This is a genomic window from Pseudomonas sp. MEJ086, from assembly GCF_030209025.1.
GTDB classification, from domain to species: Bacteria; Pseudomonadota; Gammaproteobacteria; order Pseudomonadales; family Pseudomonadaceae; genus Aquipseudomonas; species Aquipseudomonas fulva_A.
In genome coordinates, this window is sequence record NZ_JARVSV010000005.1 from 1 (window position 1) to 53,901 (window position 53,901).

Below are 53,901 nucleotides of genomic sequence, written 5' to 3' on the forward strand. Positions count from 1 at the left end.
CCGACCTGTAGGAGCCCGCTTGCGGGCGATACGATGGCGGCCATACCGCTGAATCCGCGTCGGCCCGATGATTCGCCCGCAAGCACAGCCCGCTGCCACGGTATGCAGCTGCTGGCGCAACGGGCCAGTCGAATGGAGGCCCAGCCCCCTCTGGTGTCAGCGGGCTTTTGCCATGACACTGAAGCGAAGCCTCCAGATATCCGCAGTGTGAACCCCCAGGGAGATGGCGAAATGAGCACCCGTATCGAGATCAAGAGCAACCCCGGAGAGGACGAGCGCTCGGCGATTCTCCGGCCCTTGCGGGCATACAACCTGGCCCAGGCGGGTGACCCGAAGCCGGAGGCGATCGCCTTGCTGGTTCGCGACGAACGCAGCGATGAGGTGATTGGCGGGCTCTATGGCGAGATTTTCTATCGCTGGTTATTCATCGAGTTGCTCGCCATCCCGGAGCAAACGCGAGGGCAGGGCACTGGTTCACGGCTGATGAACATGGCCGAGGAGGTGGCGCGCGAGAAAGGTTGCGTGGGCATCTGGCTCGACACCTTCAGCTTTCAGGCCCCCGCCTTCTACGAGAAGCATGGCTACAGCCAGTTCGGTGAACTGGATGTTTATCCGGCAGGGCACAAACGTCTATTTTTCCAGAAGCGTTTGCTGTGAGGTTCGTTGGAACGGGCTCACTTTGGCTGGCGCATGAGGCATTAATGGGAGCTGCCAGCAAGCTCACTTCTGCCTCAACACCAACGTCGTCCCAGGCCCCGGCACATGGATTTCGGATGCGCTGATCACCTCGATGGGTTCGCCGGTTCCAGGAAACAGTACGGCGTCGCCTTGCACCTTGGCGAAGGTCATCACCGAGCCCACGAAGTCATAAGCCGCTGAGCCCTTGAACTCGTAATTCTTGATATGAGCCTTCTTGGTGATGATCTGGTTCTCGCCAAATTCGAAGCTGATGGTCATCGGGTAGCCGTCCTGCTCGGCGGTGCCGGTGTACAGCCCGCGCGGCAGTTGCTCGGGGGTTGGCTTGGCCTTGTAGGTGTCGACGATTTCCAGCTTGGCCGGGCTCACCGTTGGCGGTTTGCTGCGGAACGCGTCCATCGATTTCTTGTGTTCGTAGGGCACGTAGATCGTCACGTAAGCACCCCAGGCAATGAGCGCGATGACCATCAGGCTGAACAGGTGGCCGGATCCGCGCTGTAACGTCTTCATCGTATTCTTCTCTGGTTGCGGTGGTAACCGGTGCCTTTCATGGGAGCCATTCCATCACTCCCACCCGCTGCACCCTATGCGCCTGGCGCGTTGATAATCCGCCCAGGCGTCCGAGATCATCACGTCCCTTTCGGCCTTGTCATCCCAGCCCTTTTCGTCTCGCTGCGCGATCATCAACAGCAGCCAGTCGTAGTGCGCACGGCGCACGTTACATTCTATTTTTGCCTCGGTTACGCTCGTTGGCATTGGCTTGTAGATGAGGCTCTTTTCGTACTCGGAGAACGGGCCGAATGCCGAGCACGCAGGCAGTGCGAGAACGAACGCGACCAATGGTACGCGGTACATCGGCTTCCAGATTGCTGACATGCCTATCCCTCCATGGCGGGAGCTCCAGTCTCCCCTTACCGATGCACTAGGATATCAAGCGGCTTCACTCGTTGCAGAGTCAGCATGGCGCCTTCCGTTTGCACGCGCCGGGTACGGGGCTGTACGTCGAGTCAGAAGGGCGAGTTGCTTGGACCCTCTACACGAGGCGGCCCCAGAAAGAGCCGCTTCCGGGCCCAGCCAAGAGGTTCAGGAATGACAAGAACGACAAGCCATCTCCTCAAGTCAGTGAGGGTAAATCAATGCTGCTTGATGACGTTTTCGTGACGCATGGATAGCTCCGGGCTCGCGAGTGGTCTACTGGTCGCGAGAGCATGCCAGGCATGGTCGGTTCCGATGCCTGTCGGTCCAGCCACTCATGTGAGCACTACGGAGGATGGGATATGAGCGAAAAACTAAGGGTCTTGTTCGTCTGCGTCGCCAACGATGCACGTTCCCCCATGGCCGAAGCGTTGTTGCGCCACCTGGACAGCGAACACTTCGAGGCGCATAGCGCCGGAACCCAGCCGGGGCAACTCGACCCTCGGGTCATCACCACCCTGGCGCACGCCGGAGTCAGCCCCGAAGGGCTGCGCAGCAAGTCGATGGACGAGTTCGCAGGCCAGCACTTCGATTATCTGATCGACCTGTGCGACAAGTCCTCCGACGAACCTCTGCTTTTGCCATCCTCCAGAGAAGCACTGGTGTGGAATTTCGCCGATCCCACTGCCGATGAACACGATGACGCCTTCCGCCATACCTTCCAGGAAATCAGCGAACGCGTACGCATGTTCACCCTGGTGAAGAACAAGGTCGTGAACGTATAGCAGGAGCATGGCCAAGTCCGCCGCTCCTCTGGCTGAAAAGAACGCGCTCGAGTGCTACCCGGCAAGTAGCCGCTCCATCTGCTTTGGAGCACTCTGGAAGTTCGATTTTGCGGGGACTTACAACGCCGATGATCCGTAGTGCATTGCCCAATGATGCCAAGGCCATTGCCAGCGTTCACATCAGAAGCTGGCAGCAGGCTTATGCCGAGTTGCTGCCGAGCGAGTATCTGGGCTCGCGCAATCGAGACTGGGCGCGAGAACATTCTGGTCGCCGAGCTCGATGAGCAAGTGGTTGGCTGGATTTCAGTCGGAGCCAGTCGAGATAGCGATGCGGTGGCCGGGGTCACTGGTGAGGTCTTGGCCATCTATGTAGTGGCCGAACAGTGGGGTTCAGGCGTCGGCCTGGCATTGTGGGAGGCGGGGCTGCAGCGTCTGGCAGACCACGGCTATCGCCAACTGACACTCTGGGTCTTGGCGGCCAATGCCAGGGCCAGGCGTTTTTACCGCAAGGCCGGTTGGGTGGCGCAAGCGCAGCATGCGCGTAGCCTCGAGCGCGGCGGTGTGAAACTGGAGGAGATTCGATACGGATGGCCAGTAAGGAGATGCAACCCATGAACGACCGGAACGTACGAATCGTTGCGCAACATACCCTCTCGGATAACTGGTACCTGCTCCAGAAGATCGAGTTCGAGCAGCAGCGGCGGGATGGCAGTTGGCAAGCGCAGACCCGCGAAGTCTATGACCGGGGCAACGGCGCCACGATCGGGCTCTACAACCTGGCGAAACGCACGGTCATCCTCACCCGGCAATTTCGCATCCCGGCATACGTCAACGATCATGACGGTTACCTGATCGAAGCGGCTGCGGGCCTGCTGGACAACGCCAGCCCCGAAGAGCGAATCCGCCTGGAGGCCGAAGAAGAAACCGGTTATCGGGTCAAGGCGGTGCGCAAGGTGTGCGAGGCGTTCATGAGCCCCGGCTCGGTCACCGAGCGCGTGCATTTCTTCGTCGGCGAATATCAGCCTGAGGACCGGGTCAGCGACGGTGGTGGCCTGGCCGCTGAAGGCGAGGATATCGAGGTGCTGGAGCTGCCTTTCGACCTGGCGCTGGAGATGGTCGACGACGGACGGATCATGGACGGCAAGACCATCATCCTTCTGCAGTACCTCAAGCGACTCATGCCATCCTCCGGCCCCCGGATGATTCTGGTCGCCGGCCCCTACCGTTCTGGCACCGATGACGACCCCGCGCTGCTGGCCGCCAACCTGCAGGCCATGCACATGGCTGCCGGGGCGCTCCTGCAGGCGGGCCATTTTCCGCTCATTGCCGAATGGGTGGCGTTACCTCTGGTCCAGCTCGCGGGTTCGCGCAACATTGGCGATCAGCTGTTCCAGGCCCATTTTCACGAGTATGCCAAGACGCTTCTGCAGCGTTGTGACGCCGTATTGCGCATCGGCGGCGCGTCGCAAGGGGCGGACCTGATGGTCGAGCTGGCTCAGCAGCGAGGGCTGGCGATCTACCGCGACCTGAGCGAGATCCCCGCTTGGCACAAGCCGTAGGCCAGTGCTGACAGCGTTAGCCCGGCCACGCCGCGCTACGCCGACACGATCGGTAGATGAACCGTGAACACGGCGCCGCCTCCAGCGGCGTCGTTGACCGTGATGCGGCCCCGGTGAGCGCGCACGATCTCCTGCACCAGATGCAGCCCGAGGCCGTGGCCGGGAACATCGGTCTTGCCACGGTAGAAGGGGTGGAAGATGTGCTCGCGGTCCTCGCTCGCCACGCCCTTGCCCTGGTCGGCGACCGCCACGGTTCCGCGTGGCGCCACGGTGATGCTGATGGTGCCCGTGCCTTCACCATGGATGAGCGCGTTCTGCACCAGGTTGGTGATCACGCGGCTCAGTGCGCTGGCCTGGCCGAGCACCCACACGGGCTGGTCGGGCGCATTCAGTACCAGGTCATCGCAGCGGGAGAGGGCCACCGGCGCGATGTCCGAGACCAGGTCGCGGGTCAGGGCCACGAGGTCGACGCGCACGAATTCGACCTGGGGAGACTGCAGCCGCTGCAGGTCCAGCAACTGTTCGGCGACGGTGGCCAGGCGGCTCAGGTCGATGAGCAGCACCGGTTTCAGTGGGTGTGAAGGCATGCCGTCGATACGCGCCATCAGCACGGCGATGGGCATGCGCAACTCATGGGCCGCGTCCCGCAGGAAGCGATCGCGGGCGTGATAGGCCTTGCTCAGGCGCTCCATGGCGGCATTGAAGGCACTGACCAGCGGGCGGATTTCCCTAGGCACGGAATCCTCTGTCAGGTGCGCATCCGGGGTGGAGATATCCAGCGCCGAGGCTTCCTTGGTCACCCGCCGTACACCGCGGGTCGCATGCAGCACGACGATGGGGGTGGCGAGCAGGGTGAACAGAATCAACGGCGTCAGGAAGTACGGGCTGAGCAAGCCGGTCGCCTGCAGAATCAGGCTCTTGAAGTCGGACATCGCCACGCCGCCGACCATGATGTGCACCTGCTGGTCCTGAATCGGCTTGACCTCGATACGCATCGTCAGCTCGTTCTGCTCCGGCAGCGCACGCATCTGCGAGACGCCCAGCAAGGGCAGGCTGCGTTCCAGCGCCTGATACGCCGACGGCACGTCACCCAACTGCTGACGATGGCCGTTGGCGTCGCGAATCACCACCCAGAGCTGCGGGTTGTCCGCCTGCAAACTGCGCAGCTCATCGGTGCGTTCGAACGCCAGGCCATCGGGCTGCACGGCAATGGCACTCACCAGCGTGTCGATGACCGAGTCGCTCATGAAGGTAAAGCGGTCGTCGATGATGTAGTACAGGGTGCCCGCGATCGAGGTCACCAGTACCACCACCTGCATGAGGCACAGCGACCACAGCAGGCGGCCGATGAGCGAGGGGCTGTGCAGCGCTTTCATTGGCCTTCCTTGAGCAGATAGCCGACACCACGAATCACCGCGATCTCGACCCCGGCCTCCGCCTCTTTCAACGCGCGCCGAAGCTTCGAGACATGCGCATCGAGGGCATTCGACTGGATCTCGTCCGCCAGGCCGTAGACCGCTTCATGGAGGTTTTCTCGCAGCACGGTCCGCCCCTGGCGATAGATCAGGGCTTCCAGAATCAGCAACTGGCGCCGCGGCAGGTGAAGCGGCTGGCCATCGACGATGGCCTCACCAGCGGTGAAGTCGAAGGACAGCGCGCCAAGGGTGGCGGTAGGCAGAATGACCGTGGCCGGGCGCCGCGCGATCGCGCGTATGCGGGCCAGGAGTTCGTCGGCGGCAACGGGTTTGACCACGTAATCGTCCGCCCCGCCATTGAGGCCATCGACCCGCTCCGCGACCTCCCCGCGGGCGGTCAGCAGCACGATGGGCAGGGCAGGCGTCAGGCGCCGGGCCGTGGCGATGAAATCGAGGCCATCGCCATCCGGCAGACCACGGTCGAGGAGCAACAGATCGTGCACGTGCAGGCGCAAGGTCGACGCCGCTGCGGCGAGCGAATGGACCATGTCCACGATCAAGCCATGCCGCCCCAGCGCTGCCTGAAGGGCCTGGGCCATAGGTAAGTCATCTTCGACCAGAAGGATTCGCAAAGTCGCTGCACCGCGCCGTTTCACCGAAGCGCCACATAGTAGCGGAGCGCAAAAGTTTGCGACGCAATGTTCAGGCAATGTTCGACGGTGACTATGCCAGGACAACTGCTCCCAGGGACCGGGATTTCATGCGTCGCAGCGGCTTTCTCTGCCTAGCCGGTGCACAGGTCCTGCCGGGACATGTACTACCTGCAGACCTTTGCCAGCAGAGCACCGCTATTGGCGAACCCAGCTCGCGCAGTAGCTGCCCGCAATCGTTAGGTAGGACTGATCATGAGTAGAACGCTTGTGGTATTCGGTGCGCAGAACAGCGCAGGTGCCTTGGCCGCTCGCCAGTACGGCAACGACGGCTACGACGTGGTGCTGGTGGCCGACGATGCACAGTGCGTGCGCGCGCTGACGACCGTACTGGAAAGCGAAGGCATCTCGACACGGACCTTCACCGGCGACGTCTCCAGCCCCGAGCACGCTAAGGCGATGATCAGGTCCATCCGCAGCACCGTCGGCCCCATCGACGCGGTGTACTACGGCCTCGACCCGCTCAATACGGCGGACTACACCGCCGCCCTGAACCCGGCCAGCGTCATCGAGGCATGCGCGCTCACCTACCTGAGCATGACTGCAGTGGTCGACGAAGTGCTGCCGGAAATGCGCTCGCGCAAGTCGGGCGCCATCCTCGTCGAGCACAACGGCACCGAAGCCGCCGCGCAACCCACTCCCGGTGACGACGACCCAGCGACCGCCGCCTGCAGCTACCTGCAAGGCCTGCAACAGGAGCTGGCGTGCGACGGCGTACATATCGGCATGCTCAGCATCGGCTCGCTGTTCTGCCGGCATAACGTGGGGTTCTTGCAGCGGAGCAGCGGCCCTTTCAGCAAGGCCTGACCCGCTAGCCTTGCGACCGCCCCGCTGCCTTCTCCACCGAAGGTATCAGCGCCGGCATGTCCCGCCATTTGACCCAGGCCTCGTTCCGCCAGTGCAGCAGGCTCACGGACAGCCCTGCCCACTGCAGTGAACTCAGGCTGGGCGCTTGCTCGGGCGTGGGTGCGCAGGTCGCCCGCAGCGTGGGGATCACTTCATGGGTGAGCCAGCGGCGCAGGTTCTGGTTCTCGGGAATGTGGTGATAGACCATCAGCGCATACATGCCGGATTCGCTGACCATCAGCGTGGGCCGGACATTGCCGTGATGATTGAGGCTGATGATGCGGTGCTGGTCGTCATCGAGCTTGCGGATGAGCCGTTCGTTGAGGTGGCAGCCCATCAGGCGGCCGAGATCGACGACGCTGAACCATGCCTGGGAATCGAGCATCAGGGCGTGCAGGAAACGGTTATGACGGGTGAAACGGAGGGATTCGAAGTGTTCGTTCATCTTGGCGTGGCCCCTGGTAGCGATACGCCGCTTCCTGAAACCAATCAGTAGGGACGCATCAGATTTGAACCGCGCTAGCGGCTGATGTTTCTTCCACTAGCCAGGACGCCAATCCTGTATCGCTGTTTCCAGCGACAACCCAACCTTACTGTCTGAATCCGTATCGAGCAAGAGCAATCATGTGTCTGGCCCGCGGGTGTAAGCGAAGCGGTCTATGCTCGAAAATGACAGCTGCCAGCACTACCTATCCTTCAAGATTTTCAGCCTCGGGCCGATGCACTGATACCTACTTTGGAGTCCTTGTCGTGTTCAACTCTCGCCTCAAACAAATCAACAGTGAGCTGGAAGCTCGCTTAGCGATGCAGGAGGAGGTAAGGGAGAACCTCGAAAAGGAAATGATCATCATCCAGCTCAGCGGCGATGGCCGTATCGAGCGTGTCAACGACCTGTTCCAGAGCGAACTCGGCTATCGGGCCGGGGAAGTCGAGGGGCAGTACCTGACCCAACTGTCGCCCTCGGATCTGGCGCGGGACCCGCACCAGTTGCGCGCCCTGTCGGCGATCAAGGAACGCCGTCACTTCAACGGCGCCCTGCGTTTGCTGGGCAAGGATGGCCAGCACGTATGGCTGCGCTCGGTGGTCATCCCCATGAGCGATCATCTGACGGGCGCCAAGCAGATGGTCATCCACTCCAGCAACCTGACGCGCACCATCGAGGCGTCGCTGGAGAACGAGAGCCTGGTCAAGGCGCTGCTGCGCTCGACCGCTGTGATCGAGTTCAATCTGGACGGCACCGTCATCACCGCCAACGACTCCTTCCTGCGCGGCATGGGCTACAACCTGTCGCAGGTGGTCGGCAAGCACCACAGCATCTTCTGCACCGCCGAAGAAAGTGCCTCGGACGCCTATCGCCAGTTCTGGGAACGCCTGCGCCGTGGTGAGTTCGTCGTCGCCCGTTTCCGCCGTATCGACAGCGGCGGCCGGGATGTCTGGCTGGAGGCGTCTTACAACCCCATCACCGACATCCACGGCAAGCTCTACAAGGTGGTGAAGTTCGCCACCGTGATCACCGAGCAGGTGAACCTGGAAAAAGCCGTCGCCGACGCCGCCAACCTGGCCTACAGCACCTCGCTGCAAACCGACACCAGCGCCAGCAAGGGCCGTGAAGTGATCCGTAACACGGTCGAAGTGCTGCACCGTTTGGCCAACTCGATGGAGAACGCCACCCAGGGCATCCAGGCGCTGGATCAGCAGGGCCAGATGATCGAAGCCATCGTCAAAGCCATCAGCGGCATTGCCGATCAGACCAACCTGCTGGCACTCAACGCCGCGATCGAAGCGGCGCGTGCAGGCGAGCAGGGCCGTGGTTTCGCCGTGGTGGCCGATGAAGTCCGCCAACTCGCCTCACGGACCTCCAAAGCCACTCAGGAAATCGTCGGCGTGGTGCAGCAAAACCAGGAACTCGCCTCCAACGCCGTCGACGTGATCAACCGCAGCCGCGAACTGGCCGGCGAAGCACTGACACTGGCCAACGCGTCCGACACCGTGATTCAGGATATCCAGAAAGACGCGGAGTGCGTCGTCGCCGCCGTAAGCCAGTTCTCCAGCCAGGTCGCGAACTGATGTGAAGCGCTCGGTGAGGTGCCCTGCGGGTGCCTTATCGGGTGCTTCTGATTGAACCCGTTAAGCTTGGCAATACCGAACCCAACCTTGAATCACTCGCTCTCGATGACATCTCTTGGGCGCTGCATAAGCAGCCGCCAGAAGCGACAAGGCCCCACATTTCTGCGAGGCCTTGTGTTGTATGGTGCGGCACCAGGAGTCGAACATTTTTATCTGTATAATTTTAATGGATTATCTATGTTCTTTTAAATATCTTATCCCTTTGAGTATCCTTTATCCCTGCGCTGTTAGAATATGGTCAGCCTACCTGGTTTTCAGTTACGTCTAACCATATATTAATAACTCACCGATTTTGAAAATTGTGGCGTATTTAAACGGGAGAAAATAGAATAGTGGCCAAGGAGTACAGTAAGCCATGCATACTTATTGTCTTTGTTTTTCTACGCTTTTCCGTTCACTTTCTGCCATATCCCGTAGATGTCCGGATCTAGGCGCCGTCTATCGTTACCGCGCACAATGCGGAAGAGGTCTTTTGCCTCTAAACCCTTAAAAAAGCCTACTATATCAGTAGTACGTCTCCTGCCCTCATTATTCGAACTGTAGGCTGCGGCAATTCTAGTTGCGTCCACTCGTTCTAGGCCAAGCCCCATCACAAGTTGTAAAGCATCAAAGTTAGGAACACCTTCGGCAGCTAGAACAGATAGGTCTCGAACACCACCTTGAATTTTTATTTTCCGACGCTTTGCCTCGTAGGATAATAATTCGGCTACGCCATATAAAGCCCATGGCAGTAGATATTGAACTTTTGAATAAATTATGCGGACTAGCTCGCCAAGATTTTTATTCTTTTGGCGGTCTCGTATTGATGTTAATGGCTGGCCTTCGATCCAGATGCAAGAAACAAAGGATGTCACTCCGCCAAGTTTCTCTCCCTCAAATTCAGACATGAATTTTGAAACTGGGCCTAATAAGTAACTCAGAGCGTCGAATTTGTAAATATGGCCGCCAACTACTATCTGACCAAACTTCTCAAGACGCCAGTCTTCAAGAGACATTAACCACTCGTGAAGCTCAGCCTGGGCCTCAAGTGACCAGCCAATACGGGCTGCAATATTCATCAGATCAGTGTTAGAGTCAAATGCGGCCTTTAGGACTTTCTTTTGTTGTAGACTAAAATTTTCAGAGAATTTTTTTACATCCATACTAATTTGGCTGGATGCCAGCATGTTATTGGATATCTCATTGGCATCTCCAGAATTTAATTTCACAAGTCCAGCAACACTAGCGTGCGTGTAGCTCACGCGGACGAGATTTACTAATCCTCGGATTCTTTTAGCGAGAGCTGTATTTTTACCATCGATTTTTATACTTCCGAGCTTGATGTTTTCTAGATCGGACTCTTGAATTTTATCCGATTGAATGGCTTCTTTAAGCTCGGTTAAAGCGGCACCTAAAGCTGACTGAACCGGAGGTATAGAGTCTAAGCTAGTTCCAAGGTAATTTTGCAACGTAAATCCCTGTAACTTATGCTCATAACTTGTGGGCTCAAAAAGAATACAGTGTCCCTCAGAGTCAACTCCAAATCTTCCAGCTCGCCCGGCGATATTCCAGAGAGAGCGAGGAGTGATTTGGTAGTTCTTTGAAACTAATGATTCTACCAGTACGGTTGCGAATGGGAAATTAACACCTTCGGCTAAGGTTGTAGTAGCGCATACAATATCGATTTTCTTTGCGGATATTATATCTTCCAGAGATATGCGCACGCTTGGCGGAAGCTGAGCGTGGTGATACGCTACCTTTCTTCTAATATGACTTCTTAGTGATGACTCCGGGTACAGCTCTCTTTCGATTTTAGCATCTAATCTCTCGATATCCTCCTCTGTGCTAGGTTCACTATCGCTGACGACCTGAGATCTCATCTCAAAAATACGTTGAGAAAGATCTTCACACATCTTTACAGTTGTACAAAGGACTAAAGTAATTCCTGATGTCGAGAGTTTTATGGCCAGAAGAGCCAGCCTGGTTAGGCGATCATCAGACTCAGTTATTCTCAGTGGTGTTGGATCAATACCTTCGAACTTCAGAACTCCTTCGCCAGATATAAATTCAAATTTTCCCAGTCTTAGACGATTGGTTCTCCAGTCCACCTTTACGGATGATGATTTTTTACCAAGATCGAGCCAGGAGACTAAGTCGGATATGTTTGGGGTTACTGCTGAGAGCTGGATTATCCTTGCGTCCTTAGGAACTATCTGCCTAATCCGCCACAAGTAAAACTCTAATAGAATACCTCTAGAGCCCTGCTCAATATGATGTGCTTCATCCACCAAGACTAGAGCAATTTTTTTCACGAATTCGTGATCTACTCTAAGCAGTAGGTCGGCCCTTTCGGGGGTAAAGACCAGGACCTGGGCATCTGACTCCTCTGGCGTAGATAATTGCTCATGAACTGTCAGATGAGCCCCTAACTCTCTGACATTTATACCTAGCCGGCTAAGTGAGGCCGTTAAATCTCTAGAAACCTGATGGACTAGGGCGCGACTAGGAGAAATATACAGAACTTTTCTATCTGGCTGTGACTTGATAGCAGAGGCAATCAGTACTTTAGCTAACGAAGTTTTGCCTGTTCCAGTCGGTGCGGCTAGGCCGTAACTAATAACACTTTCTGCTAGAAGGCCTTTTTCAATTGCCTGTTTTTGAACTGGCCAAAACTCAAGAGGTACACCCAATGCATTGATTTGATGTCGCTCTAGATTTGAATGATTTTCTAAGATTGCTAGGCTTGAATACTTACGCCTTTGATCTAGTACCTTGGAAATTGCGATGAAGTCATCGCCGGCGAGATCTAGTCGATAACTACCCGCTTGGTTACTAAACTCTCGGAAGATAGAGTTGGTTTGGTCAGGGTTTACATTTCCAAACTGAAGGCTTTCACCTTCTTGGAAAAGAGCTTCTGCTATTGCTTTGTGTACCAGTTCATTAATGTCATCTGGCACCTCCGTTTCTGCTTGTAATACATTAGGTTTATCAGCGTCGGATTTTAAGCTTCCCCAGTAGCTTTCTCTACGTCGTAAGAAAAAATCTTGAACACGATTATCGAAAGATGAATCCTTAGCGACCTTTGCTGATGCACCCGGCAGGCCAGCTAGATCATATAATAAAGCAGCTTTTAGGAGATGTTTTCCCTGCGATATGAAATCAGCTTCATAAGCTGATTGAATTCCAAATCCTGCCTCAATATCGCCAGCAATTATACACAGCTTCTGCTCCAGCCCAGACTTGGAGTCGATCCAAGCAGGGGCACTTGCTAAAACAGCTTGGCTGAATCGTAAAAGATTACGTTTCGCTAGGGCTTGTTCACTATCGTTGTAAGACTTACCTAGTCTTTCATCCAAAATTTTGCGTTGGAGTCCTGAGTAACCGGAAGCAAACCATTCTGCTTCCATGCAAGGGCTTAGTTCATCTGCTTCAAACATAGTATTAGCCTTCCGCTATGGCATCCATGACACTCTTTCCATAATGATATGACTCACGAGCAAGCGTAGCCAGATCATCTACAACTATTGCTGAAAACTCAAATGGATATGAAATTGATGAACTCAAAATAAAGTCGTCATCTGCACTATGGACTGTCGACGAATTAACTACAGCTACCCCAAGAAAAGAGCATCTGATAGGTCCAGGAGGAATCAGGTCTCTCTTTATTTGGCGGGCTTCATTGGTGGAGAATGAGGTAGATAAATTGTCTCTGATTTTTGCGAAATCAAATCGCTCATCTTCCTTGGCGTATCCATCTATCGATTCAAGCATTTGCTTGAGAATGCCATGCCTATGCCCTGAGAATTTGGTTTTTTCAGTTGGAAGTATGCTGCTTTTGGCTTCTACTAATAAATATTCAAATTCAGTACCATCTGTTTTGACAAAAAAACCATCCATTTTATGAACATTAGTATTTTCAGATGATGTCAGGGTAAGCTTACTGTATAGTTTTCTATATCCGAGGACTTCCTCTAGATAAACAGATGATAATATTTCTGCGCAATGACTGTTTTGAAATTTTGGCGAGGTAGGTGCTTGTGCAAACAGCGACCATATCATTTCCAGTGCGTCATGTTCTGCACCAAAATCTTCACCGATTTTTTCTGGAGAACGATAGTGATAGGGTAATTTTCCGCCTATGTATCTTGAAAGCTTCCTACCATTGTGGTCTGGTTTCAAAAAAGTACGCCGCCCTGATCTTACCTTTTGTATTGTCAAACACGAGGATTCAATATCAGCGCAACCATCGACATACAGATTTAGATCAATTGGCAAAATACTCTCCTTCTTGTCAGTGATATCCACCACCAATTCCAGAGTTGATGGGGTGTTTGGAGCTACAAGCATAGGTGCGGTTCATGTCCCTTAAAGATAAGTGCAGGTCAAATAAGATTCATGGTATTGATAGCACTTTGACTCCACTTTGGTGTCAGGATAATCAGGAATAGACCACGGTGTCTACCTTGATATGAAGACATGCCGAGCTGACCCCGCGGTTAATGGATAGAAACACCCTAAAATGCGATCACCCATATCATCTACCTAGAATCACCTAATCGCACTAACCATGTTTGAGCAAATCGTAAACACACAATAATCTCTTGAATTCGGTACAGTTTCGATCACTGTAAGATTTTAAGTACTGCTCAAGATCTTCAATGGCGACTATTTGATTATAAGCTGACCAGATTATCGAAGAAGATTTGTTTGTTGGCGCAACTGTGTCATCATCCAATATGGCTGCTATGGTGAGATGATTCGTTTTAATCCGATCCTTTGTTGCATCCACTACTGTCTCGATTTTTGCTTTCTGCTGCTCTTTAAGGCGCTCTTCATCTCTTAGATTTTTACATACCTTCGAGAAGCCAAATACTGGGAAAAATTGGCTGGACTGAATTTTCTGTTTGTTAATAAGTTCAAGTAGCTGGTAGTTTGACTCTTCTAATATCTTGAAATAGTTGCTAATCATTTCTGATATTGTGAAGTACTGATACTGAATTGTTTTGGCGGAGCCGATCGCAAGAATTTTGTCGCTATTTTTTAGACTGTCCAAATCTTCAGTGATCGTAACTTTTATTTCTCCACCTGCAAAAATTTCTTTGACGATATTTTGTACTTTGCGAACATCCATCGCGGTTACTGGTAATGTAAGTCCGGAAATGGCCTCGTAGACGCTTGCGAAACTATCGGTTTTAATTTTATTAATTCTTATGGTGGAAGAAAATCCCTCAAGATCAATATCGTGCTCTGTAATGTCCGTTGAATTTGATCCTGCTTCGTATTCAACTAGCAAAAAGTTTTCTCTAATTTTCTTTGCGTGTTCAGAATTTGGTTTTACATATGTGAATATTGTGCGTAAAAGAGCTTTAATATTTTCATCGCTTACGCTATATCCGATAAAAACGATTGGGTTGTGTATAAATAAAGACAGCAGTTGGGCGCGGATGAGCTCGTAGCGGGCGAAGAATGCCTCATAATCAGCTTCGCTAATGATAATCTTTGTGGGGTGATCTACGCATCCGTGGATCTTGTAAACTGATCCGTAGGGGTTGCTAAGTAATATGTCATTTCCGATTAATGGAGAGAATTCGAAAAAAAGCTCCAGAAAACGATCATAGTTAGTTGTTATGATCGATCCTATGTTTTTGCTTGCGCGTTTTAGGGCAGCGAGCTCATCTCCGTGCTCTTCTTTGATATTTATTTCTCCAAGGAGATGGGATATGTAAATTTTGAGTCTGCTGACGCTCACCCCATTTTTCATGTTTTCATAGAACGCATCATTTACAAATTTTAGTGGGCCATCACGATCATGCGCAATTTCTTTGTTAAATACCTCTTCTAATCTGCTTGCTATCCGGTCATATCGGAACTCGCCATCTACTTCGCATCCTGCTTTGATATCGTAGTAAAACTCGTCAGTACCGCGCAGGTCGCAAGAAATTTTCCTGAGTAAGCCATCCCATGTATAAGACTGGTTAAGATAGCGCAGGCTGACGCCTGTTCCGACGAATAAAATCGGATGATTTCGGTATTTTCCGATGAACTCTTCGACTTTCATAGCTGCCCCGACTCGATCATGATTTTGAATAGCTAGGATTTATAACATTCCACAGTGCGTACTTGCAGGCTGATGTTGCAGCCTGGCCGGCCTTGCTCCGGTAGAGTATTCGAAATTGTCAGTGACACATGGATGATCCGCCACATATTTTATGCAACTGTATAACGCAGCAAGTCATCATCTTATTGCTGCCATCAGCCGCTTCTGCCGATGAGCGGATCCTTTGGATGCATTTGAGAGATGGTTGCCGTAGAAAAATCCCAGCGCAGGTTGACTACCTAAAGAGCACGCTTGGGGCTAGGCTAGCTTGTTCGTAAGGTACAAGTACCTAGATTTTTAACATAGAAATGCAGAAGCCGCATATTTCTTGACCTGATAGTTAATCTTTCTTCGAGGAGGGGGACGTTTCAACATTTTTGGCCGATAGCTTGTGATTGTGACCGCCTTGATCAGGCTCTACTCATAGATCAAAAGTCCATGATTGTTGTAGGCGTCGAGCAAGCAGCCGGGTCGTCAGCAGGTAGTAATACCGCGTTGCCTGACTTCGCTGGCTGAGGCGGTGTTCGAGAAACCATGCCAGATGTTTTCTCTGCCAAGCCCAAGGCATTCTCGACGCCAGCGCGCAGCGATTTCGGCCTGGATGATTTTTGCCTGACGCAAATGGCGTTGTCGGGTTGCGTGCGAACCGGTCAGCACGCCAGCCAGGAACAGTTCCATATCGAAGGGCCTACACATGCTGGCCACCGATATAGGTAGCGACCACATCGATCCGATCGTGCCCAAGCTCATAGCTGATTTGCTGTCGGGCGTCGCGGTCAAGGTTCTGATCTGATTCGTAGCAGCGACCGCCATTGATAGGTGCGCGGTGCTGGGTGATCTGCTCGTAGCGTTCACAGGCGTAAGCCGCTCGCAGTTCATGAAAGCCTTTGAGGTCATGCGTGTGCAGGACATCCCGCGCAGGGCGTACTACTTGCTGCAGCACACTCATGTAGCTTTTGTCGGGCGCAATCAGGTTTCGGCTACCCGCTGGCGAAACCCGCTCCGCAAATCCAAGCACATCGCTAACGCGGTGATCCACTGCAATCCAGCGCAGCGCTGAAGCACCGGCACGGTAGCCTTTTGTGCCGCCTTGGATGTTGATCTTGCCGAGGTCTTTGGTCTCTCGGCATAGCCGTGACGGGGCTACCGGGATGGTCTCATTCAAACGCACCATTGGCGCGCGCTCATTGAGCGATGACAGAGATACTTGGAATCTGGGGCTTGCAGAGCACGTTGACTAGAGGTCTTCACCGTCAAAGCGCTTTTGCTCAGGCTCCCGGGGTTTTGCAGTGCGGCAGGCATTGTCTGAGAGGGGCGCTGGGGTGCGAGCCATCAGAATAGTCCTCGATATCGAACCGAGTCGTATCCCTGGCCTTATGCTTTTGAGCGCTGGCTGGCAGTGAAAAAATCGACGGAACGCCAAAACGAAAAAACCCGCCAAAAGGCGGGTTTTCAAGGGTTCCAGAGAGGTAGGTTAACTTCAGTGGAACCTCAAATGGTGCCGGCACCAGGAGTCGAACCCGGGACCTACTGATTACAAGTCCAGGATGAAAGCCAGGAGGCAATGGGAAAACCACCCAAGGCCCTGATTTTTTTGGACATTAACGGTTATTGAGCACGCATAACGATTGGCGGTGTGGACGTTATGTGGACACTCTGAAGCGTGTCACCTTGCACAGCGCTTCAATTCCTTTCACACCGTGAAAAACCTACCATCCCCGCGAGCCCCGCGCCGCAGCTGGCCTGCAGCACCTCTTTCATCACCACCGTGATTTGCACAATTTTCTGATGCAAAGCCCGCCGGCGGGAGGGGGATAAGTCCGTTTTCGAGTCGATTTTTTTTCCTGGCGTCGATTTCTCAGCGGCACGGGATCTGCCACAGCTCGTCGAGCCTGGTGGTGTAGGTCGGGCTCAGGAACTCGCGCCGCATCTTCCATTCTGGGTCAGTCGGTACCGCACCTGGTCGAATGGTGCTGCTCCCCCATCTGGCGTTGATGGTGTCCAGCACCTGTATGACGCGATCCGAGCTTTCGGGCTGCTGTTGCGCGAACAGATCCAGGGTGTGCTCATTACGGCCGCATAGATCGAGCAGCAGCACCTCGGCTTTGGCGTACGAGAAACCGCTGCGATAGGCCGCTTCCAGAGCGCGATTCGCGGCCTGTATGAGTTGCCTGGTGTCATCGGTCGGGTAAGGCAGCTTGACGGCCACCCCGTTGGCGAATTTGGCCTCGTCTGCCGATGTAGCGACGCCGACCGGCCACTCACGCGAGTAATTCTAGATTTTTATAGTCATATTGTTTCAAGCATCGTTTTTCGGGAGTTGATCCACAAACGACTTTTTTGAGCCCTGCCCTATTTTTAAACTCTCTAACTCTTCAAACACCTTGCTGAGGGACTGCGGATTTTCTAGCAACATTCTGTCCTTGATCACGATGGTACGATTTTCATCAGTCAGTCTGCAGACATCCCTGATTATCTGATCCACAATTGGGCTAAGTATTTTCATGTCGTGGGTAACAATCGCCAACGCATAATCTTCAGATGTAATTCCATCTGAAAGCACTTGGAAGTGCGATATCCGCTTTTCTCGATCTGGGTCCGGCTCAGGAAAATTGCTGTAGTCGCCCTTAATAAACTTCATGACAGAACTTATACTTTCCGCGGCCACCTCATTGAAGGTAACTTCGGCAGCCCCAAACTGGCCTTCAAAAGCGGATGGCGAGACCGCGCCTTTCATAAAGATCGGCAGAACTGTTTTTATTAAATACTGACCCACCACCGAAACGGTAAAGGGATGAACTTTGAAATCATGAAGCAAGGGGATTGTGATTCGCTCATACATAAGGCTCATCACTGTATCCGATATTACACTCATAGTTTTGAAGGTAAAGAATTGACGAACCGCTTCAACTTTCTTCAGTAGGTCATCAAATTCATTATTTGTAAGATATGCATAAATATCTCTATGATAACCAAATATGTCTAAATGCCCTAAGCTCACTCGTTTCTCACTCGAGACCCTCGATATCCTTTGTGTAAGCTCTCTAAGATGCTCATCAGTTAGCAACGCTAAACCTCTACGATCCAACGCAGCCTCAATTGCGGGAATGATGCTTTCAGAGTCGACGTAGACTTTCGCCTTGAAGAAGCATGACGCAACGCGGTGATTACCAGACAGCCTTACATTTAGATCGTTAGCGTCAAACTTTAATAACTTGAATGATTTTATTATTTCGGCGACCTGGATAACTGGCGGAGACTCTCTGAAGAACTTAAAGCCTTCATAGAAATTCACTACAGCTGCGACGTATTCGTTAAATTCTTTGCTCTCAAGGTCTGTATCGATCACAGAGCAGTGGGAGTCGAAAAACTTCTGAGCATTCTCTGTAAAACCGCCAGATGCATACATATGGTATTCAAACTGCTGGCAATCCGAAGCTAAAGATTCATCAATTATGCTGTGCAGGGCAAATTTAATTATTTCTTTGCAAGCATCAGGCTTTCCCAAACGTTTGGAGAGCTTTTTGCACTGCACTACACCTATTCCCCCGAGAGCTGATGACAGGATCACGTCTCTTCCCCGCTCACCTGTGCCCTGCATCAAGGAGACCTTTACTTCGCCTGAACTTTTATCTAGGGAAATTTCATCTTTTATTAATGTGTAGACGAGAATTTCAAATTCCCGATCTTCCAAGTCTCCATAAGGAAAGCCATCGAGACCTGCAATTAAGGAGCTAGGCTTAATGACTGCACTTAATTCAGCTTCAATTTTTTCAGGACTGACTTCCTTGCGCATTCTGGTTATATCCTTTGACATTTGGATGGGTAATTATTGCTGCAAACAAATTGAGTTAAGCTTACTCCACAGTTTCTTGGTGGGTTCAGCTGCTTTGCCGAATTCAGCTGCGTCGGCCGGGCTCGGCGTAGGCCCGGGTACGTGCGTATGCGCAGCCAGTTGGGTGTTCATCTGTTCCACCAGGTCGCACAGGATCTGCAGCACGTTGACCGACTCCGAGCCCAACCAGGTCTTGGGCGCCAAGCTGCGGCGTATGCCTTGGATGCGCTCGTAGTGCTCGGCGTTGTCCATAGCCTCCACTTTCCGCTCGATGGCCTTGTCCTCGATCCGGCCATCGGTCTGGCGTAGCCAGTTGCCGTCCGCGTCTTCTGCCGTTGTTTTTCTGTGCGAGCACCATTTGTCGCCATCCTAACCGAAGTGTGTATCGTGTGTATCAAGGCATTGACCGCACGGCTATTGGTGTGTACCATACACACCATCGAAAGGCAGAAAGGAGGGCCGGATGCGAAGTAGAGAGGTGATAGATCTGATTGTTGCGGATGGATGGTATGAAGTGGCGGTGAAAGGTAGTCACCACCAGTTCAAGCATCCAACGAAGCAAGGTCGGGTAACTGTTCCACACCCGAAGTCAGAAATAGCGGTAGGAACACTGCACAACATACTGAAACAAGCCGGCCTCAAGTGAGGCCGGCCACACCTCTCAAGTGTTCGGCCAGATGTGTGATCGGGACTGCGCAATGTCAGCCCCTTAGCTAAAAGTTAGAGGTTCAAGAAATGAAATTTCCAGTCGTACTGCACAAAGACGCTGATTCGGACTATGGGGTGACTGTGCCCGATGTACCGGGCTGTTTCTCGGCAGGCGCCACTGTCTCGGAGGCTCTGGAAAACGCACAGGAAGCCCTGGCACTTCACTTTGAAGGCTTGGTGGCTGATGGTGATCCGCTCCCACGTGCGAAGGAAGTAGACGCGCATATGGGGAATCCCGACTATGCCGGCGGTGTATGGGCTGTAGTCGATTTCGATGTGACCCCGTATCTGGGGAAAGCTATTCGTTTCAATGCCACTCTGCCGGAAAATCTCCTGCAGCGGATTGATGACATGGTGAAGAAAGACCACCGCTATGCCTCCCGCTCTGGCTTTCTGGCCACAGCGGCACTGCGGGAATTGTCGGTGGCATAAGCCGGCAACAAAAACGACAAGGGCGCCGATAGGCGCCCTTTTTCGTTATGCGGTGATAGGTTTCAGCTTCCCAGCCAAGGACGTTGCCGTTGCGGCCTTTGTGTTGAATCCGGCGGCATCGCCCGGGCTGGGAGTTGGCCCCGGCACGTGCGTATGCGCCGCCAGCTGGGTGTTCATCTGCTCCACCAGGTCGAGCAGGTCGCAGAGGATCTGCAGCACGTTGACCGACTGAGAGCCTAGCCAGGTCTTGGGCGCCACGCTGCGTCGTATGCCCTGGATGCGCTCGAGCATGTCGCCGCCCACTGCGCTGTTCAGCTTCTGGCCCACCACCAGGTTCAGGTCGCGGCCGGTAGCCTGGTGCAGGTCGTCCACTGCAGCCAGGCTGGCAGAGCCGCCCGATAGCAGCTTCAGCGCGCCCAGGGCTTCCACCTTCTTGATGCCGCCCACCGACTCGGTGCTGTGATCCAGGATCTGCACCGAGCTGCTGTCGTAGTGCTCGGCGTTGTCCATAGCCTCCACTTTCCGCTCGATGGCCTTGTCCTCGATCCGGCCATCGGTCTGGCGTAGCCAGTTGCCGTCCGCGTCGACGCGCTGCTGGCAGGCCTCGCTGTGCTGCCACACCTGGTCGCCTTTCGGTACCCGGGGCAGGCTCAGGCCCTGGGCGAGGATCTGCTGGATAAAGGGCTTGTGTGGCAGGCCATAGGCGAAGCACACCACCACCGCGGTACCTTCCTCGGGGAAGCCATACATGCCGGCCTCCTGGCCGCCGTTCGGTACCGGCAGCGGCAGGCTCTGCAGGATCGGCAGATCCGGATCCGGCTCGCCGTTGGGCAGCAGCACTTCCACGTCGACGGCGAAGCGTGGGCGGAAGTCGTCGCACAGCCCGGGCTGCGCCGGCGCGTCCGGTACAGCGACCACGCGACCGAACCGCGGCAGGTGGTAGCCGCCGGTCAGTTCAGGGAATTGGCGCTCTACAGCGCGGCGAATTGCGTCTTCCATCGGATGGCCATCTGCGTGTCGACGAGCGTCACCGAGGTGATGCGTTCGTCCTGGTTGATCGATACGCCTGGTCGCAGCCCGGGCAGGGCCGCCACCATCGCGCTTTGGTTGCCCTGGTAGCCGTCGAACAGCTCGGCCGGCAGTGACAGGGCGCTGCGGGTGCCCCAGTAGCTGTGCGCCCAGCTGCCCACGTACACCTCGCCGTCGCCCTGCTGTTGCCACATGAAGTCCGGGATATCAAAAACCCGGGCCAGGCTGTCTAGGGCCTGATACCCGTTGGCGAGGCTGTAGAAGTACGGCGCCTTGACGCGGGCGTATGCCTGATCCGGTACCCGGAACTGCAGGCCGGTGCGACCGCCGATATCGGAGAGCACCTGGTGCAGATCCACATGCCGCAAATTCATGGGCAGCGGCAGGGCCAGCACGCTGGTCAGCTCGCGGCAGAACAGCACCTGCTGCTGGGGGTGCGACGACGTGCAGCGCTCCACGTGGCCGATGAAATGGCGCTTCAGCGGGTTCTGGTCATAGCCGATATCGAGCGTCACCAGGCCGCGCACCGCCTCTGTGGCGGTGATGGTGAAAGTCGCCCGGCCGGGGCTGCGCAGATCCAGCCGCACCTCGTCTTTGATCAGCGGGTACGGCTGGCCGGCGACGGTCAGCACCTTGTGCAGCTTCATTCCAGGGCCTCGTCCAGGCGCTTCAGCACGCGTTCGAAGCCGGTCAGCTCGACCGGCTGTTCGCCCTCGCCGGCGGCGCCGGTCACGGCTTGCCCCGGGGCGGATTGCTGCTTGACCGGGTTGCCCGGCCGGCGGGTCTCCACGCGCTCGGAGTTGGACAGCTTCTCGGCCAGGGTGAACTGCACACGCCAGGCGTGCAGGGTGTCGTCTTCGCGAGCGCTCACGCCCTCGGTGAACTCGACCTGACGCACGCCGAAGGCCTCGGCCGTGTCGTTGACGATGCGGTACGTCTTGCGCTGCCCGCCGGCGCCGGTGGCCTCGGCCAGGCGCATGAGCGCCGTCAGCTGGCCCCGCTCGCGGTAGGTGATCATCAGCGCCACGGTTAGCGTCTTGGGCTTGAAGCCTTTGTGCGCCGCCGCGGTGTTGCTGGTCTGGCCGGACATATCGGCCGATTCGATGCGCAGGTTGGCGGTCACCTTCAGCGACTTGCCCTGCACCTTTTGACCATCTAGCAATAGCGTCATAGGCCGACAAGCTCCTGGACGAAACTCAGGCCCTGGCGGGAGCCCACCAGGACGACGCCGGCGCACAGCACCCACTCATGCCCGGGCGGATCGAGCTGCAGCAGCTCGGCGCGTAGCTGCGCCGGGTTGCCGGGGCCCAGCAGGCGAGCGCGTATGGTGTCGTCAGGTGTGCCGCCCTCGAGCAGCGCCTGCAGGTCGGCCAACTGCTGGTTGCGGCCCTGCTGCTGCGCCGACTTGCGAGCGGCCAGGGCCGCCAGGTCAGCCATGGGCGAGCTGTCGGCCGCGTAACTCTCCAGCACGGCCAGCTGGCCGGCCATGGATTGGCGCGCCGCCTTGGTGATGGTGCAGCGCTCCAGGGGCAGCGACTGCCAGCGTGGCAGGGGCTCGGCCTTGGGCATCGTCCACTTTTCCACCTCGAGCTGCGCCAGGTGCCGCGCTCGACGTTCAGAGCGCACCAGATCCGGTACCGGCATCAGCGCATTGAAGCGAGCCAGGCTTTCGGCAAAGCGATCGTAGCGCGTAGCCAGGAACAGGATCGGCAGTGCGTACAGCTCAGCGATCGGCGCCGGCGCCGGCGCCGCGGCCAGCTTCCCGGCCAACAACTGCACCAGGTTCGGCGCCGACAGGTAGCGCTGGTGCCCGCGGCCTTGGCCAATGCCCGACTGAAACGGCGTCACCGCCAGGCATGCCGGCGACTCGCCCAGTTGGCTGGCCAGGGCGCCGCGGCCTGTGGCGATCACGCCCTGAGCGGCGTGGCCAACCGGCCCCGGGTTGGTGGTGGCCACGTTGGCGAGCCCGGCCAGGCGGGTGGCCGTGGTGGCCAGCTCGCCGCCGGCAACCGACTGCGCCGCCTCAAGCTCGCCCATCCACTGGGTCGCCTGGGCTGGCCAGCGCATCGTGACAGGGCTCCAGATCATGCCGGGCTGCTCGGCCACTGAATCGCTTTCGGATAGCTGTCTTGCAGCGACACGCGGTTCAGGGCGATGCGATAGCGCTTCCAGGCGTCCAGCTCTACACGTTCGGCCTCGGTGGTGTCCTCGAGGTCGGCGGCATCCTGGAGCGGTGCAATGCGTGCGGTGGCTTCAGCCTGCAGGCGGTTGCGCTCGAGCACGGCCGCGCTGATGAACGCGGTACGGGCCGACTCTTCGTCAAATGCCCAGGCGCCCTCCTGCCAGGTGTGGTGCAGGGTTGGCCGCGGCTGAGTGGTAAAGCCTTCAGGCAGCGGCCCAAGCTCGGCATGCTCGCGTGGTTGACCGGAGTCGGTGCTGTAAATCGTGCCGCGGTTGTCCTCGAGCAGTTCCCAGCGGGTGTGCTCGATGCGGCACGCCACGCAGCCCTCGACAGGTGCGGGCGGCTCGGCCAAGGTCGCCAGGCCCGGAACCAGCCATTTGTCCGGGTTCATGGGATCAGGATCGGCGAAGCCGGTACCCAGCAATTCGCCGGTCTGGCCATGGTAGTGATAAACGACGGGGGCGGTAGTCATGGGGCGACCTCAGTAGCGAATGCAGACAAGCGGGTTGATGTTGCGTGGGCGTGTGACGCCGACCGAGCCAGTTACCGGCGCAACGCCGGTGGCGGCCATGAGGCCTACCGAAGCGGGCCCACTGATGCCACCGGCGCCGGCGCGTAGAAAGCTGGCCGAGCCGAACTCCGAATGGGTATGGCCCTGTAGGCTTTGATCCTGCCAGCTGGCCCACTCTCGGCCAGAGTCACGATTAGCGCCGTCGTCGTAGCCGCGGCGGAACTCCCCGCGGGCATCGGGTAGGACGAGGTATTCGCCGGTCGTGCTTCGCGTGCCTGTTGGAGTCCCAGGATCGGTGCAGCGGTAGCCCCAGGCCGCGGTGGCGTTGAGGGCGTCCCCCACATAGATCGCCGCGTCCAGTTCTGGGTAGCCAGCACGCCAAATCGCCGCGCCATTGGCCTTCAAGGTTCCGGCTGGGGGTGTCCGGCTAAAGGTTTCGATTAGCGTCCCAGGGGCTTCAAGTTCAAGCACGGTACGCATACCGCGCGCGCTACCGCCTGCAAGCACGAAGCTTTTAAACGCGGTGCCGATATTGGCGGTGCTGAGAGTTGTATGAGAGCTGGCCATGACCTCTCCGGCGATGGTGACCTCTCGCTTCCAGGTCACATGGCTCCAGCCTGTGTACCAGGCATAGTTGCCACCGTAACCGGCACTTTTGTAGGCCGTGACGGCGAGGCGCGGGATATAGACGATGCCGCCGAAGTCGAACCGAATGTTAACCAGCCCGTTCTCATGGCTCAGGAATACGCGCACGCCACCGCCACCGAGCGGCGAAAAATATCCGCTGATGAACGCGGCGGGCAGATAAAACGCCCCTTCGTAGAAATACCAGCTCAGGTGCATTTCGAAGGGCGAGGTATACCCGTTGATGCAGCCTTTGATGGTCAGGTGCGGCATGACGGTGGAGTCGATCGGGATCTTCGTCCTGATCATCACGCCGCTTTCCTGGCCCGACTGAGTGATGTCCAGGCACTCAACGGTGAATTTTCCGGTTAGCGGCTCGGTGCGCCACTGCAGGTCGTCAGTGATGCCATAGCCTGCCAGCGTGGTGGCCTTGTTAGCCTTGGTCTCCAGCGCTGACAGCAGACCATTCACGCCGGCGAGCGGGATCCCTGTAAGGCCCCCGCCGTTACCATGCAGCACGCCGCCAATGACGACGCCACCGCCGTTTCTCAGCACCTGAACAGCCCAGTTGCCGTTGTCATTGAGCAGGCCGAAGCCGTTGCCGTCGTGATAAACCCAGCCGCGCCCATTGACGCCGATCACCAGGTTCGACGCGCTCTCGATCGGCCCGGTCATTGCGCCGCCGCTCAAGGGCAGGCGCTGGTTGATGGTCTCGGCCAGTGCCTGTCGAATGGCCTGCACCATGCGCGTGGTGGCCAGCACTTCGCCGCTGTCGCTGACGATCGCGCTACTGATGGCGTTGGGGATCTGATCGAGCCCGACATCCGCTTTCGTCGTAGCCCGGGCACGCAGTTGCGGGTAGTCACCCACTCGCGCAGCAAAGTGCTTGATCAGCTCGCCCTCGATCGGCTCAGGGGCTCGGAGATCCGTGATCACGGCCGCGCTTTGGATCTTGGCGATCGGCACCAGGTAGTGCCTGACGCCAAGGCTGTCGGAGTAGTCCACCAGGTCATCGCCGAACACCACTCGGAAGGTGCCCACCACGTCGCTCAGCTCGCGCTGCAGAAGCACGTCCAGCCAGGCCGTCGTCGGCGCTGCGGGTACCGCTACCGGCTGGGCGGCATTCAGCTGAAGGCGGATACCCTCGACGTAGGCGATACCGGGCTTCAGCCGGTACTCGCTGCCTACTTTTTCAAGCTGGAGCGCGGTGCCCAGGAAACAGGCCCGGCCGAACATGTCGCGGTTGCTCAGGCGCTCGCGCTGATCGATGCCGGCAAGTCGAACGGTGAAGTCGTGCTGCCAGGTGCTGGCGTCGATCGTTACCCCGGTGAGCTGCTGCGCACCGTCGAACACCACCATAAAGTTCCTGGTGACGTTGTTGCCCAGCTGGAGCGGCGGGATATTGCGGCGCTTCTGCTGAGTCGGCAGGTAGGCCACGGCCAGCAGAACGTCGTTATCCGTCTCCAGGCCAATCCAGTTGAAGTCGAAGTCGCCGATATCGCTGCCCATCATCAGGCTGTAAACCACCTGGTTGGGGTTCACGTAGCCTGCCTGGGTAACCGCGTAGGTGCCGACGATCTGCGCCGCCGGCGGCTTGCCGGCCGAACGGCTCACAGCAGCATTCGGGTCGAGGTTCGGCACGTTGGCCAACACGAAGCGCGCCACGTTGACGGTTTGCTTGGCGGCCAGTCGCTGAGCGATCAGGCTTTCGCCGTCCAGGGTAATGCTTGCGCCCACGGGGCTCTCCTACAGGCTTGCGACCAGGGTCAGCTGGTCGTCGTTAAAGTCCGCCAGGCCCATGTGCATGGTCATCGGCGTTATGGTCACGAAGTCGTAGCGGCGGCACGTGCGGCCGTATTGCTGGATCAGCACGCGCAGCAGCTCGGGGTTTTGCGACAGCTGCGAGTCGGAAAGCTGCAGCAGCACCACGTCCCAGTCCCGATCGGGCATGCGCTCGTCGATCTCGACATAGCCCACACCCAGGCGGCGCAGGATCCGCTTCATGCCGGCCGTGCTGCCTGCGTCCACCGCATTGATGAATGCGTGCTTCACGCGCAGCCGGTACAGCGATTCGGGCTCGTCCTTGAAGCGGGTGATATCCCGCTGCCAGGCCAGCAGATCGAGCACGGCCAGGTGGCAGGTTTCCGGATCCATCTGCAGCAAAGGCCAGCGCAGCCAGTCCTCTACCTTTGCCCACCAGCTCTGCGCCGCGGCTGTCAGCTTTGCGAGCTGGATCCCATCCAGCCAGAAAGGCAGCTTCAACTTGATCATTCGTGTACCCCGTTCGGGAACTTCACTATTTCGAAGGGGTCGATCCCCGTGGCGGCTGGCTGAACCGTCGCTCCTCCCCAGGTGCTCGTCGGTCGCCGCCTTTCCTTTCTCCCTGCGTCATGCACGCCGTTTCACCTCCAAGCTCTGAATCCTCGGAATGCTCAACTCCGACACGATGTCGTCGTTCAAGAAGCGCAGCGACTCGATGCCGGCGAACTGGTTGTGCAGTTCCTCCCCCAATCGGCTGAACGAAAACCGCGACTGCGGGAATGTCCGCGTCGGCTGGTAGTCACCCTGGGTGCTCTCCCGGAAAGCCGCCCGAATGAACATGGCCACGTCCTCGCGCAGCTTCTCGCGCTGCTCGGTGGTCAGTGTCGATCGGGGCCACAGCTCGACCTCCAGTGCGTGCAAGGTTTCGGGCATCACCATCACCACCAGGTCATCACCATGGCCATGGTTGCCCTGGTCGCGGATGTAGGCGTTGATCTGCTCCAGGAAGGTGGCGGCCGGCACGTCGGCATCGAACAGAACAAAGGCGTTCGCGCTGCCCGGGCCACGTGGTGCGCCGTGCTGGAAATACACGCCGTCAGGGCTTACACCGGGGAAAGCCGAGATCATGGCGCGGTACACCGCATCGGTATGCCACTGGTTCACCGCGGAGAACTGATTGCGCACGCGCAGGCGCAGCTCGTCGTCGGGCTCGGCGTCTGCACCTGGTGCAGTCAGCCAGGCGTCAGCGTTCACCGCCTGGGCAATGCCCGGTACCGGCTCGGGCAGAATCGCGTAATACCCCGGGGCCAGGTTGTAGCCGCTGCCCGTGTCGATCGCCTCGGTCGGGATCTCCAGCTGCATCACGCCGTCGTTGAAGATCCCGGCCACGGTGGTGACCAGCTGGTAAACGTGCCCGTTGATAGCCGGTGACTGCACCACCGTACCGGCCGGCACCTCGAGGGCGCCGCCGGCGTTGACCCGGGTGAACAGCAGTACGCCCTGGGCGCGGGTGGCGCCCTTGCGCTCCACGTTCACCGCCCAGGCCAGCATGTCCAACCAGGTGCCGGTAGCGGTCTTCACAAAGAAGTTCGGCAGCACTGTGCCCGCGACGAACTCCAGGATCCACAGCACGGGCTTGGTCACCAGGGCGGTGACGATCCGCCAGAACGGCGAGTAGGCGCTGGTGTTGCTCAGCGCGCTGCCCTGGGCGGCTACCTCTTTTTCCCAGGCCTGGCGCAGCGCAGCCTCGGTGGTGGGAATGCCGGCGTCATTGAGCGCCTGCTTGAAATCAACGGTCACAGGGTCACCTCGATGTCGCCGAATTCAACGGTGCGAGCGGTTACCAGGTAGATGCCGGCGGCCTGCTCGCGGATGTGGGCGGTACCCGGTACCAGGCGTTCGTCGGCCTCCACCAGCAGCTCCATCTGCTGGATGCAATCGCGTTGGCGGAGGCGATCACGCTCGGCCACCAGCGTCACCAGCAAGCCGCTTTCGCGGATCATGTGGGCGATGTCCTGGGCGATGCTGGAGCGCCCGTCGACCAGCACGGGCTGACGTGACGGATCCAGATCCAGGTCGTTGCGGGTGATCAACAGGTCGATATAAAGGGTCATCCGGCAGCCATCTGGATCATGTTCTCGAGTTCGAGCGGGCTCATTGCCTTGCCGGTGTGGATTTCCACTTTCTCGACGTGCGTCCCGCGGTTGACGTTCTGGTTGTTCTGGATCGACTTCAGCAGCCCACCCTGTGGCACGGCCGTAGCCCGCTGAGGGCTCAGGGTTGAGGTGCTGTCACTGATCGCTTGGCGGGCACGCTGGGTCTTATCGCTGGCCTCTTGAGCCGCCATCGATGCTTCAACCGCCGGGATCTGAGGCTGTACCGGCTGGGCAAGCATCAGCGGCATGGGCGCCGACCACTGCATGGCCTCGGCCGCGGTAGGGCCTGGTTGCGGCATGGCCATGCCCGGTAGCTGTGGCGGTGCCGGTACGTCACCGAAGGTGGTCTCGATATTCACGCCCGGGATGCTGTTCAGCATCTCGATCAGGCCATTGATGGCCTTGTGGAAGATCCCCACGATGCCGTCCCAGGCGGCCCGGGCCATGTTTCCCCAGCCGCCCATGCTGTCGAACCAGGCACCCAGCGCGGCCAGCTGGTCGGAGATCCACTTGAAGGCCTTGGTGTTGGTAATGGCGGCGACGATCTCGTCCCAGTACACGACAGCGGCCACCAGCGCAGCACCCAGGGCGACCACGCCCAGCACCACCCATACGATGGGGTTGGCCAGCAGCGCGGCATTGACCAGCCACAGCGCGCCCTGCCAAAGCAGCGAGGCGGTTTTCGCGATCCCCATCCATGTGGCCATCAGGATCAGGCCACTGACGAACAGGCCGATGTACAGCGTATGCAGCAGGAAAGCGCCAATGCTGCGCCAGGCCACGATGTTCAGGCCCAGCCAGGCCAGCTTCGACAGACCAACCACCATAGTCATGGTCGAGACCAGGGCAATCACACCCATGATCGCCAGTGCCAGGATGCCGATAACCCGGGCCAGGTTCGGGAACATGAGCGTCCAGCGCATCAGGGTGCCGGCGATGTCCGTCAACCAGGTCATCAGCGGGGCCAGGATGGGAATCAGCACCTGGCCGAACGACACGCGCAGCGCCTGCACGGCGGCGCCGAACTGCTGCCATGGGTCGACCATGGCCTTGGCCATCTTGTGCGCCTGCTCGAGGCCGCGCACCCGGCCCAACTGGTCGATGCCATTGGCCAGGCGTCCGGTGTCGCCCATTAGGGTGGTGATCAGGCGCGCCGCCTCGCCGCCGAAGGCATCGCGCAGCTTCTTGCCGTTGGCCTCGATCGACAGATCGCCGAAGCGGCCCTTCAGCTTCTCCAGGATGCCGAGCATCGGCAGCAGCCGGCCCTGCTGGTCGGTAAAGCTCATGCCCAACTTTTCCGAGGCGCCGGTGATGTTCTCGAAAAAGGCCTTGTACAGTCCGCCGGCCTCGCCGCCTTCCATGGTGCTACCGAGCGTGCCGAGCACGGCCATCTGCTCGGCCAGGCTCACACCGGCGGTGCTGGCCAGGCCGCCGGCGGCCTTGAAGGCCTCGCCGATCTGGTCGCCACTGGTGCGGAACAGCTGCACGGCCATGGCCGTCTGGCCGGCCAGGCTCTCGACCCAGGCACCTTTGCCCATGGCGTCGGCCTGGCCCTTGAACAGGTTGTACATGGTGCCGACGTAGGCGCCCATGGTGTCGGCGTCGGCCTTGGTGGCCTTGGCCAGCACGTTGCTGGCATTCGTAAAGGTCGCCAGCTGGGAGCCGGTCAGCCCCTTGATCGCGCCCTCGATGCTGTAGGCCGAGGCAACGAAGTCCCGGGCATTGGCGCCGTAGGCGACGGAAAAGGCCAGCGACTTGCGATTCAACGAGTCCAGGGCATCCTCGGCAACGCCCAGGCTGCGCACCTCGCCCAAGGCGCGGTTCTGCTCCAGGGCGGGCTCCATTGCTTTGCTGATGGCCACGCCGGCGCCCACCATCGCGGCCAGGCCAATGCCCGACTGCTTGATGTATTTCTCGCTTTGGTCGGCGAGATCGGAAAACTTCATCTGCACCTTGGCGAGCGGCGCGGTTACCTGCTCATTCAGGCGCATGATGAAGTTCAAGCGGGCGCTACGATCGGCCATATCCGCTCCTACGCCGCCTGCGGCTCAAGCGTGGCCAGGCGCTGGTTGATCACCTGGATGTTGTGCTCGAGCATTTCACTACCGAGCCAGTTGAAGCCCTCCAGCTGCGCAGCAATGAGCGTGGTACCAGATCCGGCGAACGGATCAAGGATCGTGCCGCCGCGCTCGCACAGCTTCACCACCTCGCGCATCAGCTCGGTGGGCTTGCCGGTCATGTGGTGCTTGTCCGCCTTGCGTACCGGCGAACGGATCACGCCAGGTAGCACCGGGGCCTGCCGATCCAGCGGCATGCGGCCTTTGCTGCCCCAGATCATGAACTCCGCTTGTGCCCGGAACCGGCCAAGCTGGGGGCGCACGCCCTCGGTCTTGTCCCAGGCAGCTACGCCGCGCCATGTGAAGCCAGCGGCCTGCAGGGCATCGGTTGTGATGGGCAGCTGTCGCCAGTCGCTGAAGATGCACACGGCTGCGCCTGGTTTGAGTGCCCTGTAGGCCTCAGAAAGCCAGAGCACGCTCCAAGCCAGGTGCGACCGCTGATCCCTGTGATCACCGGCGAAGTCAGCGTGCTTGCTGTGCGAGCCCTGCATGTATTTGCTGGCTGTCGATTGCTGGCGACTGCCGATATGTAGACCGCCGCTCGAATACGGCGGATCTGTGATCAGCGCGTCGACGGAATCACTCGGGAGCTCTGCCAGGAATTTCAGGCAATCGCCGTGGTACAGCTTGTTACTCGTCAAAAATCTTTCCTTACTAGCCATTCAGTGCGTGCGCGATGCCGTTGGAGATCGCTATTTCCATTCGCCGCCAGTACTCGTCATCGAGCCATTTGGCGGTGCCCAGCACCTCGGCCGTGGGCTCGATGCCGGGCATCCAGCGGCCGGCCAAGGCCAGCAGCTGGCCCAGGCCGTCCTCGGTCAATCGTTCGGCGTGGGCGAGCGCTTTTTTACGGTCACTTCAACGTCCGGGCCGTACTCCTCGAGCAGCGCGCCGGCGATCTGCATCGTCATCAGCGGGTTGGCCAGCAACTCCTTCAGGGCGGCTTTCTGCTCCTGCTTGACGGTGCCGGTCAGCAGGTTGTGCGCCGGCGCGACCTTGTTGGTCGGGGTCATGGCGTTGAAGTACTTGGTCACGTCCTGGGCGGTCAGGTTGAAGCTGAACTCGGTTTCGCCGATCTCGAGATCGATGGTGCGGCTGGCGGTCATGGGGCGTTCCTTGGTCAAAGTGGATTGGGTTGCCGCGGGAGCACGTTGCGCACGTACGCCTGCAGGCCGATCAGCATTTGCCGGGTCAGGGCAAGCTGGTCGCGGAGGGTGAAATAATCCTGTCGAGCGTCTGCTGTGAGTTCGGCGGCTCTTGCATCAGCCACGCCGGCGGCGCCGGGATCGGCATGCACAGTGGCGGGGGCGGCGCAGGTGGCTGCGAGGCGCAGCCGCTGACGGCCAGCAGCAACATCAGCGCGCAGCTGCTTGTTCTGATCGAGCGCATGGTTCAGTTCCTGGGTGTTGGTGGTGTCGAGCTGCTCGAGCTCGGTCAGCAGCTCGCGGCCGAGGCGCAGCGTTTCGCGCAGCGAATCCACTGCAGCGGTCTGGGTTTTGGCGGTGGCCACCGCCGTGTCGCGGTCGGCCGAAACGTTGTCGAGGCGCCACAGCACGGCCAGCAGAGCCAGCACCAGGAACGCGACCAGGTAGCGCGGAAATCCAGTCATCGGGCGCACCAGTCAGCCTCGGCCAGGCGCCGGCGGTGCAGGCCACGCACGAAAACAGGCTTGCCCTGGGCGTCCTTCACGTAGGCCCATACCGGTTTGCCGCCAGGGGCCCAGGCGAGCGCCTTGCAGCCGGCGGCGATATCGCCGGCGTTGATCAGGCCCACAGCCCGGCTTGCGCAGGTGGTGGGCACGCCGAAGTTATGGGCGTGGCTGCTCAGGGCGTCGAAAGTGTTCTGGCTGATCGCCGGGTTGGTCAGGCAGTCCGCCAGGCGCAGCTGGTCGTGCTCGACCACCAGGCGCTCGACCTCGGCGCAGCGCTCGTCCGACCAGAAGTCGCCGACCACAACCGGATGCGGGCTGGTATGGCGGGTGATGCCCTTGCATACGGTCGGCAGGCCACCGGCCAGGCGATCGGCATAGACCACGTTCTGGCCTTCGCCTTCCCACCTGCCCAGGAACGCCTGCAGCTGGGGGCTGAACATGTTCAGGGCGCCGCTGCCGATCAGCAGCGCCACGGCGCTGGTGGCAACTTTCGCGCGCAGGTTCATGGCTTACGCTTCCAGTCGCGCAGCATTTGGCGGTACTTCGGGATCAGCAGCAGGATCTGCAGCACCATGTAAAGCGCAGTCAGCCCGTAAGCCACCGCCGACCAGTCGATAGCACCGGTCGCGCCGGTAGCGGCAACGCCCAGTGCGGGCGATGCCTTAACGATGGCAAGTGCGGTGTCCTGCGCAGCCTGATTCGTGCTCATCGATGAGCCCCTTTTTCGAAAGTGGTCTGGCAGGGAACGCAGCGAGTCATGCCGCCCAGCGCTTGGCGCGCCGGCGGGATCTCCCGATCGCAGTCCTGGCAGTGGGTCAGGCTGGGGCCCGTCGAGCGCGGCCGGGCTAGCTGCGCGGCGATGGCCTGGTCACGCTGACGCTGCTCCAAGGCCTGGGCGCGGTCGAACGGGCAGGTCATCAGCGCAGGCCCTCGATCTCGGTTGCGTCGAGGTACGGCACGCCGTTGATGCGCACGAAGTCCGGCGAGGTAACGTCGAACGGCACCTTGTGCTTGCTCTTCTCGCCGCCCTTGCTGTCGATGTTCAGCAGGCTGGACACCTTGAGCTTCAGCCCGAATGCCTCCACGCGCAGCTCCTCGTCCCCGGCCTTGGCGAAGAACACGCTGTCGAAAGGCTCCAGTGCGCGGAAGCTGCCAGCACGGCGTGCCGCCTCGATCAGCAGGGTGAAGTTGCTGGTATCCAGCTCCAGCTCGCCGGATGCGCTCACGTCGCCGTCGACGTGGCCATTGGGTACGCCCTTGTCCTGGGCGACGGCCGAGTTATCGGTGATGTCCAGGGTGGCGGTCTCGACGTGAACCAGCAGGTCGCCAATGTTCACGTCGAAGTTCTTGCCGCTGATACGTGCCATGCGGGCTTACTCCGATTCGTCGTTGGAAAGGTCGAGCGCGATGTTCGCGGTCAGGTCTTTAGGGCAGTTGTGCGGGCGCAGCTTCAGGTAGGCCTCGACCTTGGTCTTGCTCATCCACACCAGCTGCACGTCGCCGTCGACCGGGGTCTGGATCTCGCCCGGGAACTGCTGGCCGGCGAACAGCACGGCCTTGGCCATGGCGCGCAAAGGGGCCATCAGGGCGCTGGTGTTGGCGGCCATGCTGTTGGGGGTGTTGTTCAGGCGGCGATCGGCAACGCGCTGGATCAGCAGCACACGCACGCGCCGGGCGGCCTTGTCGGCGATGCGCAGGTACTCGACTACCTGGAAGTCGCTGCCCGGGGCGTCCAGCATGTTGCCGTCGCCCCAGAACACGCCCGGGTAGTCCGGATAGGTCTGCGGTACCGAGAAGCGCGCCTTGTCCAGTTCGGCCAGGTAGGCGTCGGGCAGCGGCACGCCGTCTTTGTCTTTCGGCTTGGCGCCCAAGCCCACCACGGCGCCGGTGGCCACACGCATGGGGCTGTCGGCGATGCTTACGGCAGCGTTGGCCAGGCGGCCAGCCAGTACACCCAGATCGTTGCCATGCAGTTGCGGCACTGCCAGCACGCGGGGCGCGGCAATGTCCTTGGTGATGGCCCGCTGCGCTACCAAGTAGGCCGGCCAGTCCTGGGTCGCCTGCTCGATGCCGGGGGTGCAAGCCATCACGAAAGTCCGGCGGCCGTAGGTGTTGTTCAGCGCGACGGCGGCGCCGTGCATTTCCACCAGCTCGGCACCGGCGGACACCGGCGCGGTGATCACCACGGCCTCGACCGAATAGCCTTGCTGCTGGGCGTGCTCGAGCGCGTCCTGCCAGGTCACGTCGTCTGCGATCGGCGCCGCCAGGCAGGCCCAGCGGTCGCCGCCGTTATGGCGAGCGGCTGTGATCTGGGTCTTCAGGTCACTGGCCGGCACGCCCAGCTCGCCGTCCAGGTCGCTCTGCGTGTTCAGGGGGATCAGCTTGCCGACGCCCTTCGGGGCCGGGCCGATGAAAAGGAAATAGCGCTCGATCTCGGTCACGGCACCCTGGCCGAGGTTGAGATTGTTGACGCTGACTTTACCGAGTGCCATGTGGGTGCCTCGTTAGCGGGGAGAGTTAAGGATTTGCTGCAGCACCAGTTGCACCAAGTGCGAGACCTCGCTGGGCGATGCGCCCAGGAAATCGCGCTTTGGCAGCTTGATGTCCCAGCTGGTCGGGCCTGGCTTGTCGCCCTTCAGCGCACGGATCAGCAGCCCAGCCTGGCCAAAGCGCACGTGCTCCTTGATCCAGTTCACCGAGGCGCGCTGCCAGCGGGTCTTGCCTTGCTTGTTCACTCGGGGCAGGCGGATCCGGAAGCCCAGGCGGCGCAGGCGCTTTGCCTGCTCGTCGGTGCTCGGCGCGTCTACGTTCACCGGGTTTGCCTTGCGGGCCATCGCGGCAGTCATGCGCTCGGTGCGGCCGTGGTGGTGCTGGTCGGCGATCCAGCCCTGCAGGCCGTTTTTCCAGCCGAGGGTCGCCTGTTCGTCCGAAAGCTGGACGACGTTCAGGTACTTGTTCTTGATCAGGCCGCTGAGCATCTTGCGGCGGCCTTTGCGCTTGGCTTTAGCCGGTTCGTAGGCCGAGCCGTCCAGGTTGGTCTGCTTGCGCACGCGCTGGTTACTGATCGAGCGCACGCGCTTGCTGACGGTGTTCAACAGGCGCCGGCGCAGCTTGGGCGTCAGCTCCAGAAGGGCCAGCTGGGTATTCACATCCAGCATGCCGTCCATGCGAAAGTCGAAGGTGTTACGCGCCATGGCTGGCCACCTCGCCGTGCTCGGCGACCCACAGGTCAAACGGCACGAACGCCCAGCGCTTGCCGAAGGCTTCGATCTCGCCGTCTGCCTGCTCGGCCAGGTATTGAGGCTCGACGAACTCCAGGGACAGCTCGACGTCGGCCAGGTCGTTGTCCAGCTGCTCGATGTCGAACGTCGGCGCCGGCAGCGCGTGATCGGCGCGACCTTCGTCGTGGTTCTCCAGCCAGCTGCCGACCAGGGCCATCAGCCGGCCCGGGTGGTCGGCGAAGCGCTCGAGCACCAACACGGCGCGATAGCGCATGTCGCCCAGATGCAAGCCCTGGAGGTCGTCCTTCCAGACCAGATCCAGGGTCACCTGCTCGGCCCAGCTGTCCAGCTGCTCGGCGGACACCAGCTGGCACTGCAGCAGGTAGGCGGTCAGGGCGCGCAGCTTGTTCATAGCAGCGCCGCCGTGATGCGGCCGCGGCCCTGGATCGAACGCACCGCCTGCTGGGAAAAGGCCAGGAACTGCTCGCGGGTCTCCGGGCTTTCCTTGGCGACGTTGGCGGCCTCGGCGCGGCGGTTCACGGTGGCGAACTGCTGCAGCAGGTACGCCTTGGCACGGCAGTAAACGGCGCGCTTGTAGGTCGCGGCCATGTGGGTGCGCTGGGGCAGCACCATGGGATCGGCCGCGGCCACGTTGGTGATGCCTGCGACTTTCCACTGGCTTTTGCGCTTGGCCAGGTCGCTGTTGACCTCGCCCATAGCGATTGCCAAACCATCGGCCAGCAATTCCACCAGGTACTCCGCCGGCAGGCGGTAACCCTTCTGGAACTCAGCAACGGAGAGATCCGGCCAGAAGCCGTCATTCTCGATCGCCTGTTCCACCAGGTTGGTGGGTTTGCCGGAAAAGCTCATTGCTGGCCGCTCGAATAGGGCGGGGTGACTGCCTTCGGTGGCAACGGGCTGCACGCAGCCGTTACACCTCGACAGGCCCCGCTGGGGGTGGGTAGACGGTTACTCGGGGGCGCCTTCGGCCTGCTGCTTGCGCAGCGCCTTGCGGGCACCCTCCAGGCGGGTGTTCACGCCGATCTCGGCATACAGCGCAGTGGCGCGCTCAAAGTGGGCAATGGCCTTGGCCCATTCCTTCTCGTCCATGGCCAGGATGCCGAGCACCTTGTGGTAGCGGGCCGGGATGCGCTCGAACAGCTGCCACTTGCCGTCCACCAGGGGCAGCAGGTTGGAAACGTAGGGCTCCGGCGATCGCTTGGCCTTGTACTCGGCCTCGGCCCACTCGATCACCTCGTCCGCCACGAAGGTCTGGATGTTGCGATCGAAGCGCTCCGGCAGCTTCTGGCCCTGCTCCATGGCGAAGGTGGCCAGCTCCAGGCCCTGTTCGAACTGCGCGGTATCGAACAGCCACACCAGGACGTACACCAGCACCGGGTTGGCGTAGTTCAGGCCGCTGTCGCGGTAGCGCTGCACATACTCCAGGTACTTGGGCAGCAGCTCGTCGCGCTTCAACTGCTGACGCAGCTCGCGGCTGTCGATCTGGCTGATTCGCTCCAGATCGCTGGCCAGCGATGCTTCCATCAGCTTGAGGTGCTTCTGGGCGTTGGCCGGGCTGCTCAGGGCAGAGTCCGAGGTGTATGCCACAGGTGCATCACTGGTGACGGAGCCACCAGCGAGCACACGGCGTTTGTGGGCTAGTGCGATGCTCACTACACGAGCTCCAGGCGGTTGGCCTCGATAGCGGCGAACTTGCCCAACTGCTCGATCACATAGCCTTCGTTACGGGCGTTGTAATCCTCGACCTGGGAGCGTTTCGGGTTCTCCAGCAAGTGACGACGCCAACTGCTGCTTTGGTAGTAGAGCGACAGGTTGTCCCAACTGGTGACCACAACGCCGGTTGCCGGGAAGAACGGCACCACGAAAGACTGCAGGCCGCCGTAGGTGGCGATCACCTGCTGCTCCTCGATGCGCTCTTTTTCGGTAGGGGTCTGGCCTTGAGCGGCGTACAACTTGCCCTTGTCGTAGGCCAGCAGGTCGCTACCAACGATGGCCACCAGGTCGCCGGCATCGCGGAACACCGGATCGATCATCTGTTTGATGTCATGCACCAAGGCATCCAGGTTGGCGTAATCGCCGCCAGCACCCAGAGAAATCTTGCTGGCCACGTTGTCGGTGGTCAGCACCTGCGCTGGGATCTGCTCGCGGGCGATCTGCATCCAGCCCTTGTTTACATCCTGCAGCAACGGGTTGTTGGCCAGGTTGGTCTGCACGGCCGCGTGGGTACCGTTCCAGCCCACCATGATGCGATCCAGGGCGATCTGGCGTTGCACGGCCGCGCTGTAGCGCTCGGCAAAGTCCGAAAACTTTGCCCAGCTGTCGATGGTTGCAAAGCGCAGGGCAACGTCGGTTTCGGTGCTGAAAAGCTCGTAACCGAGGTTATCCAGATCCAGCAGGTGGCGTGGCACGCGGTCATTCTGCGTAGTGTCGGTACGGCTCGAGGCCGGGCCGTTCAGACCGATGATGACCTTCTCACCCTTGATCTCGTCGACAGGCACCACGTTGATACGGCCGAGAAAATCCGATTTTTCGGTGATTTTGTCGTTCAGTTCCTGGGCAATGGTCGCCTCGACCGCGAACTGGCGCGCTGCGCTGGATACACCATATGCCTCAGCGATTGCTTCCTGCAGGGCGTAGTACTGCTGTTCAGCACGTGCGGAAAGTGCTCTGCTCATATCAGATCACCCGCTTCTTGGCAGGAACGGCAGCACCTGGAGTGCGTGGTACCTGGCGGCCTTGAGTGGTGTTCAGCGCTTGGTTGAACATCTTCTCGATGTTTGCCAGACGTGCTTCCACGCCCTTGCCAACCTTCTTGCGGCGGCTGAACTCGCGGTCGGCTTCGACCTGCTCGACGATATCGGCGACGGCGGTTTCGACGGCATCGACCTGTTCTTCGCTTTCGCTCTCGTCGACTTCTTCAGAGACGGGCTCGATCACGGTCTGAATGCCGGCGGCGACCAGCAACAGCTGCTCGAGCAAGGCCTTCAACGCTTTCGCGGTGGCTTCATCCATTGGTGGGGTGCTCTCGGTTGGGGTTTGCGGGGTTTCGGTGGGCGCTAAGGCGGCGAAGCGCTTGAAAAAGGTGGTCAGTGCGGTGATCAGCCGATTGGTTTCGGTGCTGACCGGTTCTTCGTCGCGCAACTGACCCAGCTCGACGGACGCTGCGTAGTAGGTCGCCTTGTCGGTACGGCGGGAGAAATACAGCTCCTGGGTGCCCAGGCTGGCCGGCTCGTCGGTGACGGCCAGGCCGGTGAGGTATGCCTTGCCGGTGTTGGCGAAGTTCGGATAGATCTCGATGCTGGTGAACAGCTTTTCGCCGCTGTCGTTGAGGTGCAGCAGCTTGTCGTTGGGCTTCAGCTGCGCCTCGAGGGCAACCTGGCCTTCTTCCAGCTCCGGGTCATCCTCTACCAGGCGCACGGCGAAAACGGTGCCGTGCGAACCCCAGCAGCGCTCATGCTCGGCCCAGATCACCGCCGTATAACGCGACGGCTTATAGGTCTCGGCGATCTCGCGCAGCTCCTGCGGTGTGATCTCGCGGCCATCGGCGGTCGGGCCGCTGGTGGCAACACGTTTCCAGTACGAAACAAGGGAGCGGGGCATGGGCTGAAAGTGGCTCGTCGGTGATCAGATGCCGCCACGATAGGCACCGCGAAATGCCCCAACAATCGAATCCGTTTAGGCCTACTCCTAAAATCTAAAAATAGGAATAACGAGGATTTTATCTGCGCGTTCGGTGCGTTTTCGCCGCATAGACTGCGGCCCATGCCATACGCCATCGAAGTAAAAGAAGCCGCAAAACGCCTGTTTCTTCGCCGCACCAAGCCGAAGGAAATCCAGGCACAGCTCGGCCTGCCAAACGTCCGGATCGTCTACTACTGGATCGCCCGCGGCGGCTGGGACGACATGCTGACGGATGAAGAACCGCTGACCGCCGTCAGCCGCCGCATCACCCTGCTGTTGGAGAAACCCGACGCCCTGGGCAAGGCCGAGCTGGACGAACTCGATCGCCTGACCGGGATCCGTGAGCGCCTGCTGAAGCAGGCCAGCCGGCCGGCCGCAACGCCGCCGCCGGCGAACGAGCACGATCAGCGGGAGGGGCGTGATTCGCCCCGGGGCGAACGGCGGGAGCGTGGCCACCGCGGCGAAGGCGGCGGCAAGCGCAAAGAGAAGAAACCCAAGAACGACATCAGCGGCCTGACCGAGGTGCACTTCCTGGAGAAGTTCACGTCGACCATGTACGGCTACCAGCAGCAGCTGTTCGATGCGAAACAGAACCCGCTGACCCGCCGGATCCGCAATATCCTCAAATCCCGCCAGGTGGGCCTGACCTACTACTTCGCCGCCGAAGCTTTCATGGACGCGGTGCTGACCGGCGACAACCAGATATTCCTGTCGGCCAGCCGGGCCCAGTCCGAGATTTTCCGTAGCTACATCGTCGGCTTCGCCAGCTCCTGGTTCGGCATCGAGCTGACCGGCAACCCCATCACCCTGAGCAACGGCGCCGAGCTGCGCTTCCTCTCGACGAACAGCAGCACCGCGCAGGGCTATCACGGCCACGTGTACGTCGATGAGTATTTCTGGATCCGCGACTTTCAGAAGCTGCAGACGGTGGCCAGCGCGATGGCCACCCACAAGAAGTGGCGCATCACCTACTTCTCGACGCCCAGCGCCGTCACTCACCAGGCTTACCCGTTCTGGACGGGCGAGACCTACCGCAACAGCAAACGCGGCAAAAAGTCGGGGCAGGCCTGGCCGGCCGAGGCGGCTTACACCGCCGGCGCGCTCTGTCCGGATGGCCAGTGGCGCAAGGTGATCACCATCCAAGATGCGATCGCCGGCGGCTGCGACCTGTTCGACCTCGAGCAGCTGCGCAACGAGTACGACGACGACCGCTTCGAGCAGCTGTTCATGTGCAAATTCATCGACAGCAGCCAGTCAGCCTTCACCCTGTCGGATCTGGAGCGCTGCTATTCCGATATCGCCCTGTGGACTGACTACGACCCGGACGACGATCGCCCATTCGGTAACAGCCCCGTCTGGCTGGGCTATGACCCAAGCCGCACGCGTGACGACGCCACCTGCGTGGTGGTGGCCCCGCCGCTCGAGCCGGGCGGCAAGTTCCGCATCCTGGAGAAGCACAGCTGGCGGGGAACGTCGTTCACCCACCAGGCGGCCCAGGTCAAGAAGCTCACCGAGCGCTTTAACGTCCAGCACATCGGCATCGACATCACCGGTGTGGGCTACGGCGTGTTCGACATCGTGCGTGACTTCTACCCGCGGGCAACGCCGATCCACTACAGCCTCGAGGCGAAAAACGCCCTGGTGCTCAAAGCCCAGGACACCGTGCAGGGCAGCCGCATCGAGTGGGACGCCGGCTGGAACGATATCGCCGCGGCCTTCCTGACTATCAAGCGGGGCACCACCAACAGCGGCCAGATCACCTACAGCGCCTCGCGCACCGACGCCACCGGTCACGCCGATATCGCCTGGGCAATCATGCATGCCCTGGCCCACGAACCTCTCAACACCAACAAGCGGCGCCGTAGCCGCTACGCAATGCAGGGTACCCATGGCCAAGCGACCACCAGCAAAGCAGCAACCGCAAGAACGACAGCGCATGCGGGCCTTCACGTTCGGAGCACCCGAAGCGGTGTTGAGCGACAACATCGGCCAGTACCTGGGCGTGTTCGCCAGCGACAACGGGCAGATTTACACGCCGCCGGTGTCGCGCATCGGCCTGGCCCGCCTGCTGCGCGCCAACGCACACCACGGCGCCATTCCCAAGTTCAAGCGCAACATGCTGTTGCGTGAGTTCCTGCCCTCCGAAGGCTGCAGCGCGCAGACCATGGGCAATGCCGCACTCGACTTCATGGTATTTGGCGAGGCGTACTTCTACATCCGGGAGAATGTGTTCGGCCAGGCGCTCGCCCTCGAGCACCTGCAGGCCATCAACATGCGGGTGAAAGTCGATGGCGGCTTCCAGATGCTGCAGCGTGACGGCAAGGCGATCGACTTCCTGGAGCACGAAGTGATCCACGTGAAGGACTATGACGTGGAGCAGAACATCTACGGCGTACCCGACTACCTGGGCGGCCTGCAGGCGTTGCTGCTCAATGAGGCGGCGACCCTGTTCCGCCGGCGCTACTACAGCAACGGCGCCCATGCCGGTTATATCTTCTACACCAACGATCCGGATCTGACCGAGGAAGACGAAAACGAGCTGCGCGCCCAGATCTCGGCCAGCAAGGGCGTGGGCAATTTCCGTTCGATGTTCGTGAACATTCCCGGCGGTAGCGAGAAGGCCATACAGATCATTCCGGTGGGCGACTTCCAGGCGAAGGACGAACTCGAAAAGGTGAAGAACATCACCCGCAACGACGTGATCGCGGCCTGGCGGATGAACCCGGCCCTCGCCGGCATCATCCCGGAGAACAGCGCCGGCTTCGGCGATATCGAGAAGATCGACCGCGTGTACACGGCCAACGAGATCAGGCCTATCTGCCTGCTATTCAACGGCGTCAACGAAGTGCTGCGGGGCGATCGACATATCAGCTGGCGGGAGCCGCCGACTGTCGCTGCATAAATCCTACAGGCGGCAGCTGTGATGCCACTCTGCCACCCGTTTGTGTGTGAAAATAGGCGCCTGATACGGCACCTGGGGAGGGGCGATGAAGATTGTCTGCAAGGCATGCAACGGTAAAGCACGGATCGCGTCGCGCCAGGTGCTTTCCCTGGAGTTCTCGAAGCTGTATTGCCTGTGCCTCGAGCCCCAGTGTGGCCATCAGTTCGTCATGAACCTGACCTATTCCCACGCCACCCGGCCCCCAGCTGGGACGATCGAACAGTTGCTGTTCGACCGGCTGCGCGACCTCCCCAGAGCACAGCAGCGACAGCTGTTCGATCAGCTGGGCGCCGCCTCGGCATGACGCTGGATATCGGCATCGATCGACTCGAGCTGCGTGATATTAATCTGCAAGTAATCCATTAAGCCTGCTTTCGCTCGATCAGGCAGCACTTGATCAGCTGTCGCAATGAAACCGATCAACTCGAATGCATTTCTAACTTGCTCGAGTGTATCGCGTGTCCCGTGTAGTTCCCTCGCGCCAATGTGCATCTGACTCTCCGTTTATCCTGTTGGCGGGGCGCAGTCTAAGTAATGGCTTTTTAAATCGTCAAGAGGATTGTGAACAAATCCTCATTTCCAAATGTGCAGCTTGACGATATATCGAAAGTTTTCGAGGGGCACACACTTTAGATCAACACAAATCAGCGCTAATGCCAGTCGCCATGGGGGCTATAGCGATTTCGCTAATTCGCTAAGTTGAACTTAGGGGTTTCCAGCTGCGTTAAATAACGTTTTAACGCAATAACGCAGGGGGGATTTGGGTGCGTGGGCAGGTGTCCACCTGGTTACCTATTTACGTAGTTAGGTAATTGCGTAAATACGCTTTTGCGCAAATGTCCTTTTGTACTTTAGTCCTTATGTACCAAGGGCTTCCAGTGACTGGGCTGATTACTTGTCAACCCAATAAGGTTGACAATAGATAGGGCAATAGAAAGACAATAAGCAAAGCAATAGAAAAAGGGAGCCGAAGCTCCCTTTCTTTTAGCCGCTGAAGTCGGCTCAGTCGTTTTCCTCTGAAGGGTCGTGTACCGAATAGGTTGCCACGCCCTGGTCGCAGTCCTCCAAAATCAGCAGCTCAGGGTTAAGGCCCAGCTTCTCGGCCACGCGCTCGGCTGCCCGCTGGGCACTCTCCGCACTGCTGGCGGTGACGTTCTGACCCTTGGCCCGGGCCAGGTATGCGCCGGTGCTTGGTCGCACAGTGATGATCATGCCGGTACCTCGTCTGCGGTTGCTGGCTCCAGTTCGGCTACGCGACGAGTCAGAAGCTTGATCAACTCGGCCTGAGTGGCGATCACCTGGTCATCGCGCAGCGACTGCTCGAGGCGGTAGACGATCTCGCCGTTCATGCTGCGCTGGTTGTCGCCCGCAACGGCGAAGATCTTGTCGCGCAGGCCGTCCGGCAGGCGAACAACGAATTTATCAGCGGTGCGGGAATCCATACGGCTCATGCTTCTTTCCTTCAGTTCAAGGTGTAAAGAGTAGCGGTGGTTTTGCGTGCCAGCGGCTTAGCCAGCACTTGGTGCACCAGGTCTGCGTCGGAGTCGGTCAGATCGCCGGTGCGCTTCGCGTCCTCGGCCAGGCGGAACAGGTGCCGCCGTGCCTGGGGTGTTTTCGCTACCAAGTAGCCGATCAGGGCGCCGCCGACTGCGGCGGTGGCCCTTAGATGGCTGGCCGTTGTGGTAGCCTGCGTTTCGCTGCTGGTTGGGTGTGCTGCTTTCATGGGTACTGCTCCTTGCTGGTGGTAGGTGTCGGGGAGTTGCACCTCCTCGACACCCTTCTTTTAGCCCGCCGCTTTCTGCGCCGTGGCTGTGTAAACGCGGTGCATCTGATGCCGCACGTCAAATTTCCCCAAGTCCACGCCGTCAACGTTGCGCAGGTGAACCACAGTCACCGCGGGCGGGATTTCATGCGGCCGTGCCATCCAGTGGGTGATGGTCACCAGCTCGGCCATGTCCTCAGCAGTCGCGAACAGCAGATACTCCGAGGCAATCGGCAGCGAGCCATCCAAGCCGTCGGCGGTGTACAGAATGTTCATGCCTCGGCGACCTCCGGCGCCCACAGCTCGATCATGCGCTGCCAGATCTGGCTGCCGTCCTGTACCCGTTCGTGCACCTCCAGCGTCGGGTCGTAGTCCATCACCAGGACGTGCATACAGTCTTGGAACAAGTCGAGATCCAGAGAGCGCAGATCCGTCAGGGCGAATGGAAAGTCGTCGCCGTTGTACAGGCTCAGCAGGAAACGGCCGATTACCCCGCCGCGGCAGTTCTTCATCAGCGCGTATGGCACCAGGCGGTTAAGTGCGTAGGTGCCCGCCTGTTCAATGGCAGGGCGCTGCCGCTGGTAGGCGATCGCCTGCGCCATGGCGGTTTGCATGCTGTTGGTCATGGTGTGTTCCTTCAGTGGGTGGCGGGATGGGTAGCCAGCAGATCGAGCAGCGCGGTAAAGACCTCGGTGCCCATCCGGTTGGCGGTCAGGTGGCTGTAGTCCAGGCCGATCTCGCTGTTGATCCACCGCGCCCAGTCGGGGCGCACCAGATTGATCATGGTCAGCAGCAACGCACGTCGCGGCACGTCCAGGCCATGCAGGGTTTTCAGCACCGCCTGCATGGGGCCCAGCTGCAGGCTGGCCCAGTTGCTCGGGTGCTCGGCCAGCCGCGGGAAGGCCTCAACGCCAACCAGATGCGCAGCGCGCTCCCAGGCGGCGTAGAACGCGAAGTGATCCTCGAGCGCAGGCGCTGCATGGCTCACAGCAAGGGCTTGGAAAGTGGTGGTGTTCATTGATATCTCCGATTCCGGTTACTCCGGCAGCCGCTCAGATAAAACCTGTGTGGCCCGCCGGAACGTTGGTAACCCTCGTAACTTTTTCTTGGCGTCTCGCTGGAGGCCACGTAATCCGGGGGCTCCAGCCAAACCGACTTGTTACTAGCAACTAGTAACAGCTAGTAACGCGGTTTTAGTCAGACGCCCTGAAAGCCACGGGGCACTAGGCCTACAGCGACTTGCTCTCAAACTCCAAGCTCGTAACATTCGAGTAACAGCGAGTAACGGATTTGTTCTGAGCTGTTCCACGCTGTTACAAACTCCGAGCAGCCGATTAGCCACCGCAACTAGCTGAATTGATTGATTTTCTTTAAAGATTTTTTGATTGTTACTAGAGTTACTAACCTTCATCGGCAGTACGCAGAAAAGACCTCTACCCCCTACGCATACAGCCACACAGGGATAAGCCCACTGATTCATCAGGCCACCCCGTGCTTGCTGAACACCCAGCAGTGCAGCGGCCGTTTCTCCAGCCTCGACCGGACTTTGCGTTGCTCGATGTACTTGTGCGTTGTGCTCTGGAGCAGCGATCGGCGGAGCAGTGCTGCGGGAATCACCTCTTGGCCAGCCAAACGGCAGCGCTGCTGGAAGTGCTCGATGTTCACCGCGATCTCGGCCCGGTCTGCGCTGTGGTTGAGGGTTTCGCGCATCTCTTCACGGGTCTCGCCGTTTTCTGTGATCGTCACCACGTCCTCGTTCAGGAAGTGGAAGATCTGCCAGAACTGCGCCGCGGTCTTGTTCTCGGCGCTGCAGCTTTGTTGACGATCCAGGGCGCGAACTTCCAGATGCTTGGCCAGCGCTTCCAGGTCACGATCAGACCAGGCCGGGAACAGCGCCTGGGTGGCCTTGGCTGCGGCCATCACCTGGGCGTGACAGAGCACGATGCGGCTGTGCTTCACCCCGGCCAGGCCGGCGAAGCGCTGCTCGTAGTGGTTGAAGGCTTCGAAGTAGCGTTCCAGCCAGGCGCTCTCCTGGAGCAGCACTGCTCGCAGGTAGCCCGCCAGGCTTTCCACTGGCATGGTTTTGATGCGCTCGGCCAAGGCCTTCAGTTCGGGGCGGTGGTGGTCGGTGGTCATGTGCATGTACACGATCCGAGTGATGATCGCTTCGGAGCCGTCAACGTTGGTGTTCTGCGAGATACACACGCCACCGCGGAACAGCAGGGCGTCGACGTCGCTGCCCGCGGTTTTCACACCGGTCACACGCAGCTTGGCCATGTAGTCGAACAGCGGCTTGATCTCGTCCCAGTTGTACTGGACGGTGGTGGTGCGGCCGAGGGCGTCGGTGGTTTCCTTGTCGGACTCCAGCAGCACCACCGGCAGATTGCTTACGCCGGCCAGGGCGCGCAGCAGCCCGATCGCTGAGGCGCCGCTGCCGCTGGGCTTGATGCCTTCCTCGTTGTTGCGGCCGCACAGCTTCCACAGGAAGCGCAGCAGCAGGGTCTTACCGGCGCCGGCGGTACCGGTCAGTTCCAGGAACGGCCAGCTCGCTTGCTGGGCGCGGATCTGCTGAGCAAAGAGGGTGCCTGTCCACCAAGCCAGGGTTGCCAGGCCGTTGAGATTGAACACGGCACGGAAGTCGGCAAACCAGCTGGGGTCGTACTCGTCGCCCTTTACCATGTGAAAGTTACGGGTGCTGGTCTTCAGCCCCTCACCGCCAATGTTCAGAAAGCCGTGCTCGTTGGTGGCCACCATCCGCCCTTTGTGAAAGCCAAAGGCCGGGTAGCAGTAGGTTTTCGTCACCTCGTCGTATCCCACGAAGGGCAAGGTACGCACGGTGCTGGGGTTGTCGAACCAGGTGCCCTTGAGCATGGCCAGCACCTTCTCACCGCCGTCGAACTGGCCGCCCGGCGTGCGCTCGAGCATGGCCTTGGCGAAGCCCCGCGGATCTGTGATCGAGCTGGGGGCCAGCGGCTCTTTGCAGTTAAGGCGGGCGTTGGCGAACTCGAAGCGAAAGAAGTAGCGCTGCTCGCCGGTGATGGCGTCCTTCTCCACGTACTCGAACGTCGGCACGCAGTTGGCCACCTGGCTGATGGTGCAGTGCTTTGAGAACGTGGTCTGGTTGCCCTCCACCTTGTCGTCCTTCAGCTCCTCCTTCAGCTCGCCCATGGCCACGCGGGCTGAGTACAGGCGGCTGCCGTGCTCGAGCAGGTAGAAGCCGCGCTCGCGCTTGAGGTACAGCAGATAGGCCATGTGCATGGGGCTCTTGGCGGTGAACAGCCGGCCGCGGTAGCAGGCTTCTGCCATGAACTCCGCGGTCAGTTCGCCATCGCGGTACACGTCGTCCCAGTCACGCTCGCCAGCGAGCGCAGTCCAGGCGAGCTCCTTCATTTCGCGCAGCATGCGCAGGTACTTGAGGATGAATTTGCGCCCGGCCTTGTCGTCGTCCAGGGCCAGGCACCAGGTCACCAGCTTGCCCTTATTGGCCTCCACGATGTCCCAAGGGAAGTTGTTCGCGCTGATCGAGGCGATCACTTTGAAGCCTGCCAGGTACAGCGCGATGGCGTGGAAGATGCCCTCGACCACATGCACCCGATCGCCTTTCTCGATTGTCTGGCCAGGTGGCATCCAGCCGCTGTTGCGATAGGTCATGCCGTACTTGATGCCGGCCTTGTCGCCATCGTTGGCGGCTACGGCCGTGGCATCGATGATTCGTTCCCAGTAGCCGTCGCATAGGTCGAAACGCACGGTGTCGGCATAGTTGCCGTTCTTCAGCTTGCGGCGCGCCTGGGTGTACCAGCCGGCCAGCTTGCTGATATCGAACCCGCGGTTGCGCTGCAGGTAGGCGTCGGCCGTGGCGTTGGGGTTGCTCGGCGTGACCGGGAAGCGCTCGCTCAGGTTCTCGAACAGGTAGCTGTAGCGGTCGCGGGTCTTCTGCTCAAACTGACATTCGTTCTCGCGGTTGCACTTCAGCTGGTACGGCTTCTCGCGGCTGATGTACAGGCGGCGCTGCCCACAGCCGGGGCAGACGCCTTTCTGCAGGTACGCACCGTTGACGCTGGTGAAGTCCAGGTCGCGGTCGTTCTCCAGCGCCTGCACAACGTCCAGGCGGTAGATGTCATCGAAGTTGATGCGGTTGGCCATCTGGTTCATTGAGCGTTGGCCCGACCCATTGCGCGCTCAGCCTGGGCGGCCGCTTCCATGGTCATGTGCACCATGTTGATCAACACCGCGGACTTCGACCCTTCCTCCTTTGGCCGGATCAGGTACTGCCCTGTCTTGATTGCGCGCTCTACGGCGCTTTTGGACTGACCAGACCGAACCACGAACTCGGAAATGGTCACGTATGGCGTGTCGATGGCGATCTGCATTCTGATAATCTCGCTGACTGATATTTGTGGATATATCGCTTACAAGTACACACTTGCATACTCAAAGTACACATACACATAACTTCGGTCAAGGGGACGTAATGGATCTCGGGCAAAAGCTCAAGGAGGTGCGGCTGACAGAGCGCCTAACCCAGTCGGAAATTTGCGAGATAACAGGGATTTATCTGACTACCTGGAAGGGCTATGAGTACGGCCGCAGTAAGACGGTGGCGTCGTCTGAGCTGCTCAAAATCACGATGCACCCACGCTTCAAAAAGTACGCACTGTGGCTTGTCACTGACGAAACGGCACCTGCATGTGGGCAGATCAGTCCGGTGTTGCAGGCATGAGCTACGCGGATCGATTGAAGGCAATCCGTGCAGCTGAGGGCGTTACCCAAGCTCAGTTTTCTGAGTTAGTGGGCATCCCGCACAACACAGTGAAAAAGCTGGAAACCAGTCGTTTTGCTCTCGGGATGGATTCTTTACAGAAGATCACCACCCATTCGCGCTTCACCAAGTACACGCTGTGGCTTATCACCGGCAGCGCTGTATCAGCGGCTGAGCAGGTGTGCCCCTGAATCATGTCGATCAAGAAGCTCCCCAGTGGGGAATGGCTGGTCGATTGCCGGCCACAAGGGCGGGATGGCCCGCGGATCCGCCGACGGCTACAGTCGAAGAACGAAGCGTTGCATGCCGAGCGACGCATCATGGGCGACGGATCCAGGGGTGAGTTCGAGAAGAAACCCAAGCGGGACGATCGCCGCCTGTCCGATCTGATCGATGCCTGGTTCAAATCCCACGGCACCAGCCTGAAAAGCGGGGAGGAGCGGCTGCGAGCCCTGAAGTCCATTGCCGAGCGGATGGGTGACCCCCGGGCCAGCGACTTCAACACCGCCCACTTTACCCAGTACCGGGCCGATCGCCTGGCCGGCAAGTGGGGGCGCGAAACCTACGGCAACGGCCGCAAAAAGGGCGAGGAAGCCAAGGCAGTCAAGCCCAGCACCCTGAACCATGAGCTGGCGTACCTGCGTGCCGTGTTCAACGAGCTCGAGCGCCTGGGCGAGTGGGAAGGGGAGAACCCCCTGGCCAAGGTGCGGGCGCTGAAGTACGACGAAACCGAGATGGCGTACCTGGACGTCGAAGAGATTCCGAAGCTGCTGCAGGCGCTCGATGCCGTCTCGGCCAAGGCCGGGGTGGTCGCTCGGGTCTGCCTGGCCACCGGCGCCCGCTGGGGCGAGGCAGAGGGCCTGCAAGCGCGCCAGGTGCGCAACGGCCGCATCCAGTACACCAAGACCAAGTCGTCGAAGAACCGAGCAGTACCGATCACCGAGGTTCTACAGGAGCAGATCCTGGCGGCACTGCCGTTCGGCGACTGCTACAAACGCTTCAGCGAAGGCGTGCTGGCTGCCGGCATACAGCTGCCCGAGGGCCAAATGACGCACGTGCTGCGCCACACCTTCGCAAGCCACTACATGATGAACGGCGGGGACATCCTGACGCTACAGCGCGTCCTGGGGCATGCCTCGCTGACCATGACCATGCGCTACGCTCATTTCAGCCCGGGGCACCTGGCTGAAGTGGTGCATTTGAATCCATTACACCAAGCGTCTAAACCAAAGGAGTGAGTTATGCGTTTCATCAAACTGATCGACTATAAAGACCGCGAAGTTGTACTCAACACGACTGTTATCGCCGCTGTAGTTCCCAAACACAATAACTGGTCTGAAGGGGCTGTGATTCAGCTTTCACGAGGGATTACGTTGCTTGGGCAGGTACATGAGAGCGTCCACGTCGATGCGACTACAGCTCAGGAAGTATTGGCGAAGCTGGACGCGACTATCTGAAAGCCTGATCAAGCGCCAATAGGCATCGCGTAGGAGAGGCATCTGATGGCGAATCAATTTCAGCTAGTCACGACGACTGGTGGTGCGCAGTTCATGGTCAATTCACGTCATGTGATTGCAATGCGGTACAACGAAGACGGTGCCACGCTGTTTGTATCCGAGCTTAAAAGCGATAACGGGCGTATGGCTATGAACCTGAGCGCTTCTGAAGCACGAGAGGTTCAGGGATGGCTTGAGCAGCTTTAGTGGACACAATGTGGACACTGTAGCGTTGTGCAAAGCAGCGTAGGCATTGCCCACAAAAAGCAAAGCCCCGCATTGCGGGGCTTTGAGTATGGTGCCGGCACCAGGAGTCGAACCCGGGACCTACTGATTACAAGTCAGTTGCTCTACCAGCTGAGCTATACCGGCATTTGAGGGTCGCCATTATAGCCATTGGTAAAACCTTGTAAACCGGCTTATAGCTTGTTTCGCTGAAATCTTTGCCTTGTTGAGTGCTGCTGCGCAGCGCGAGTCTTCAATGAGAAACCAGGCTGCACCCGGGTATCAGTGAAAAGTCAGGCTTCAATCCTGAAGTCGGGTTGCAGAGCGCGCCAGTGGGCCCTCAGGGCTTTCTTGTGTTGCTCGGCCATAGGGCTTTCCGCAAGCGCCTGTGGCCAATGCACGCGGGCCGCGTTGATTGCCTGTCTGAGGTTGTAGTTGATCGCTGATTTCGGCAGGTCTGCCCGGTCTGCCCAAGCCATGAAGTGCTCCATGGTTACGTCGTACCAGCGTTTGGTGCCCGCCATCGACAAGCCGAACTCTTGCTCGTCTCCCATGTACACCCTGGTGAAGAGGATGTCATAGGCCGGTGAGAGAGAGGGTGTTATCCCATCTCTGTAAATGATGCTCCAGTTCTTCTTGTGGGCATCGCCATTGCCCAGAAGGATGTTCGCCAGCAGGCGTATGGCCATCTGAATGACGTCGAGCTGGCCTGCATAGACGTTCTTGTAGATCAGCCCGGCGATCGATTCATAGCTTGCTGCCTCGTATTTTTGCGCGGCATAGCTGAAGGTCACCTGGGCGAAATCTTCAGTATGAATCCGCTGGTTCGCTTCCCGGTCGAAGCGGCGGATTGCGTAGGCTACGGACTCGTTTGGCAAGTTGATTTCAGGAAGTTGCTCCAGCTGCTCTATGCCTACCAGGCGGATCTCCGGGATGGCCACCCCGATCAGGCCGGCTAGCGTCATGCAAGTGAACTCATTCGCTGGAACGTATGGGTGCCTGGTCGAAGGGGTTTTGATGATCCAGTCTCCCGGCTCCTTCGAGTCGCCCATGATGTAACGACCATCGCGGTTGCGCATGGAGAACTTCATCTGCACCCCAGCCAGCGAAAAGTGCGCTATCCGATCCATGGCATCTATCGCGATTCGGTCCAGCCTGCCGCGGTCACCGAATGCGTAGTCGGGTACGTCATCGGCTGGCACCGGCTCGGCGAGCAGGGCCCCGGGAAGATCGGCACCCAGGTGAACCATGAGCGGGAACTCATTCATCTGGTCGATTTTCAGTCGTTGCGCGAGCAGCTCTCGTAGTGCGCCCTCCGGCAGCAGATTGCTCAACAGAGGGTGGAGCTGCATGCGGCGCGCCAGGGGGAAAAGCCGAGGTGCAATGGCCTGGAACTTGTCCTGGGATGACATCGATAGCGTCAGCGACAGGCGCTGCGGGTTGTCGATGTATTCGGGCGCGAGCGAAAGTACGTTCCGGTTGCTGTCGAACCCGGCTACGTAGCCGACCAGTTGGCCCTGCAAGGACAGACGCAGCGCTGAAACCTTTTCGCCTGCCATTACGCTTTTCCTTCTGCCATTGCCAGGATCGTCCATGGGTCATCGACGTCGTCACGTTCTTCATCATGATCGGCATCAGGTGCTGCATCACTCATGGAGTGAGTGAGACGAGAACGCTGACTGGTGGCTGCCGCCTTCAAGATGCCCTGCACGTCGCGGAGAACTTCCTTGGGGATCAGCATGAGTTCTGCCTCCAGCCCCTCCGCTATCTTGTCCAGAGTCTCCAGGTTCGGGTTGCCAGCTTTCTCGATCAGCCCGTACTGCTGACGGTTGATGCCCGTCCGCGCTGGCATATCGATACCCTTTAGCCTCAGCTGCTTGCGACGCTGTTTGATTTGCTCAAGAAGGGTCGTTCTCACCGAGTATCTCCAGAAGCATTTTGAAGTATCTATACTTCAATACCATTGAGTGAAGCTTATGTGGCTCACTTTTGATGGTTGAAGTATACATAATTCATTTTTATTTTGATGAAGTATCAGTGATGCAAAATACGGCTGTGAAGTATTGATGTTTCGAATGTCGGCGAAGCAGTTATTCGCGCTACGTTTGAACGGGGCAGAATCAATCTGCCTGGCTATTGAAGTGCCATTTTCATATCCGTTCATTCGCACGAGTAAAGCCGCTTGCGGCAGGTTTCTGCTGCTCTTTTTCTGACACCCCGGCGCGGCTTATGCACAAATGCGGGGCGGGTAGATCGTTTTGGCTATTTCCTACGCAGCCTTTAGCAGCTTTTACAAGATATTGTTCTATATGGGTTTTTGTCTGATCAAAAAGTGATCAGCTCTGATTGAGCCTTGCTGGAGGGGGCTTGGCGGCTGTTGCTCAGAATCTGTGAACAGAGTTATCCACAGATTGTGTGCGCAACTCAGGCGTGTTCGGCGAGCAGCAACAGATTGCGTGGGGTGAGGTGGGCGGGGCAGAACTGGCCGAGGCGTACGCTGTAGCCTTGTTCCTGCAGATACAGCGCGCGGTCGAGCACCAGCCAGAGTTCCAGTGGGCGACGGAATAGGCCGCGCAGCAATTCCAGATTGCGTACTTCGGCGAGGCGCTGCCAGCCGGCTGCTTCGAGAGCCTGCCAATCGCGCTCTTCGGGCGCTGAAAGCCCCTTCATTTCGGCCAGGTCGCGGCAGTAGGTGGCGAAGCTTTTCTTCAACCAGGCGGGCGGCAGTGATGGGGTGGGTAGGTAGTCGTCCACGCCGCGCGATTCCCGTTGTAGCAGGTCGAAGGCCAGGCGCCGGGCCATGGACTGATCGCGCTGCTGGCGCACACGGTTGCCGGCGGTGACGGTTTCGCTCATGGGCAGGGCCAGGTCATCCATTGACAGGTCGAGAGGCGAGTTCTTGGCCGCTGTGGATAACGCGCGGTAACTGCTCGCCGCAGTGCGGTTGTAACAGCACGGAGCAATCGCCAGTTGCTGGCAGCCTGCCGCGCTGGCCAGGTGCATCAGGCGCACGTGCAGGTCGCCGCAGGCATGCAGGGCGACGGGCGTATGGGTGGCGAGCACTCGCTGGCTGGCGGTGTCAGCGAGCACATCCTGTTCGATGTGTTGCGCAGTTATCCCCAGGCGCTGGCTGAGGTCGCTGCCGCTGGCAACCAGAGCAGGATCGTACTCCAGGCAGGTCAGCGCTTGGTTGTCATGGGCGAGCACGCGGCCGAGGTGGCCTTTGCCCGCGCACCAGTCCAGCCAGTGCCGGGGTGTGCGCTGGAACTGCAGGCTGTCGCTGAAGGCGCGTATCTGCTGCCACTTGCGGCCTGGTACATCCACCGAAAAGCGTGACGGCAGCGCGTGAGAGGCCTGCTGGGGCAGGTCGCCAATTTCACTCAGCAGTGCCGCCTGGGCGGCCAGCTCGGGAAATGGCGCAGGAGCAGCCCGCAATGCTGTCGGTTGATTATGGGCCGCTTCGGCTTGTTCAAGCGTGCGGCCACGCAGCCAGTTGCCGAGCTCGGGGTATTGGCTTTCCCAGGGCAGCAGGCGATGGGTGAAGGGGCGTGGCTTCCACAATGCCTGGTGCGCGCAGAGCAATGCGTCCAGCGCCTGGAAGCGCTCGAGCAGGGCATCGCCACTGAGTGGCTGGAGAGAGTGGGTGCGGGTCATGGCGAA

61 protein-coding genes, 1 tRNA gene and 5 pseudogenes are annotated in these 53,901 nt (G+C 59.1%); 17 read left to right on the forward strand and 50 right to left on the reverse strand.

The window, feature by feature from the left end; all coding sequences use genetic code 11:
* The first annotated feature begins 231 nt into the window (after positions 1 to 231).
* Positions 232 to 657, forward strand: coding sequence for a GNAT family N-acetyltransferase (locus QRN22_RS02545; RefSeq protein ID WP_042556016.1), 426 nt, complete (start codon positions 232 to 234; stop codon positions 655 to 657).
* Between the two features lie 63 nt (positions 658 to 720).
* Here the strand turns inward: QRN22_RS02545 and QRN22_RS02550 are convergent, their stop codons facing one another.
* Positions 721 to 1,206 (reverse strand): hypothetical protein, encoded by a 486-nt coding sequence (locus QRN22_RS02550; protein ID WP_179539218.1) that lies wholly within the window; start codon positions 1,204 to 1,206, stop codon positions 721 to 723.
* A gap of 54 nt (positions 1,207 to 1,260) precedes the next feature.
* On the reverse strand, positions 1,261 to 1,572 hold the full coding sequence (locus tag QRN22_RS02555) for a hypothetical protein (protein ID WP_042555535.1): 312 nt from the start codon (positions 1,570 to 1,572) through the stop codon (positions 1,261 to 1,263).
* A gap of 401 nt (positions 1,573 to 1,973) precedes the next feature.
* On the opposite strand from QRN22_RS02555, the gene QRN22_RS02560 reads away from it, so the two are divergent.
* The 3 genes and pseudogenes from QRN22_RS02560 to QRN22_RS02570 all read left to right on the forward strand — a co-directional run bounded on the left by QRN22_RS02560 (position 1,974) and on the right by QRN22_RS02570 (position 3,955).
* The gene (locus tag QRN22_RS02560; protein WP_042555534.1) at positions 1,974 to 2,396 is read left to right on the forward strand and encodes an arsenate reductase ArsC; all 423 of its coding nucleotides are present in this window, start codon (positions 1,974 to 1,976) and stop codon (positions 2,394 to 2,396) included.
* Positions 2,397 to 2,524: 128 nt separating this feature from the next.
* A pseudogene (locus tag QRN22_RS02565) lies at positions 2,525 to 3,011 on the forward strand (GNAT family N-acetyltransferase).
* Positions 3,008 to 3,955, forward strand: a complete 948-nt coding sequence (locus QRN22_RS02570; RefSeq protein WP_042555533.1) for an NUDIX hydrolase — start codon at positions 3,008 to 3,010, stop codon at positions 3,953 to 3,955. The pseudogene QRN22_RS02565 and the gene QRN22_RS02570 overlap by 4 nt, the downstream one beginning before the upstream one ends.
* A 35-nt stretch (positions 3,956 to 3,990) precedes the next feature.
* On the opposite strand, the gene QRN22_RS02575 is transcribed toward QRN22_RS02570, so the two are convergent.
* Together QRN22_RS02575 and QRN22_RS02580 are read right to left on the reverse strand one after the other, a co-directional pair.
* Positions 3,991 to 5,331: a sensor histidine kinase gene (locus QRN22_RS02575; protein WP_042555532.1), complete on the reverse strand. Its 1,341-nt coding sequence runs from the start codon at positions 5,329 to 5,331 to the stop codon at positions 3,991 to 3,993.
* Positions 5,328 to 6,026 carry a response regulator gene (locus tag QRN22_RS02580; RefSeq protein ID WP_269432933.1) on the reverse strand — a complete coding sequence of 233 codons (699 nt, stop codon included), beginning with the start codon at positions 6,024 to 6,026 and terminating at the stop codon, positions 5,328 to 5,330. Before QRN22_RS02580 ends, QRN22_RS02575 begins: the two co-directional genes overlap by 4 nt.
* A gap of 249 nt (positions 6,027 to 6,275) precedes the next feature.
* Here QRN22_RS02580 and QRN22_RS02585 point away from each other — a divergent pair, with 249 nt between their 5' ends.
* Entirely contained in the window at positions 6,276 to 6,887 is a 612-nt protein-coding gene (locus QRN22_RS02585; protein WP_082045861.1) for an SDR family NAD(P)-dependent oxidoreductase, read from the forward strand.
* A 4-nt stretch (positions 6,888 to 6,891) separates the two neighbouring features.
* On the opposite strand, the gene QRN22_RS02590 is transcribed toward QRN22_RS02585, so the two are convergent.
* Positions 6,892 to 7,371 carry a BRO-N domain-containing protein gene (locus QRN22_RS02590; protein ID WP_042555529.1) on the reverse strand — a complete coding sequence of 160 codons (480 nt, stop codon included), beginning with the start codon at positions 7,369 to 7,371 and terminating at the stop codon, positions 6,892 to 6,894.
* Between the two features lie 395 nt (positions 7,372 to 7,766).
* Between QRN22_RS02590 and QRN22_RS26520 the strand changes: the two are divergent.
* Both QRN22_RS26520 and QRN22_RS26525 read left to right on the forward strand, forming a co-directional pair.
* A pseudogene (locus QRN22_RS26520) lies at positions 7,767 to 8,453 on the forward strand (PAS domain-containing protein); the annotation flags it as partial.
* A 114-nt stretch (positions 8,454 to 8,567) separates the two neighbouring features.
* Positions 8,568 to 8,993 (forward strand): annotated as a pseudogene (locus tag QRN22_RS26525) (methyl-accepting chemotaxis protein); the annotation flags it as partial.
* A 440-nt stretch (positions 8,994 to 9,433) separates the two neighbouring features.
* Here QRN22_RS26525 and QRN22_RS02600 read toward each other — a convergent pair.
* From QRN22_RS02600 to QRN22_RS02635, 8 genes and pseudogenes are all read right to left on the reverse strand, one after another.
* Complete coding sequence (locus QRN22_RS02600; protein ID WP_082045860.1) at positions 9,434 to 12,469, reverse strand: DEAD/DEAH box helicase; 3,036 nt, start codon at positions 12,467 to 12,469, stop codon at positions 9,434 to 9,436.
* 4 nt (positions 12,470 to 12,473) lie between these two features.
* On the reverse strand, positions 12,474 to 13,337 hold the full coding sequence (locus QRN22_RS02605; protein WP_197077044.1) for a Hachiman antiphage defense system protein HamA: 864 nt from the start codon (positions 13,335 to 13,337) through the stop codon (positions 12,474 to 12,476).
* A gap of 256 nt (positions 13,338 to 13,593) precedes the next feature.
* Positions 13,594 to 15,090, reverse strand: a complete 1,497-nt coding sequence (locus QRN22_RS02610; RefSeq protein ID WP_042555526.1) for an SIR2 family protein — start codon at positions 15,088 to 15,090, stop codon at positions 13,594 to 13,596.
* Between the two features lie 460 nt (positions 15,091 to 15,550).
* Positions 15,551 to 15,825 (reverse strand): annotated as a pseudogene (locus QRN22_RS02615) (hypothetical protein).
* Positions 15,818 to 16,370 (reverse strand): annotated as a pseudogene (locus QRN22_RS02620) (integrase domain-containing protein); the annotation flags it as partial. The pseudogenes QRN22_RS02615 and QRN22_RS02620, both read right to left, overlap by 8 nt.
* A gap of 617 nt (positions 16,371 to 16,987) precedes the next feature.
* Positions 16,988 to 17,338, reverse strand: a complete 351-nt coding sequence (locus QRN22_RS02625; RefSeq protein ID WP_042555525.1) for a DUF4113 domain-containing protein — start codon at positions 17,336 to 17,338, stop codon at positions 16,988 to 16,990.
* Positions 17,339 to 17,428: 90 nt separating this feature from the next.
* Positions 17,429 to 18,925: a hypothetical protein gene (locus QRN22_RS02630; protein ID WP_042555524.1), complete on the reverse strand. Its 1,497-nt coding sequence runs from the start codon at positions 18,923 to 18,925 to the stop codon at positions 17,429 to 17,431.
* Between the two features lie 33 nt (positions 18,926 to 18,958).
* Positions 18,959 to 19,216, reverse strand: coding sequence for a hypothetical protein (locus QRN22_RS02635; protein ID WP_042555523.1), 258 nt, complete (start codon positions 19,214 to 19,216; stop codon positions 18,959 to 18,961).
* Positions 19,217 to 19,427: 211 nt separating this feature from the next.
* Here QRN22_RS02635 and QRN22_RS02640 point away from each other — a divergent pair, with 211 nt between their 5' ends.
* Complete coding sequence (locus QRN22_RS02640; RefSeq protein ID WP_082045858.1) at positions 19,428 to 19,610, forward strand: type II toxin-antitoxin system HicA family toxin; 183 nt, start codon at positions 19,428 to 19,430, stop codon at positions 19,608 to 19,610.
* An 89-nt stretch (positions 19,611 to 19,699) separates the two neighbouring features.
* Positions 19,700 to 20,104, forward strand: coding sequence for a type II toxin-antitoxin system HicB family antitoxin (locus tag QRN22_RS02645; protein ID WP_042555522.1), 405 nt, complete (start codon positions 19,700 to 19,702; stop codon positions 20,102 to 20,104).
* Between the two features lie 45 nt (positions 20,105 to 20,149).
* On the opposite strand, the gene QRN22_RS02650 is transcribed toward QRN22_RS02645, so the two are convergent.
* The 25 genes from QRN22_RS02650 to QRN22_RS02770 all read right to left on the reverse strand — a co-directional run bounded on the left by QRN22_RS02650 (position 20,150) and on the right by QRN22_RS02770 (position 38,977).
* On the reverse strand, positions 20,150 to 21,103 hold the full coding sequence (locus QRN22_RS02650; protein WP_042555521.1) for a hypothetical protein: 954 nt from the start codon (positions 21,101 to 21,103) through the stop codon (positions 20,150 to 20,152).
* Entirely contained in the window at positions 21,076 to 21,780 is a 705-nt protein-coding gene (locus QRN22_RS02655) for a hypothetical protein (protein ID WP_042555520.1), read from the reverse strand. Before QRN22_RS02655 ends, QRN22_RS02650 begins: the two co-directional genes overlap by 28 nt.
* Positions 21,777 to 22,304, reverse strand: a complete 528-nt coding sequence (locus QRN22_RS02660; protein WP_042555519.1) for a baseplate complex protein — start codon at positions 22,302 to 22,304, stop codon at positions 21,777 to 21,779. Before QRN22_RS02660 ends, QRN22_RS02655 begins: the two co-directional genes overlap by 4 nt.
* Entirely contained in the window at positions 22,301 to 23,221 is a 921-nt protein-coding gene (locus tag QRN22_RS02665) for a hypothetical protein (protein WP_042555546.1), read from the reverse strand. The genes QRN22_RS02660 and QRN22_RS02665 overlap by 4 nt, the downstream gene beginning before the upstream one ends.
* On the reverse strand, positions 23,218 to 23,787 hold the full coding sequence (locus tag QRN22_RS02670) for a tail fiber assembly protein (RefSeq protein WP_052493842.1): 570 nt from the start codon (positions 23,785 to 23,787) through the stop codon (positions 23,218 to 23,220). The genes QRN22_RS02665 and QRN22_RS02670 overlap by 4 nt, the downstream gene beginning before the upstream one ends.
* A gap of 9 nt (positions 23,788 to 23,796) precedes the next feature.
* On the reverse strand, positions 23,797 to 26,187 hold the full coding sequence (locus tag QRN22_RS02675) for a phage tail-collar fiber domain-containing protein (protein ID WP_052493841.1): 2,391 nt from the start codon (positions 26,185 to 26,187) through the stop codon (positions 23,797 to 23,799).
* A gap of 9 nt (positions 26,188 to 26,196) precedes the next feature.
* Positions 26,197 to 26,721, reverse strand: a complete 525-nt coding sequence (locus tag QRN22_RS02680) for a phage tail protein (protein ID WP_042555518.1) — start codon at positions 26,719 to 26,721, stop codon at positions 26,197 to 26,199.
* A 117-nt stretch (positions 26,722 to 26,838) separates the two neighbouring features.
* A complete protein-coding gene (locus QRN22_RS02685) occupies positions 26,839 to 28,011 on the reverse strand; it encodes a baseplate J/gp47 family protein (protein WP_042555517.1) in 1,173 nt (390 codons plus the stop codon).
* A complete protein-coding gene (locus tag QRN22_RS02690) occupies positions 28,008 to 28,325 on the reverse strand; it encodes a DUF2590 family protein (RefSeq protein ID WP_042555516.1) in 318 nt (105 codons plus the stop codon). Before QRN22_RS02690 ends, QRN22_RS02685 begins: the two co-directional genes overlap by 4 nt.
* A complete protein-coding gene (locus QRN22_RS02695; RefSeq protein WP_042555515.1) occupies positions 28,322 to 30,391 on the reverse strand; it encodes a phage tail tape measure protein in 2,070 nt (689 codons plus the stop codon). Before QRN22_RS02695 ends, QRN22_RS02690 begins: the two co-directional genes overlap by 4 nt.
* 8 nt (positions 30,392 to 30,399) lie before the next feature.
* Positions 30,400 to 31,125: a DNA-methyltransferase gene (locus QRN22_RS02700; protein ID WP_197077043.1), complete on the reverse strand. Its 726-nt coding sequence runs from the start codon at positions 31,123 to 31,125 to the stop codon at positions 30,400 to 30,402.
* Positions 31,126 to 31,138: 13 nt separating this feature from the next.
* Positions 31,139 to 31,282 carry a DUF6890 family protein gene (locus QRN22_RS02705; protein ID WP_419761289.1) on the reverse strand — a complete coding sequence of 48 codons (144 nt, stop codon included), beginning with the start codon at positions 31,280 to 31,282 and terminating at the stop codon, positions 31,139 to 31,141.
* Positions 31,283 to 31,302: 20 nt separating this feature from the next.
* Entirely contained in the window at positions 31,303 to 31,590 is a 288-nt protein-coding gene (locus QRN22_RS02710) for a putative phage tail assembly chaperone (protein WP_042555513.1), read from the reverse strand.
* A 14-nt stretch (positions 31,591 to 31,604) separates the two neighbouring features.
* Positions 31,605 to 32,093 (reverse strand): lysis system i-spanin subunit Rz, encoded by a 489-nt coding sequence (locus QRN22_RS02715; RefSeq protein WP_042555512.1) that lies wholly within the window; start codon positions 32,091 to 32,093, stop codon positions 31,605 to 31,607.
* Complete coding sequence (locus tag QRN22_RS02720) at positions 32,090 to 32,641, reverse strand: lysozyme (RefSeq protein WP_042555511.1); 552 nt, start codon at positions 32,639 to 32,641, stop codon at positions 32,090 to 32,092. Before QRN22_RS02720 ends, QRN22_RS02715 begins: the two co-directional genes overlap by 4 nt.
* Positions 32,638 to 32,844 (reverse strand): hypothetical protein, encoded by a 207-nt coding sequence (locus tag QRN22_RS02725; RefSeq protein WP_042555510.1) that lies wholly within the window; start codon positions 32,842 to 32,844, stop codon positions 32,638 to 32,640. Before QRN22_RS02725 ends, QRN22_RS02720 begins: the two co-directional genes overlap by 4 nt.
* A complete protein-coding gene (locus tag QRN22_RS02730; protein WP_042555509.1) occupies positions 32,841 to 33,053 on the reverse strand; it encodes a TraR/DksA family transcriptional regulator in 213 nt (70 codons plus the stop codon). The genes QRN22_RS02725 and QRN22_RS02730 overlap by 4 nt, the downstream gene beginning before the upstream one ends.
* A complete protein-coding gene (locus tag QRN22_RS02735; protein WP_042555508.1) occupies positions 33,053 to 33,502 on the reverse strand; it encodes a DUF2597 family protein in 450 nt (149 codons plus the stop codon). Before QRN22_RS02735 ends, QRN22_RS02730 begins: the two co-directional genes overlap by 1 nt.
* A gap of 6 nt (positions 33,503 to 33,508) precedes the next feature.
* On the reverse strand, positions 33,509 to 34,627 hold the full coding sequence (locus tag QRN22_RS02740; RefSeq protein WP_042555507.1) for a DUF2586 domain-containing protein: 1,119 nt from the start codon (positions 34,625 to 34,627) through the stop codon (positions 33,509 to 33,511).
* Positions 34,628 to 34,639: 12 nt separating this feature from the next.
* The gene (locus tag QRN22_RS02745) at positions 34,640 to 35,329 is read right to left on the reverse strand and encodes a phage virion morphogenesis protein (RefSeq protein WP_042555506.1); all 690 of its coding nucleotides are present in this window, start codon (positions 35,327 to 35,329) and stop codon (positions 34,640 to 34,642) included.
* Positions 35,319 to 35,768 carry a phage tail protein gene (locus QRN22_RS02750; protein ID WP_042555505.1) on the reverse strand — a complete coding sequence of 150 codons (450 nt, stop codon included), beginning with the start codon at positions 35,766 to 35,768 and terminating at the stop codon, positions 35,319 to 35,321. The genes QRN22_RS02745 and QRN22_RS02750 overlap by 11 nt, the downstream gene beginning before the upstream one ends.
* Entirely contained in the window at positions 35,765 to 36,226 is a 462-nt protein-coding gene (locus tag QRN22_RS02755; RefSeq protein ID WP_042555504.1) for a head completion/stabilization protein, read from the reverse strand. Before QRN22_RS02755 ends, QRN22_RS02750 begins: the two co-directional genes overlap by 4 nt.
* 99 nt (positions 36,227 to 36,325) lie before the next feature.
* Positions 36,326 to 37,030 (reverse strand): phage terminase small subunit, encoded by a 705-nt coding sequence (gene gpM / locus QRN22_RS02760; RefSeq protein WP_042555503.1) that lies wholly within the window; start codon positions 37,028 to 37,030, stop codon positions 36,326 to 36,328.
* Complete coding sequence (locus QRN22_RS02765; protein WP_042555502.1) at positions 37,030 to 38,052, reverse strand: phage major capsid protein, P2 family; 1,023 nt, start codon at positions 38,050 to 38,052, stop codon at positions 37,030 to 37,032. Before QRN22_RS02765 ends, gpM begins: the two co-directional genes overlap by 1 nt.
* A 1-nt stretch (position 38,053) precedes the next feature.
* A complete protein-coding gene (locus QRN22_RS02770) occupies positions 38,054 to 38,977 on the reverse strand; it encodes a GPO family capsid scaffolding protein (RefSeq protein ID WP_042555501.1) in 924 nt (307 codons plus the stop codon).
* 162 nt (positions 38,978 to 39,139) lie between these two features.
* Here QRN22_RS02770 and QRN22_RS02775 point away from each other — a divergent pair, with 162 nt between their 5' ends.
* The 3 genes from QRN22_RS02775 to QRN22_RS02785 all read left to right on the forward strand — a co-directional run bounded on the left by QRN22_RS02775 (position 39,140) and on the right by QRN22_RS02785 (position 42,303).
* Complete coding sequence (locus tag QRN22_RS02775) at positions 39,140 to 41,188, forward strand: terminase large subunit domain-containing protein (RefSeq protein ID WP_082045856.1); 2,049 nt, start codon at positions 39,140 to 39,142, stop codon at positions 41,186 to 41,188.
* Positions 41,100 to 41,960, forward strand: coding sequence for a phage portal protein (locus QRN22_RS02780; RefSeq protein ID WP_231570206.1), 861 nt, complete (start codon positions 41,100 to 41,102; stop codon positions 41,958 to 41,960). The genes QRN22_RS02775 and QRN22_RS02780 overlap by 89 nt, the downstream gene beginning before the upstream one ends.
* Positions 41,961 to 42,045: 85 nt before the next feature.
* Positions 42,046 to 42,303 carry an ogr/Delta-like zinc finger family protein gene (locus tag QRN22_RS02785; protein WP_042555498.1) on the forward strand — a complete coding sequence of 86 codons (258 nt, stop codon included), beginning with the start codon at positions 42,046 to 42,048 and terminating at the stop codon, positions 42,301 to 42,303.
* A gap of 698 nt (positions 42,304 to 43,001) precedes the next feature.
* On the opposite strand, the gene QRN22_RS02790 is transcribed toward QRN22_RS02785, so the two are convergent.
* The 8 genes from QRN22_RS02790 to QRN22_RS02825 form a co-directional block, all read right to left on the reverse strand.
* Positions 43,002 to 43,211, reverse strand: a complete 210-nt coding sequence (locus QRN22_RS02790; protein ID WP_042555496.1) for a hypothetical protein — start codon at positions 43,209 to 43,211, stop codon at positions 43,002 to 43,004.
* Entirely contained in the window at positions 43,208 to 43,450 is a 243-nt protein-coding gene (locus tag QRN22_RS26530) for an Arc family DNA-binding protein (protein WP_042555495.1), read from the reverse strand. Before QRN22_RS26530 ends, QRN22_RS02790 begins: the two co-directional genes overlap by 4 nt.
* Positions 43,451 to 43,461: 11 nt before the next feature.
* Positions 43,462 to 43,722, reverse strand: a complete 261-nt coding sequence (locus tag QRN22_RS02800) for a hypothetical protein (protein ID WP_042555494.1) — start codon at positions 43,720 to 43,722, stop codon at positions 43,462 to 43,464.
* Positions 43,723 to 43,782: 60 nt separating this feature from the next.
* The gene (locus QRN22_RS02805) at positions 43,783 to 44,037 is read right to left on the reverse strand and encodes a hypothetical protein (protein ID WP_042555493.1); all 255 of its coding nucleotides are present in this window, start codon (positions 44,035 to 44,037) and stop codon (positions 43,783 to 43,785) included.
* Complete coding sequence (locus QRN22_RS02810) at positions 44,034 to 44,387, reverse strand: DUF7673 family protein (RefSeq protein WP_042555492.1); 354 nt, start codon at positions 44,385 to 44,387, stop codon at positions 44,034 to 44,036. The genes QRN22_RS02805 and QRN22_RS02810 overlap by 4 nt, the downstream gene beginning before the upstream one ends.
* Before the next feature lie 11 nt (positions 44,388 to 44,398).
* A complete protein-coding gene (locus tag QRN22_RS02815) occupies positions 44,399 to 44,779 on the reverse strand; it encodes a hypothetical protein (protein ID WP_052493840.1) in 381 nt (126 codons plus the stop codon).
* A gap of 461 nt (positions 44,780 to 45,240) precedes the next feature.
* Complete coding sequence (locus QRN22_RS02820; protein WP_231570205.1) at positions 45,241 to 47,904, reverse strand: toprim domain-containing protein; 2,664 nt, start codon at positions 47,902 to 47,904, stop codon at positions 45,241 to 45,243.
* 5 nt (positions 47,905 to 47,909) lie between these two features.
* A complete protein-coding gene (locus QRN22_RS02825; RefSeq protein ID WP_042555490.1) occupies positions 47,910 to 48,131 on the reverse strand; it encodes a hypothetical protein in 222 nt (73 codons plus the stop codon).
* A gap of 101 nt (positions 48,132 to 48,232) precedes the next feature.
* Between QRN22_RS02825 and QRN22_RS02830 the strand changes: the two genes are divergently transcribed.
* Genes QRN22_RS02830 through QRN22_RS02850 form a run of 5 tightly spaced genes read left to right on the forward strand, consistent with a single transcriptional unit; the run spans position 48,233 to position 50,223 of the window.
* Complete coding sequence (locus QRN22_RS02830) at positions 48,233 to 48,481, forward strand: helix-turn-helix domain-containing protein (protein WP_042555489.1); 249 nt, start codon at positions 48,233 to 48,235, stop codon at positions 48,479 to 48,481.
* On the forward strand, positions 48,478 to 48,711 hold the full coding sequence (locus tag QRN22_RS02835) for a helix-turn-helix domain-containing protein (RefSeq protein ID WP_042555488.1): 234 nt from the start codon (positions 48,478 to 48,480) through the stop codon (positions 48,709 to 48,711). Before QRN22_RS02830 ends, QRN22_RS02835 begins: the two co-directional genes overlap by 4 nt.
* 3 nt (positions 48,712 to 48,714) lie before the next feature.
* Positions 48,715 to 49,758 carry a phage integrase gene (locus QRN22_RS02840; protein WP_042555487.1) on the forward strand — a complete coding sequence of 348 codons (1,044 nt, stop codon included), beginning with the start codon at positions 48,715 to 48,717 and terminating at the stop codon, positions 49,756 to 49,758.
* A gap of 3 nt (positions 49,759 to 49,761) precedes the next feature.
* Complete coding sequence (locus tag QRN22_RS02845; RefSeq protein WP_042555486.1) at positions 49,762 to 49,977, forward strand: hypothetical protein; 216 nt, start codon at positions 49,762 to 49,764, stop codon at positions 49,975 to 49,977.
* A gap of 45 nt (positions 49,978 to 50,022) precedes the next feature.
* Positions 50,023 to 50,223: a hypothetical protein gene (locus QRN22_RS02850; RefSeq protein ID WP_042555485.1), complete on the forward strand. Its 201-nt coding sequence runs from the start codon at positions 50,023 to 50,025 to the stop codon at positions 50,221 to 50,223.
* Positions 50,224 to 50,312: 89 nt separating this feature from the next.
* Here the strand turns inward: QRN22_RS02850 and QRN22_RS02855 are convergent.
* The 4 genes from QRN22_RS02855 to QRN22_RS02870 form a co-directional block, all read right to left on the reverse strand.
* Positions 50,313 to 50,388 (reverse strand) — tRNA-Thr (locus tag QRN22_RS02855).
* A 146-nt stretch (positions 50,389 to 50,534) separates the two neighbouring features.
* Entirely contained in the window at positions 50,535 to 51,800 is a 1,266-nt protein-coding gene (locus QRN22_RS02860; RefSeq protein ID WP_042555484.1) for a type II toxin-antitoxin system HipA family toxin, read from the reverse strand.
* Positions 51,800 to 52,159 (reverse strand): helix-turn-helix transcriptional regulator, encoded by a 360-nt coding sequence (locus QRN22_RS02865; protein WP_042555483.1) that lies wholly within the window; start codon positions 52,157 to 52,159, stop codon positions 51,800 to 51,802. The genes QRN22_RS02860 and QRN22_RS02865 overlap by 1 nt, the downstream gene beginning before the upstream one ends.
* Before the next feature lie 506 nt (positions 52,160 to 52,665).
* A complete protein-coding gene (locus QRN22_RS02870; RefSeq protein ID WP_042555482.1) occupies positions 52,666 to 53,895 on the reverse strand; it encodes a methyltransferase in 1,230 nt (409 codons plus the stop codon).
* Positions 53,896 to 53,901: the final 6 nt, after the last annotated feature.

Excerpts from the sequence above, each read along its gene's own strand:
- QRN22_RS02775 (WP_082045856.1), top strand. The coding sequence starts at position 39,140 with ATGCCATACGCCATCGAAGTAAAAGAAGCCGCAAAACGCCTGTTTCTT.
- QRN22_RS02740 (WP_042555507.1), bottom strand. The coding sequence starts at position 34,627 with ATGGCACTCGGTAAAGTCAGCGTCAACAATCTCAACCTCGGCCAGGGT.
- QRN22_RS02665 (WP_042555546.1), bottom strand. The coding sequence starts at position 23,221 with ATGATCTGGAGCCCTGTCACGATGCGCTGGCCAGCCCAGGCGACCCAG.
- QRN22_RS02560 (WP_042555534.1), top strand. The coding sequence starts at position 1,974 with ATGAGCGAAAAACTAAGGGTCTTGTTCGTCTGCGTCGCCAACGATGCA.
- QRN22_RS02585 (WP_082045861.1), top strand. The coding sequence starts at position 6,276 with ATGAGTAGAACGCTTGTGGTATTCGGTGCGCAGAACAGCGCAGGTGCC.
- QRN22_RS02805 (WP_042555493.1), bottom strand. The coding sequence starts at position 44,037 with ATGAACATTCTGTACACCGCCGACGGCTTGGATGGCTCGCTGCCGATT.
- QRN22_RS02570 (WP_042555533.1), top strand. The coding sequence starts at position 3,008 with ATGAACGACCGGAACGTACGAATCGTTGCGCAACATACCCTCTCGGAT.
- QRN22_RS02640 (WP_082045858.1), top strand. The coding sequence starts at position 19,428 with ATGCGAAGTAGAGAGGTGATAGATCTGATTGTTGCGGATGGATGGTAT.
- QRN22_RS02655 (WP_042555520.1), bottom strand. The coding sequence starts at position 21,780 with ATGAAGCTGCACAAGGTGCTGACCGTCGCCGGCCAGCCGTACCCGCTG.
- QRN22_RS02860 (WP_042555484.1), bottom strand. The coding sequence starts at position 51,800 with ATGGCAGGCGAAAAGGTTTCAGCGCTGCGTCTGTCCTTGCAGGGCCAA.
- QRN22_RS02845 (WP_042555486.1), top strand. The coding sequence starts at position 49,762 with ATGCGTTTCATCAAACTGATCGACTATAAAGACCGCGAAGTTGTACTC.
- QRN22_RS02555 (WP_042555535.1), bottom strand. The coding sequence starts at position 1,572 with ATGTCAGCAATCTGGAAGCCGATGTACCGCGTACCATTGGTCGCGTTC.
- QRN22_RS02785 (WP_042555498.1), top strand. The coding sequence starts at position 42,046 with ATGAAGATTGTCTGCAAGGCATGCAACGGTAAAGCACGGATCGCGTCG.
- QRN22_RS02750 (WP_042555505.1), bottom strand. The coding sequence starts at position 35,768 with ATGAACAAGCTGCGCGCCCTGACCGCCTACCTGCTGCAGTGCCAGCTG.
- QRN22_RS02660 (WP_042555519.1), bottom strand. The coding sequence starts at position 22,304 with ATGACGCTATTGCTAGATGGTCAAAAGGTGCAGGGCAAGTCGCTGAAG.
- QRN22_RS02545 (WP_042556016.1), top strand. The coding sequence starts at position 232 with ATGAGCACCCGTATCGAGATCAAGAGCAACCCCGGAGAGGACGAGCGC.
- QRN22_RS02830 (WP_042555489.1), top strand. The coding sequence starts at position 48,233 with ATGGATCTCGGGCAAAAGCTCAAGGAGGTGCGGCTGACAGAGCGCCTA.
- QRN22_RS02725 (WP_042555510.1), bottom strand. The coding sequence starts at position 32,844 with ATGAGCACGAATCAGGCTGCGCAGGACACCGCACTTGCCATCGTTAAG.
- QRN22_RS02870 (WP_042555482.1), bottom strand. The coding sequence starts at position 53,895 with ATGACCCGCACCCACTCTCTCCAGCCACTCAGTGGCGATGCCCTGCTC.
- QRN22_RS02630 (WP_042555524.1), bottom strand. The coding sequence starts at position 18,925 with ATGCGCAAGGAAGTCAGTCCTGAAAAAATTGAAGCTGAATTAAGTGCA.
- QRN22_RS02850 (WP_042555485.1), top strand. The coding sequence starts at position 50,023 with ATGGCGAATCAATTTCAGCTAGTCACGACGACTGGTGGTGCGCAGTTC.
- QRN22_RS02650 (WP_042555521.1), bottom strand. The coding sequence starts at position 21,103 with ATGGAAGACGCAATTCGCCGCGCTGTAGAGCGCCAATTCCCTGAACTG.
- QRN22_RS02575 (WP_042555532.1), bottom strand. The coding sequence starts at position 5,331 with ATGAAAGCGCTGCACAGCCCCTCGCTCATCGGCCGCCTGCTGTGGTCG.
- QRN22_RS02810 (WP_042555492.1), bottom strand. The coding sequence starts at position 44,387 with ATGACCAACAGCATGCAAACCGCCATGGCGCAGGCGATCGCCTACCAG.
- QRN22_RS02745 (WP_042555506.1), bottom strand. The coding sequence starts at position 35,329 with ATGGCGCGTAACACCTTCGACTTTCGCATGGACGGCATGCTGGATGTG.
- QRN22_RS02735 (WP_042555508.1), bottom strand. The coding sequence starts at position 33,502 with ATGGCACGTATCAGCGGCAAGAACTTCGACGTGAACATTGGCGACCTG.
- QRN22_RS02815 (WP_052493840.1), bottom strand. The coding sequence starts at position 44,779 with ATGAACACCACCACTTTCCAAGCCCTTGCTGTGAGCCATGCAGCGCCT.
- QRN22_RS26530 (WP_042555495.1), bottom strand. The coding sequence starts at position 43,450 with ATGAGCCGTATGGATTCCCGCACCGCTGATAAATTCGTTGTTCGCCTG.
- QRN22_RS02610 (WP_042555526.1), bottom strand. The coding sequence starts at position 15,090 with ATGAAAGTCGAAGAGTTCATCGGAAAATACCGAAATCATCCGATTTTA.
- QRN22_RS02670 (WP_052493842.1), bottom strand. The coding sequence starts at position 23,787 with ATGACTACCGCCCCCGTCGTTTATCACTACCATGGCCAGACCGGCGAA.
- QRN22_RS02680 (WP_042555518.1), bottom strand. The coding sequence starts at position 26,721 with ATGATCAAGTTGAAGCTGCCTTTCTGGCTGGATGGGATCCAGCTCGCA.
- QRN22_RS02590 (WP_042555529.1), bottom strand. The coding sequence starts at position 7,371 with ATGAACGAACACTTCGAATCCCTCCGTTTCACCCGTCATAACCGTTTC.
- QRN22_RS02690 (WP_042555516.1), bottom strand. The coding sequence starts at position 28,325 with ATGACCCTTTATATCGACCTGTTGATCACCCGCAACGACCTGGATCTG.
- QRN22_RS02820 (WP_231570205.1), bottom strand. The coding sequence starts at position 47,904 with ATGGCCAACCGCATCAACTTCGATGACATCTACCGCCTGGACGTTGTG.
- QRN22_RS02835 (WP_042555488.1), top strand. The coding sequence starts at position 48,478 with ATGAGCTACGCGGATCGATTGAAGGCAATCCGTGCAGCTGAGGGCGTT.
- QRN22_RS02645 (WP_042555522.1), top strand. The coding sequence starts at position 19,700 with ATGAAATTTCCAGTCGTACTGCACAAAGACGCTGATTCGGACTATGGG.
- QRN22_RS02550 (WP_179539218.1), bottom strand. The coding sequence starts at position 1,206 with ATGAAGACGTTACAGCGCGGATCCGGCCACCTGTTCAGCCTGATGGTC.
- QRN22_RS02765 (WP_042555502.1), bottom strand. The coding sequence starts at position 38,052 with ATGAGCAGAGCACTTTCCGCACGTGCTGAACAGCAGTACTACGCCCTG.
- QRN22_RS02755 (WP_042555504.1), bottom strand. The coding sequence starts at position 36,226 with ATGAGCTTTTCCGGCAAACCCACCAACCTGGTGGAACAGGCGATCGAG.
- QRN22_RS02840 (WP_042555487.1), top strand. The coding sequence starts at position 48,715 with ATGTCGATCAAGAAGCTCCCCAGTGGGGAATGGCTGGTCGATTGCCGG.
- QRN22_RS02790 (WP_042555496.1), bottom strand. The coding sequence starts at position 43,211 with ATGATCATCACTGTGCGACCAAGCACCGGCGCATACCTGGCCCGGGCC.
- QRN22_RS02710 (WP_042555513.1), bottom strand. The coding sequence starts at position 31,590 with ATGACCGCCAGCCGCACCATCGATCTCGAGATCGGCGAAACCGAGTTC.
- QRN22_RS02770 (WP_042555501.1), bottom strand. The coding sequence starts at position 38,977 with ATGCCCCGCTCCCTTGTTTCGTACTGGAAACGTGTTGCCACCAGCGGC.
- QRN22_RS02720 (WP_042555511.1), bottom strand. The coding sequence starts at position 32,641 with ATGAACCTGCGCGCGAAAGTTGCCACCAGCGCCGTGGCGCTGCTGATC.
- QRN22_RS02730 (WP_042555509.1), bottom strand. The coding sequence starts at position 33,053 with ATGACCTGCCCGTTCGACCGCGCCCAGGCCTTGGAGCAGCGTCAGCGT.
- QRN22_RS02695 (WP_042555515.1), bottom strand. The coding sequence starts at position 30,391 with ATGGCCGATCGTAGCGCCCGCTTGAACTTCATCATGCGCCTGAATGAG.
- QRN22_RS02825 (WP_042555490.1), bottom strand. The coding sequence starts at position 48,131 with ATGCAGATCGCCATCGACACGCCATACGTGACCATTTCCGAGTTCGTG.
- QRN22_RS02800 (WP_042555494.1), bottom strand. The coding sequence starts at position 43,722 with ATGAAAGCAGCACACCCAACCAGCAGCGAAACGCAGGCTACCACAACG.
- QRN22_RS02600 (WP_082045860.1), bottom strand. The coding sequence starts at position 12,469 with ATGTTTGAAGCAGATGAACTAAGCCCTTGCATGGAAGCAGAATGGTTT.
- QRN22_RS02715 (WP_042555512.1), bottom strand. The coding sequence starts at position 32,093 with ATGACTGGATTTCCGCGCTACCTGGTCGCGTTCCTGGTGCTGGCTCTG.
- QRN22_RS02635 (WP_042555523.1), bottom strand. The coding sequence starts at position 19,216 with ATGGACAACGCCGAGCACTACGAGCGCATCCAAGGCATACGCCGCAGC.